This is a genomic window from Scytonema millei VB511283 (assembly GCF_000817735.3).
Taxonomy (GTDB): Bacteria; Cyanobacteriota; Cyanobacteriia; order Cyanobacteriales; family Chroococcidiopsidaceae; genus Chroococcidiopsis; species Chroococcidiopsis millei_B.
Window position 1 is genome coordinate 1 of sequence record NZ_JTJC03000007.1, and the last position, 57,671, is coordinate 57,671.

The 57,671-nt window shown below is 45.0% G+C and carries 53 protein-coding genes (1 of these 53 running past the window's edge); 22 read left to right on the plus strand and 31 right to left on the minus strand.

Going from position 1 to position 57,671, the window contains the following annotated elements:
• Positions 1 to 417 precede the first annotated feature (417 nt).
• The 4 genes from QH73_RS21240 to QH73_RS29225 form a co-directional block, all read right to left on the minus strand.
• Positions 418 to 849, minus strand: a complete 432-nt coding sequence (locus QH73_RS21240) for a hypothetical protein (RefSeq protein WP_039716265.1) — start codon at positions 847 to 849, stop codon at positions 418 to 420.
• Positions 839 to 3,523: an AAA family ATPase gene (locus tag QH73_RS21245; protein WP_052290132.1), complete on the minus strand. Its 2,685-nt coding sequence runs from the start codon at positions 3,521 to 3,523 to the stop codon at positions 839 to 841. Before QH73_RS21245 ends, QH73_RS21240 begins: the two co-directional genes overlap by 11 nt.
• A 456-nt stretch (positions 3,524 to 3,979) precedes the next feature.
• Positions 3,980 to 4,129, minus strand: a complete 150-nt coding sequence (locus QH73_RS21250) for a hypothetical protein (RefSeq protein ID WP_165587755.1) — start codon at positions 4,127 to 4,129, stop codon at positions 3,980 to 3,982.
• Positions 4,130 to 4,305: 176 nt separating this feature from the next.
• Positions 4,306 to 5,451 (minus strand): site-specific integrase, encoded by a 1,146-nt coding sequence (locus QH73_RS29225; RefSeq protein WP_052290131.1) that lies wholly within the window; start codon positions 5,449 to 5,451, stop codon positions 4,306 to 4,308.
• A gap of 38 nt (positions 5,452 to 5,489) precedes the next feature.
• Between QH73_RS29225 and QH73_RS21260 the strand changes: the two genes are divergently transcribed.
• On the plus strand, positions 5,490 to 5,843 hold the full coding sequence (locus QH73_RS21260; protein ID WP_201278278.1) for a ComF family protein: 354 nt from the start codon (positions 5,490 to 5,492) through the stop codon (positions 5,841 to 5,843).
• Positions 5,844 to 5,855: 12 nt separating this feature from the next.
• Here the strand turns inward: QH73_RS21260 and tatC are convergent, their stop codons facing one another.
• Entirely contained in the window at positions 5,856 to 6,656 is an 801-nt protein-coding gene (gene tatC / locus QH73_RS21265; RefSeq protein ID WP_039716263.1) for a twin-arginine translocase subunit TatC, read from the minus strand.
• Between tatC and QH73_RS28960 the strand changes: the two genes are divergently transcribed.
• Positions 6,631 to 6,753: a hypothetical protein gene (locus QH73_RS28960; RefSeq protein WP_286194155.1), complete on the plus strand. Its 123-nt coding sequence runs from the start codon at positions 6,631 to 6,633 to the stop codon at positions 6,751 to 6,753. The two genes, tatC and QH73_RS28960, sit on opposite strands and share 26 nt — an antisense overlap.
• A 15-nt stretch (positions 6,754 to 6,768) precedes the next feature.
• Here the strand turns inward: QH73_RS28960 and QH73_RS21270 are convergent, their stop codons facing one another.
• A complete protein-coding gene (locus tag QH73_RS21270) occupies positions 6,769 to 7,368 on the minus strand; it encodes a TetR/AcrR family transcriptional regulator (protein ID WP_039716262.1) in 600 nt (199 codons plus the stop codon).
• Between the two features lie 99 nt (positions 7,369 to 7,467).
• Here QH73_RS21270 and QH73_RS21275 point away from each other — a divergent pair, with 99 nt between their 5' ends.
• Complete coding sequence (locus QH73_RS21275; protein ID WP_309476517.1) at positions 7,468 to 8,046, plus strand: acyl-CoA thioesterase; 579 nt, start codon at positions 7,468 to 7,470, stop codon at positions 8,044 to 8,046.
• Between the two features lie 252 nt (positions 8,047 to 8,298).
• Here the strand turns inward: QH73_RS21275 and QH73_RS21280 are convergent, their stop codons facing one another.
• The 9 genes from QH73_RS21280 to QH73_RS21315 form a co-directional block, all read right to left on the minus strand.
• A complete protein-coding gene (locus QH73_RS21280; RefSeq protein ID WP_039716260.1) occupies positions 8,299 to 10,491 on the minus strand; it encodes a lytic transglycosylase domain-containing protein in 2,193 nt (730 codons plus the stop codon).
• A gap of 141 nt (positions 10,492 to 10,632) precedes the next feature.
• A complete protein-coding gene (locus QH73_RS27910; protein ID WP_201278279.1) occupies positions 10,633 to 10,809 on the minus strand; it encodes an ATP-grasp domain-containing protein in 177 nt (58 codons plus the stop codon).
• Between the two features lie 27 nt (positions 10,810 to 10,836).
• Positions 10,837 to 10,989 carry a hypothetical protein gene (locus QH73_RS27915; RefSeq protein WP_201278280.1) on the minus strand — a complete coding sequence of 51 codons (153 nt, stop codon included), beginning with the start codon at positions 10,987 to 10,989 and terminating at the stop codon, positions 10,837 to 10,839.
• Positions 10,990 to 10,992: 3 nt separating this feature from the next.
• A complete protein-coding gene (locus QH73_RS21290) occupies positions 10,993 to 11,727 on the minus strand; it encodes a 2-phosphosulfolactate phosphatase family protein (RefSeq protein ID WP_039716259.1) in 735 nt (244 codons plus the stop codon).
• 224 nt (positions 11,728 to 11,951) lie between these two features.
• Positions 11,952 to 12,302, minus strand: coding sequence for an MGMT family protein (locus QH73_RS21295; RefSeq protein ID WP_052290130.1), 351 nt, complete (start codon positions 12,300 to 12,302; stop codon positions 11,952 to 11,954).
• 83 nt (positions 12,303 to 12,385) lie between these two features.
• Complete coding sequence (locus tag QH73_RS21300; RefSeq protein WP_132867449.1) at positions 12,386 to 13,741, minus strand: hypothetical protein; 1,356 nt, start codon at positions 13,739 to 13,741, stop codon at positions 12,386 to 12,388.
• Positions 13,742 to 13,904: 163 nt separating this feature from the next.
• Positions 13,905 to 14,729, minus strand: coding sequence for a hypothetical protein (locus QH73_RS21305; protein WP_039716257.1), 825 nt, complete (start codon positions 14,727 to 14,729; stop codon positions 13,905 to 13,907).
• Positions 14,714 to 15,799, minus strand: coding sequence for a hypothetical protein (locus QH73_RS21310; RefSeq protein WP_039716256.1), 1,086 nt, complete (start codon positions 15,797 to 15,799; stop codon positions 14,714 to 14,716). Before QH73_RS21310 ends, QH73_RS21305 begins: the two co-directional genes overlap by 16 nt.
• On the minus strand, positions 15,796 to 17,292 hold the full coding sequence (locus tag QH73_RS21315) for a hypothetical protein (protein ID WP_039716255.1): 1,497 nt from the start codon (positions 17,290 to 17,292) through the stop codon (positions 15,796 to 15,798). Before QH73_RS21315 ends, QH73_RS21310 begins: the two co-directional genes overlap by 4 nt.
• 727 nt (positions 17,293 to 18,019) lie before the next feature.
• Between QH73_RS21315 and QH73_RS21320 the strand changes: the two genes are divergently transcribed.
• The 6 genes from QH73_RS21320 (at position 18,020) to folP (ending at position 26,161) form a co-directional block, all read left to right on the plus strand.
• A complete protein-coding gene (locus QH73_RS21320) occupies positions 18,020 to 18,175 on the plus strand; it encodes a hypothetical protein (protein ID WP_165587756.1) in 156 nt (51 codons plus the stop codon).
• Between the two features lie 256 nt (positions 18,176 to 18,431).
• Positions 18,432 to 20,447: a cellulose biosynthesis cyclic di-GMP-binding regulatory protein BcsB gene (locus tag QH73_RS21325; RefSeq protein ID WP_132867450.1), complete on the plus strand. Its 2,016-nt coding sequence runs from the start codon at positions 18,432 to 18,434 to the stop codon at positions 20,445 to 20,447.
• Positions 20,444 to 22,741: a glycosyltransferase family 2 protein gene (locus QH73_RS21330; RefSeq protein ID WP_039716254.1), complete on the plus strand. Its 2,298-nt coding sequence runs from the start codon at positions 20,444 to 20,446 to the stop codon at positions 22,739 to 22,741. The genes QH73_RS21325 and QH73_RS21330 overlap by 4 nt, the downstream gene beginning before the upstream one ends.
• A gap of 54 nt (positions 22,742 to 22,795) precedes the next feature.
• Positions 22,796 to 24,163 carry a hypothetical protein gene (locus tag QH73_RS21335; RefSeq protein ID WP_132867452.1) on the plus strand — a complete coding sequence of 456 codons (1,368 nt, stop codon included), beginning with the start codon at positions 22,796 to 22,798 and terminating at the stop codon, positions 24,161 to 24,163.
• A gap of 226 nt (positions 24,164 to 24,389) precedes the next feature.
• Positions 24,390 to 25,115, plus strand: a complete 726-nt coding sequence (tpiA, locus tag QH73_RS21340; protein WP_132867453.1) for a triose-phosphate isomerase — start codon at positions 24,390 to 24,392, stop codon at positions 25,113 to 25,115.
• Positions 25,116 to 25,306: 191 nt separating this feature from the next.
• Positions 25,307 to 26,161: a dihydropteroate synthase gene (gene folP, locus QH73_RS21345; RefSeq protein WP_039716251.1), complete on the plus strand. Its 855-nt coding sequence runs from the start codon at positions 25,307 to 25,309 to the stop codon at positions 26,159 to 26,161.
• Here the strand turns inward: folP and QH73_RS21350 are convergent.
• Genes QH73_RS21350 through QH73_RS21360 form a run of 3 tightly spaced genes read right to left on the minus strand, consistent with a single transcriptional unit; the run spans position 26,145 to position 28,127 of the window.
• Entirely contained in the window at positions 26,145 to 26,348 is a 204-nt protein-coding gene (locus QH73_RS21350; protein WP_132867454.1) for a hypothetical protein, read from the minus strand. The two genes, folP and QH73_RS21350, sit on opposite strands and share 17 nt — an antisense overlap.
• Positions 26,321 to 27,487: an extracellular solute-binding protein gene (locus QH73_RS21355; RefSeq protein ID WP_039716250.1), complete on the minus strand. Its 1,167-nt coding sequence runs from the start codon at positions 27,485 to 27,487 to the stop codon at positions 26,321 to 26,323. Before QH73_RS21355 ends, QH73_RS21350 begins: the two co-directional genes overlap by 28 nt.
• 4 nt (positions 27,488 to 27,491) lie before the next feature.
• Positions 27,492 to 28,127, minus strand: a complete 636-nt coding sequence (locus QH73_RS21360; protein ID WP_039716249.1) for a phycobiliprotein lyase — start codon at positions 28,125 to 28,127, stop codon at positions 27,492 to 27,494.
• Positions 28,128 to 28,563: 436 nt separating this feature from the next.
• On the opposite strand from QH73_RS21360, the gene QH73_RS21365 reads away from it, so the two are divergent.
• A complete protein-coding gene (locus QH73_RS21365; protein WP_039716248.1) occupies positions 28,564 to 28,935 on the plus strand; it encodes a hypothetical protein in 372 nt (123 codons plus the stop codon).
• A 32-nt stretch (positions 28,936 to 28,967) separates the two neighbouring features.
• On the opposite strand, the gene cobT is transcribed toward QH73_RS21365, so the two are convergent.
• The 3 genes from cobT to surE all read right to left on the minus strand — a co-directional run bounded on the left by cobT (position 28,968) and on the right by surE (position 31,589).
• Entirely contained in the window at positions 28,968 to 30,086 is a 1,119-nt protein-coding gene (gene cobT, locus QH73_RS21370) for a nicotinate mononucleotide-dependent phosphoribosyltransferase CobT (protein WP_374189051.1), read from the minus strand.
• Between the two features lie 51 nt (positions 30,087 to 30,137).
• Complete coding sequence (locus QH73_RS21375; protein ID WP_052290128.1) at positions 30,138 to 30,836, minus strand: DUF2232 domain-containing protein; 699 nt, start codon at positions 30,834 to 30,836, stop codon at positions 30,138 to 30,140.
• A 72-nt stretch (positions 30,837 to 30,908) separates the two neighbouring features.
• Positions 30,909 to 31,589, minus strand: coding sequence for a 5'/3'-nucleotidase SurE (gene surE, locus QH73_RS21380; RefSeq protein WP_039716245.1), 681 nt, complete (start codon positions 31,587 to 31,589; stop codon positions 30,909 to 30,911).
• A 192-nt stretch (positions 31,590 to 31,781) separates the two neighbouring features.
• Here surE and QH73_RS21385 point away from each other — a divergent pair, with 192 nt between their 5' ends.
• Positions 31,782 to 33,317, plus strand: coding sequence for a SagB/ThcOx family dehydrogenase (locus QH73_RS21385; protein ID WP_039717603.1), 1,536 nt, complete (start codon positions 31,782 to 31,784; stop codon positions 33,315 to 33,317).
• A gap of 114 nt (positions 33,318 to 33,431) precedes the next feature.
• On the opposite strand, the gene mnmE is transcribed toward QH73_RS21385, so the two are convergent.
• The 4 genes from mnmE to QH73_RS21405 all read right to left on the minus strand — a co-directional run bounded on the left by mnmE (position 33,432) and on the right by QH73_RS21405 (position 39,788).
• Positions 33,432 to 34,811 (minus strand): tRNA uridine-5-carboxymethylaminomethyl(34) synthesis GTPase MnmE, encoded by a 1,380-nt coding sequence (mnmE, locus tag QH73_RS21390; RefSeq protein ID WP_039716244.1) that lies wholly within the window; start codon positions 34,809 to 34,811, stop codon positions 33,432 to 33,434.
• 280 nt (positions 34,812 to 35,091) lie between these two features.
• Positions 35,092 to 37,371 carry a GumC family protein gene (locus QH73_RS21395; RefSeq protein ID WP_052290127.1) on the minus strand — a complete coding sequence of 760 codons (2,280 nt, stop codon included), beginning with the start codon at positions 37,369 to 37,371 and terminating at the stop codon, positions 35,092 to 35,094.
• Positions 37,372 to 38,063: 692 nt separating this feature from the next.
• Complete coding sequence (locus tag QH73_RS21400) at positions 38,064 to 38,240, minus strand: hypothetical protein (protein ID WP_165587757.1); 177 nt, start codon at positions 38,238 to 38,240, stop codon at positions 38,064 to 38,066.
• A gap of 93 nt (positions 38,241 to 38,333) precedes the next feature.
• Positions 38,334 to 39,788, minus strand: coding sequence for a sensor histidine kinase (locus QH73_RS21405; RefSeq protein ID WP_039716243.1), 1,455 nt, complete (start codon positions 39,786 to 39,788; stop codon positions 38,334 to 38,336).
• Between the two features lie 271 nt (positions 39,789 to 40,059).
• Between QH73_RS21405 and QH73_RS21410 the strand changes: the two genes are divergently transcribed.
• From QH73_RS21410 to QH73_RS21425, 4 genes are all read left to right on the plus strand, one after another.
• The gene (locus QH73_RS21410; RefSeq protein ID WP_039716242.1) at positions 40,060 to 41,223 is read left to right on the plus strand and encodes an HlyD family efflux transporter periplasmic adaptor subunit; all 1,164 of its coding nucleotides are present in this window, start codon (positions 40,060 to 40,062) and stop codon (positions 41,221 to 41,223) included.
• Entirely contained in the window at positions 41,220 to 42,374 is a 1,155-nt protein-coding gene (gene devC, locus QH73_RS21415; protein ID WP_039716241.1) for an ABC transporter permease DevC, read from the plus strand. Before QH73_RS21410 ends, devC (QH73_RS21415) begins: the two co-directional genes overlap by 4 nt.
• 108 nt (positions 42,375 to 42,482) lie before the next feature.
• Positions 42,483 to 43,655: an ABC transporter permease DevC gene (gene devC, locus QH73_RS21420; RefSeq protein WP_039716240.1), complete on the plus strand. Its 1,173-nt coding sequence runs from the start codon at positions 42,483 to 42,485 to the stop codon at positions 43,653 to 43,655.
• A 186-nt stretch (positions 43,656 to 43,841) separates the two neighbouring features.
• Complete coding sequence (locus QH73_RS21425) at positions 43,842 to 44,582, plus strand: ATP-binding cassette domain-containing protein (protein ID WP_039716239.1); 741 nt, start codon at positions 43,842 to 43,844, stop codon at positions 44,580 to 44,582.
• An 87-nt stretch (positions 44,583 to 44,669) separates the two neighbouring features.
• On the opposite strand, the gene QH73_RS21430 is transcribed toward QH73_RS21425, so the two are convergent.
• Both QH73_RS21430 and acs read right to left on the minus strand, forming a co-directional pair.
• Positions 44,670 to 45,407, minus strand: a complete 738-nt coding sequence (locus QH73_RS21430) for a hypothetical protein (protein WP_039716238.1) — start codon at positions 45,405 to 45,407, stop codon at positions 44,670 to 44,672.
• Between the two features lie 106 nt (positions 45,408 to 45,513).
• Positions 45,514 to 47,484 carry an acetate--CoA ligase gene (acs, locus tag QH73_RS21435; RefSeq protein ID WP_039717601.1) on the minus strand — a complete coding sequence of 657 codons (1,971 nt, stop codon included), beginning with the start codon at positions 47,482 to 47,484 and terminating at the stop codon, positions 45,514 to 45,516.
• A gap of 182 nt (positions 47,485 to 47,666) precedes the next feature.
• On the opposite strand from acs, the gene QH73_RS21440 reads away from it, so the two are divergent.
• Positions 47,667 to 47,852, plus strand: coding sequence for a hypothetical protein (locus QH73_RS21440; RefSeq protein ID WP_165587758.1), 186 nt, complete (start codon positions 47,667 to 47,669; stop codon positions 47,850 to 47,852).
• 40 nt (positions 47,853 to 47,892) lie between these two features.
• Complete coding sequence (locus QH73_RS21445) at positions 47,893 to 48,627, plus strand: TerC family protein (RefSeq protein ID WP_039716237.1); 735 nt, start codon at positions 47,893 to 47,895, stop codon at positions 48,625 to 48,627.
• Positions 48,628 to 48,668: 41 nt separating this feature from the next.
• Here the strand turns inward: QH73_RS21445 and ndk are convergent, their stop codons facing one another.
• Entirely contained in the window at positions 48,669 to 49,118 is a 450-nt protein-coding gene (ndk, locus tag QH73_RS21450; protein WP_039716236.1) for a nucleoside-diphosphate kinase, read from the minus strand.
• A gap of 236 nt (positions 49,119 to 49,354) precedes the next feature.
• Between ndk and speA the strand changes: the two genes are divergently transcribed.
• Positions 49,355 to 51,364 carry a biosynthetic arginine decarboxylase gene (gene speA / locus QH73_RS21455; protein ID WP_039716235.1) on the plus strand — a complete coding sequence of 670 codons (2,010 nt, stop codon included), beginning with the start codon at positions 49,355 to 49,357 and terminating at the stop codon, positions 51,362 to 51,364.
• A gap of 132 nt (positions 51,365 to 51,496) precedes the next feature.
• Here speA and QH73_RS21460 read toward each other — a convergent pair whose 3' ends face one another.
• The 3 genes from QH73_RS21460 to QH73_RS21470 all read right to left on the minus strand — a co-directional run bounded on the left by QH73_RS21460 (position 51,497) and on the right by QH73_RS21470 (position 55,564).
• Complete coding sequence (locus tag QH73_RS21460) at positions 51,497 to 52,663, minus strand: nucleotidyltransferase family protein (RefSeq protein ID WP_039716234.1); 1,167 nt, start codon at positions 52,661 to 52,663, stop codon at positions 51,497 to 51,499.
• 201 nt (positions 52,664 to 52,864) lie between these two features.
• Positions 52,865 to 53,764 carry a segregation/condensation protein A gene (locus tag QH73_RS21465; protein ID WP_039716233.1) on the minus strand — a complete coding sequence of 300 codons (900 nt, stop codon included), beginning with the start codon at positions 53,762 to 53,764 and terminating at the stop codon, positions 52,865 to 52,867.
• 246 nt (positions 53,765 to 54,010) lie between these two features.
• On the minus strand, positions 54,011 to 55,564 hold the full coding sequence (locus QH73_RS21470; protein WP_039716232.1) for a YcjF family protein: 1,554 nt from the start codon (positions 55,562 to 55,564) through the stop codon (positions 54,011 to 54,013).
• Between the two features lie 142 nt (positions 55,565 to 55,706).
• On the opposite strand from QH73_RS21470, the gene QH73_RS21475 reads away from it, so the two are divergent.
• The 4 genes from QH73_RS21475 to coaBC all read left to right on the plus strand — a co-directional run.
• Entirely contained in the window at positions 55,707 to 56,342 is a 636-nt protein-coding gene (locus tag QH73_RS21475) for an alpha/beta hydrolase (protein WP_201278287.1), read from the plus strand.
• A gap of 242 nt (positions 56,343 to 56,584) precedes the next feature.
• On the plus strand, positions 56,585 to 56,797 hold the full coding sequence (isiD, locus tag QH73_RS21480) for a protein IsiD (protein ID WP_039717600.1): 213 nt from the start codon (positions 56,585 to 56,587) through the stop codon (positions 56,795 to 56,797).
• Between the two features lie 50 nt (positions 56,798 to 56,847).
• Positions 56,848 to 56,988: a hypothetical protein gene (locus QH73_RS21485; RefSeq protein WP_165587759.1), complete on the plus strand. Its 141-nt coding sequence runs from the start codon at positions 56,848 to 56,850 to the stop codon at positions 56,986 to 56,988.
• 6 nt (positions 56,989 to 56,994) lie between these two features.
• Positions 56,995 to 57,671, plus strand: the 5' portion of a protein-coding gene (gene coaBC / locus QH73_RS21490) for a bifunctional phosphopantothenoylcysteine decarboxylase/phosphopantothenate--cysteine ligase CoaBC (RefSeq protein ID WP_039716230.1). It continues 532 nt past the right edge of the window; only the first 677 of its 1,209 coding nucleotides appear in the window; its start codon is at positions 56,995 to 56,997; its stop codon lies off the right edge, out of view.

Here is a 57,671-nt window from a genome sequence, read left to right on the forward strand (position 1 = left end):
GTGGTCTTATTGGCGACGCGCCCATCAAGCTACTGCGCGTTACTGGCATTTTCAAAAACGAGCTGGCCTTTCCTCTGCTTAAATACAACTGTAATACGTAAAACCATTTATGGAAAAATGTTTGAATATTCTTTGTATTGAACAATACAGTAGAATACTTGCCCTCTATCTCTGGGCTTACCTGCGACTTGAATCAAATGCTCTGGGGAGCTGTTACTTTTCGTTACATATTTACCCCCCTATAGGCAATCTAGGTGCTGGAACCCTTGAAAAACGGACATTTTTGCAGCTGCTGGTTAGGCTTTTTTTTAAAAAATGGGGGGGGCAGCAGCTGTTTTTATTGAGAATAGAGTCAATAATGGTTGCCAAAACGGGTTTTTGCTACTGTGCGGCGAACCATGACCTTTTGGGTTTAAGTTATACGTCAATAACTTTAGCGATAACGAACCATGTGGGGTGTCTATTGAAGTCAATGACATTAATGGTCACACCAGGTCTTAAGTCGAAGAAGTCTAAGCCCCCTTTATCGGGTTGAGATGTGTTAGTAAGCGGGCATTGCAAGGAACTAATCCACAGTTCAGTGATAGGGAAGGTAGTAAATAGTGCTGCAAATAGCTTTACAGCAAGTCCCTTCATCTCCAACGCCGTTTGCTTGTTTGGCATTTGAACGCTAAAGATTAAGCCTATATCTTCTTGATGTTTAGTTGTGATAACTTTACCTACGGTTAAAGCTGTCCCTAGCAAACAAGTAAGGTGATATTCGCCTTGCTCGTTCAAAATATCAAAAACTTTACACATCCCTAGACTATTAAGACGTGCTGAAGGCACTACTGACAAATTAGGCTCCATAATCCTTTGCTACCTTACCATTCACTGATTTAACTATAACTACGTCGTTGTAAGAAGCGTAAGGATTATTCCACGCATGTTTAACAGCTTCTGCATTATGTAGGGGAAGGCATTCTATGTACTTTAGAGGAAGTGTGCTTCCCAACATCATTCCTTCACGGTCGCTATGTCGCCCTGCTACAAATAACTTGCCTTGTAAGTCACCTTTACCTATATAGAGTAAAGTATCACCACCTTCTGGTTTAGTGCCTCTAGGTGCAATGGGTTTTAATTCCGCTTCTACTGAAACTTCCGTATTCCCAAAACTCGCTCCACTACACAACGACTGAGCTTTAATTTCCACTCTTGCTCCTGTCATAGAGACACCCCCCCCTACCCTATACTCCAACTTGTCACCTTTTTTGCCTCTATCCCCCTCCTGGTAAGCGTTTTCAGAAGGGGACAGTATGTCACTGTTTTTCAAGGTATAAGTAGACACATTGGTGACATCTAAATTACTGTCCCCTTTCTGTATCCATTGCTGTGTATGGTTTTGATTTAAATTTGGTGACATTTTGAGATATAGGTAGGGGGGGAGGGTATACAATCTTGAGGAAAGTTTTTTAGGGTTTGGTTTAGAATTCAACTCACGATGTTCGGCTAAGCGGGACAAAGCTTTTTTCATGGATTGATATTCAGCATCTGTGGTGATATTTAAAATTTCCCTTAATTCGACACCAGACACCCATTGGGGATAATTAATGAATAGCGCATGTAGAAGGCGTTCTTTCATGGTTTGACGAGCCACCAAATCCTCTTTAGGAACACCTACCTCACCGTGATTAATCCAAGAGTTGTTTTCTATATCCAGCTCAATATCCAGTGCAGCACCTCCAGAGTCTTGTAGTCCTACTAACTCTAAAGTTCTGTGAGTTTCACTAGGGTCGATTGTGATTTTTTTCTTGTTGTAAGGGTCTTGTTTCATGACATGCTTTAGTACCAAACATCCCCATACAGCACCAGGAATAGCAGCAGACCCTCTTAACTGCCTTACACCTACAGCCTCATTACTTTTATTCAAGTGGTGAAGGATGACGCAAGTAGCTTTAGCTTTTTCAATATGTGGCTGCATCTTATAAATTGGGTCAGCGTATTCTTTGCTCCATTCCGATACACCTGAATCTACGTTGATTGCTGTAAGTGAGTCGATGATAATCAGAGTGTAGTTGTTCGTTGATAACTCTTGTTCCAATATTTCAGGACTATATTTTGTTAAGACTTTAACGGAAGAAGCTAGTAAATCTTCAGTGAAGCCTCGTTTTACCAAACGCTGTAGGTTTTTCCCAGGTCGTTCTATTTGGAATAGCAGCACATTACCTTGCGTTACTTTCTCACCTAAGAATTCTCCTCCTGTAGCTACTGCATAGGCTAATTCATAAGCTAATAATGTCTTACCTGTTTTTGGGTCTCCTGCAAGAATTACTGACCCACCTCTTGGCATCATTCCAGGAACAAGAAATTCTTCTGCTAGCTCTTCTTGAAAAAGCTTACTCGTGTCAAAGACAAAATTGTTAGCTTGTTGTGCTTCTTTTTCTTGACGCTTAGCTCTAACTCTCTTGTCCAAATCACCACTTGGTATTCTAAACGCACTGGTTATTTGCGCACGCAATACTAATTCTCTATCAGCATCTGTTTCATTAATAATTTCTGCAAGTGCTTTCTTAAAGTCTTCAGTCATGTCCTTCTCCATACCTTTCTGCAACTTATTAATTTGATTGCTGTATTCTTTACGTTCTGGTTTCCATCCGTCCTGTTTTGCCCAGTAACCAAGGGAGGCAATCGTTTTTCCGCTGCCTTTGAAACTATGCCACTTTCTATCGCACTCATCTGATTCGTAGTTATCTGATTGCTGACTCCACTTATCCCAATCGTCTAACAGCGAATCGTCTCCTATTGAATGCAACGCCATCCCCACATTGAGCCAATCGTAGTAATCGTTTGCTCTCCACGGTGCTAGTGCTGCTAAATAACTCCTAGCTTTGTCTGCATCAGATTTGGTATCGCCACGGTACTCATACGTTCGCGTTGTTGTGAATTTTGAGGGTGTAGGGATGAGCATACGCTCAATTAGGTACGTTGGTGCTTCCGCTACTTCAATCTCACTAGGGGACTTCCCTGGATGGTATTTGTAGCTACCAGTCATAGGATGCTTACCTGCAATTACAGATTGGCGACCATCCCACCTCAATTCAATCTTTTCGTCCTTGCCGTCATCACCCTTGACACCAGTTTTAAAATCTTTACTACGTATGCTGCCCCAATACTCCTGTGGTATTCTATACACGCGCTGACATCTTCCTGGTCTACCTGATGTCACAGTCACCGTATCAGGTAAATCAGTAATAGGTACACCAAACACTTTCGGGAAGTATTCAGTACAAGATTCACCATCCAGGTCTAGTAGTAGCAAGCCACCTGAAGGCGTGCCGCACAATAAACCGATGGCTCTACACCAGTTGTCAAAATTGATATGCTCCTCTAGTTCCCTTCTGGTGAGATGCTTGATTTGCCAGTCCTTGAGGTACGGTGCTTTATCTCCACCAACAGGCGTGAATCTCCACTCATCAGGGAATGTTTGTAATTCTGTTAAAAGATGTTGCTGGGCTTGGGTTTGGTTAGAATTTTTAGGTATCATAGATGTAACTAGTTGTGATTAGTTTCGACTTAGTTCGGGCTAAAGAAACAAAATAGTTCAGGGTTTACGCTTGGACTGTTGTTGTTTTAGGAAGACACAAGAGAACAAAATCATCGAAAAGGAGAGGAGTGTTGGTAGCATTCCCCTCCTTTTAGCTTTAGGGGTTAGTACGGGTTAGCCAAGTAAATGTCAACTGAATATGGGTCGTATTTCTTCAACCACTCGACTTTACGTTTTACTTTCTGCTGAAACTCCCAGGCTCTTATCCCTCTGGGTTTATTTATCTCCTTCATAAGCAGTTCCATCGCTCTTTCTCCATAAATAAATTCCCCAGCAACGGATGGGTATCTTTTCTTGAGTTTTTTTACTGGTGGTCGATTTTCGTGTGACATGATACAGTAGATTCCTAATCGAAAATTACAGTGACGGAGGAGTGTTGACGCACCCCTCTTTTTGCTATGCAGCCTTCTGACCAGATTTATTTGAATCAAACTCTTTACGCAGTATTCCTGTTATTACACTGGAAAAAGTACGACTTTCTTCAGCAGCTTTCTTATTCACTACCGCAATTAATTCATCCGGTATGCTTACACTCTTAACTGACATTTTCATTCTCCTTTAATACTCTGTTGTTCTTGCTAACAACTGCTTGTAGTATAGCAAACTTCAAACCAGATTTGCGCGAAAACAGTACGAGATTCTACGAGAACACATATACAACCTGTGATAAGTTGTGAGGAGTTGTTAGTTTTTTTAGTACAAGTTTGGAAGTTTAATTGAATTTATTGGTATAACTCTGGAATTTGTGGGGCGCTAAGCAATCCTGCATAGTGTTGGTACATCACCTGAGTTGAGTGACCTGATAATGCTGAGACTTCAATAGGAGCCAAACCACTCTGGAGGCAATGAGTCACAAATGTTGCGCGTGCTTTGGAGGCAGGACGGTAGGGTATATCTAACGCCTGTAGAGTTGGTTTCCATACCCGAAGCCGGAAGTTAGTTAACATGATGGGTCTGCCTCTTTCCGTAGTAAACAGTAAGTCTTCAGGTGTAGCGCCAAGCTTCATCCCCAGCAGCAAATTACGTAGGCTTGGGCTGAGGGTGATGATACGCGCCTGATTTGTTTTTGTGGGTTTTCGCCCATCCAACGCTGTCACCGCCTCACCGACCCAAATCGTCGAGCAGTCATCGCTGACGTGTTTCCACAAAATCGCTATGGCTTCGCCAAGCCTGCAACCAGTACCAAACAAAAATAGGACAAATCCCCAATAGTGAGGAAATGTCCGTTCAATCTCGCCTATAATAGCCTGTACCTCTTGTTGTGTAAAAACCTTAGCTCTCATTTTGGGAGGCACTTTCACCGCTTTTACAGCCGCTTTCCAAAAGTTATTTGGCAGTTCCGCCCAATCCCAGCAAGCGGCTAATAGAATCAGCCGTTGCTTGAGCGATATTGGCGCGTACTTACTTTTTATTGAGCTAACAAATATCGCGGCATCATGCGGGGTCAAAGCTGAGGCTGGAAGCTTCCCAATGTCACTAAAGACGATGTGTTTGAGCAGTGCTGAGTATCTTTGCAGGCTAGATTTGTACAGAATTTCTTGCTTGTAGGCTAGAAAGCTTTCAAACAAGTCTTCTACTGTTTTTGGCGGTGTTTTGATGCGACTAAAGGGAGCAGCGTTGATAGGAGGTGGCACGTCTACCCCACCATTAGCGCTGACTTTGTATCTCCTGAAGGTGGAGTCAAAACCGCCTGCTAGCAAATCCAACTCTACCTGCTTGGCTATTACCTGCGCCTCTTTCCTACCCTCATCACAATCTCTCAAACCTGGATGAAACGTGTGCTGCTTGCCATTAAACCGGAACCTAAGCCGCAAGCTGAAGCCAGCGACTTCAACATGAACCTGAGTAGTCTTCCTTCTCCTTCCCACTTAAGTACGTCCTATTGAGTATGAGTGAGAGGATATTGGTGTCAAAGTCTTGCTGTGGCTACCCTCTGGTGGGTTTCAATCAAGCAGAGTTATTAGCGCGGAGTTTTTGTCAGATGACGGGGCTAAAATTGCGATCGCAAGGGTTGGAGCGCACGCGCCGAACTGTACGCCAGTTTGAATTATCTGGAAAAGAGCGAGAGCAAAATTTAGCTGGAGCCTTTCAACTCGGGTCGGATTTTCGTCACCGTCGCCCCGTACGTCCAGTTCTGCTCTTAGATGATATTTATACAACGGGGGCAACAGCTCGCTCAGCCGCTCAGACTTTGCATCAAGAGGGGATTGAAGTTTTTGGAGTCGTGGCGATCGCTGCTACTTTGAAAGGAAAGGGCTAAAAATCACAAATCTTATTTGCCCAAAATTTTAACTATACCAATACCACCAAAGTAGAGCGCCAACACCGCACCCGCGAGCAGAGATTGAGTCATCGGATCGGTAGAGGGTGTTAATACTGCTCCCAAAACTACCGCACCTAGAAAGACAAAGCGCCATCCCGCCAGCATTTTGGCAGAAGATACAATACCCAATATGCCGAGTAAGGCTTGGATAATCGGAATTTGAAACGCCAAGCCGATGCTGAACATAAATAGCAAGACAAATTCAAAGTAGCGATCGATCGACCATAGTTGTTCTACTACATCTGCTCCGTAGCTGATGAAGAAATTTAATGCAGCTGGAATCAATACCAGGTAAGCAAAAGCTAATCCAGTGCCAAACAGCACGGTAGAACCTAAAACGATTGGGGCAATTAAGCGGCGTTCGCGGCGTGTCAATCCTGGTAAAACAAACTGGACGATCTGGTAGAGGATGAATGGACTGGCTACCAGTAAACCGCTGTAGCCTGCAACTTTGATCGAAACAAAAAAGTATTCGCCTGGAGCCAGTTGTAGAAACTTAACTCCCTGTGCTGGCACTTCTAATAATCTGACAATCGGTTTGACGGCTATGAAACAGCCAATAACCCCTACGACTACAGCAATTAGGGCATAGAAAATCCGCTGCCGCAACTCCTCTAGATGCTCGAACAGGGACATTTCTACTTCGTCAGGCAGTTCGTTCAGATAAGAATCTTGCTCTTGAACCGCTGGCTCGATGTCGTTATTTACATCTGCCTGAGATGCAGTGTCAACTTCAGAGGGTGGTGTCATTACTCAAGCCATTTCCATATCTGATGAATATTGTATCTGTTATGAAGGGAGCAGGGAGCAGGGAGTAGGGAGCAGGGATTTAACTTTTGACTTTTGACTTTTGACTTACCTCTCATCCCTCGTCCTTTGCTTGAACCATCGATTGTATTGCTGCTTCAATTCGTTGCCAGCCTGTAGGTGAGGTTAGATCTATACCCAGAAATGATGGGTATATGCGCGATCGCAATGTCAAGTATACGATTCCCGCGATTAAAACCGCACTAATAGCTGGAAGATCGCGATTTTGGGATGTAGGGTAGTTTTGCATTAGATAATCCAAGCAGGCGATCGCTGTTTGTTCTCTGATTTGTGCTAGTTCCTCCGTTAACTCGTTTCCTTCTAACAGCTCCCACCGCAAGATTTCTTGCGTAATTGGTCGCTTTTGTAAGCCTTGTGACAGTTGCAACAGCATTCTTACCATTTCTTCGTCCCAGGAATCTGCTGCTACGCCATTATCGATCAGTTCTTCGGCATTAATCCAATAATCTCCTTCTTGACCAAATGCCCGCAGTAGCTCTGGCAAGCTGCCAAAATATCGGTAAATTAACACTTTATCGACTTGTGCTTCTCGGGCGATCGCATTGATGCCTAATTGTCTAAACCCTGATGCTGCTAGTAATTTGCCCACTGCTGCTAGAATTCTAGCTTTTGTCTCTTCTTTGTCCCGCGCCATCGAAAAATCGTACTATTGTCACTGACTGGTGACTATGATACCTTGTCACTAGGTGGTGACTTAAGTTGATTTTGGTCGTGCAAAGACGAGGACACTTCCGTGCGGGGGTTTCCCCCGTTGAGGAGCGACTGCGTTGTGGGGGTTCCCCCCATTGAAGCATGTCGCGTGAAAGTGTCCGTAGCAAAAGCGCAAAGTGTTTTTCCTAGAATAGGCGTGAAGGATAAGAGAATGAAGAAGATTTGTTTAGATTTAGAGATTTACACCTATCAGATCGATTTTGTCGGTCATGTGAATAATTCTGTTTATCAGCAGTGGATGGAAATCGGACGAACTAAGTTGTTAGAAGCGGTAGGAATGCCAATTCACGCGATCGCAGAACGCGGTTTTGTGCCTATATTGGTTCAAACAAATATTACTTACAAAAATCCTCTTTATTTAGGCGATCGCGTGCGCTTAGATTTATGGCTTTCCGAACTTAGAGCTGCATCTGCCATACTAGATTTTCGTTTTTTTAATGGTGATAATACGTTGGTAGCAGAAGCACAGCAAAAAGGACTATTCATCGATCGAGAAACTAAGCGTCCGCGTCGATTGCAAACGGAGGAGCGAGAATTATTTAGTCCTTATGTAGTTTCGGAATTTAGCGCTAATTCCAATCGAGAAACAGCAAGAGTTTAGCTTTATTTAGCTTCTGGCGAAACCTTGACTTCTGCACTATTTTGAGTTAAGTTGCCAGCACTATCTCTAGCGGTATAAGTAATCGTATAAATTCTCGGTTGTCCGATTTTAGATTTTGCTCTTAAAAAAACCCGTCCATCTAATTTAATCTCAATATCTTCTGAGATTAAGCGATCGCCTAGAGCAAATTTATCCTTGAACCTATTAAGACTCGATCCCCAACCTCCCTTTTTAAGGGGGGCTAGGGGGGATCTAATTACTTGCTACATCAATTGACATTGACGGATGTACATCAGAATATCTCGCAACTAATTGAGAAACTTGTGGGTTGTATAATCGCAGATAATTCCAATAATTCCCAAATACTTGACGCACGTATCCTTGCGTTTCTCCAAAGGGAATAGATTCGACAAACTCATCAGGATCTTGAGTATTGAAACGCTTTAACCATTTTTCTACGTTGCTCCAACCAGCATTGTAACTTGCGATCGCCAACAACGAGTAATTATCAAATCGATTGTGAGTGTAATCCATATACCAGGTTCCTAGTTGAATGTTGTCCTGGGGATTTTCCAAATTGTAATTAGACACGTTGATTTTTTCTGCTATATATTGAGCTGTACTAGGCATCACCTGCATTAATCCTACTGCTCCAGCAACAGATCGAATATTTGGTTCAAAACGTGATTCTTGACGAATTAAAGCCGTGACTAAAAGCGGATTGAGCTGATGTTGTTGCGCCCAGGCTTGAATTAATGGTAGGTAAGGAAAAGGATAACGCGCTTGCCAATAGCCTAGCTGTTTACTCAAATTTTGATACTCTGCTTTTTCTATGGGAAGATCTCTATCTTCTAGAGTAGAAATCTCATTAATTCCAATTAAGTTTTTCCCTTTCGCTAAATACATTAAACCATCAGTAAATTGTTCGGCTACGGTTGGTTTTTCAGGGTTGTTATATTCTACCTGCCATAGCGCTAAAGCATCTGTATCTTGTCCTAGTTGATAGAGTTCTTTTAAAGCAGGAGAACCAGCAGGCGGGAGAACACGTTGAGGCGATAAAAATTCGGGATTTGTCTGACGTACGGTATTAAAACTACCCACATCCAAACCCAAAAGTGTAGCAGATCGCCAAGCATAATAAGATTGAGGAAACTTGCTCAAAACGGACTCAAAAGCAGTTTTGGCATCTTCATTTTTGCCTAATTTTTGCGCCCATTTCCCTACCCAAAAACCCGCTCTGGGTGCGAGAATACTTTCGGGATTACGTAGGGGAATAACTTCCGCCCATCTCGTTGCTGCTTGATAATCTTTTTTAGCGGCTTTTTCTTGTGCAGTTTGCCAGCGATATTCGGCTGCGGCTTCTGAATTGCCATATTTATCTAATAAGAATTGTCGGACTTTGACAGCAGATTGTTTGCTATTTAGGTTGTCAAGTAAATTCGCTTTTGCTACTAGTGCTTCCCCTGCTTGTTTGGGAAAACGATTGACAATTCGATCCAAATAAGCGATCGCTTCTGCTGGTTTGGAGATCCGCGCCAACCGCATCAGCGCCATTCCAGATTCTTCTGCGTTGGGATATGCAGCTACTAGTTGTTTGTAAACAGAAATAGCTTCTGTTTGTTTGGTACTCAATTGCAATCCTCTGCCCCAGCGATAAACGTTGCGGGAGGTACGAGGCGATTTGGCGTAGGCGACAGCAGCTTTACCATATTCTCGATTCTCCCAGTAAGCTTGGGCAACTGTTTGCCAATGTTGGGGTTTGAGTTGCGCCGCCGACTGACTGACTAAGCGATCTAAAACAGGGAGAATTTCCGGCTTCTGGTAGTCATATTGCGCCAAAAGTAACTGCAATCGCGGCTGCTGGGGATTTTGTTGCAGTAGCAAACGGGCAATTTCTAAACTGCGGGGATGGCTGGGAAATAAGGCGATCGCTTCTTGCCAATATTGCGGTTCGTTTTTTCCTAGTACGAATAAGGCTTCTGCGGCTACCGGACTTTTAGAATAGTGCTGGAGTAAGTCTTGCCAAGCGGCTTGAGTTCTTACCCGATCTCCCGTCAAAGAATACGCTTGGGCGCGTTTGAGGGCGATATGAGCCGCTAGTTCGGGATAATCTTTTTCTAAATCTTGCAAAACCGCGATCGCTTTGTCCCCTTGCCGTTGTATGATAAAGTCGCTCGCCAGAAGGTAACGAGCGCGGCTGCTGTCGCGAGAGTTAGGTTGTTGGGCGATCGCTTGTAATTGTGACGCTCTTTCAGTTGGAGAAAGCGGTACTAGCGATAACAATCCCGATCTTGCACTGTCTAAGCTATTTTTTCCTTGCGGTCTGAGCAGAGCAATGCCGTTTTCTCGATAGTTATTGTAGTTAGCAACTATTAGCGGTACGCCCAGTAGAGCAATAAATAAGCATACCCCAGCGGCAAAAGCATAAGATCGTCGCTGCAACATAAAGATTAAGTTTAGTTAACCTGAACTTTAGATTAAATCTCTGCCAATCTAGCATTCCCAATTGGCAACTGGCTGCTGCGATCGCTTTTAATTTTTCTGAAAAACAGGGAGTCGGGAGTCGGGAGTCGGGGGAACAAATTATTAGTAAGTAGTATGTCGCAGTACCTCTAAAACTTCAACAGGATCGCATTCGTACAATCCTGCGCCCCATGCTGCATTCTGTTCTACTACTGCCCATCCTCTTCCCTGAATTACACCTATATCGATCGCTGTTGCCGTTTGCAGTTCCACTCGTTCATCTGAAAGCAATTTTGCCACAAACTCTCGTAGTTCATGCGCCTCTTCCTAAAGACACAGGATTGGTTCTACAACCGATTGCAATTCCTCAGAAACTCGCCAATTCGTTAACCGTTCAACTTGCCAACCAAGCTGATTAGCTGCCCGCCACAAAGCTTGCGTGTCTGTCGTGTAACGTGGAGCTAGAATCAGCGTTGGCATCAATTACAACTTGACTAAAACCCCAGGTTCTTTTTGAATCGGAACTACATTTAATATATCGGTCTGAGAGCAGTATTTCAGATCTTCGTGACAGTCTAGGCGCAACAACCGCTTACCGTGACTGGCTTGGTGCATTAGATCCAATAGCTTATTCTGCCATTGACTGAATAGCGCGATCGCGTCGATAACCTCGTCGTTACCAGCAATTTCTTCGATTGGTAAGCTAGTCTTCTCCCATAAACTATGGGCGATCGCTCCCGCACAAACTGTATCCTCTAATGAAAAACTGCCTTCCCAACCCGAACCGACAATCCAGACTGTTTCTGGTTGTTTTTCTAATACGTACTTTACTACTGCTGCCCGATTGATCAAAGCTGCTGCCATTACAGTTGGGGCATTTTCGATCTTTTGTAGGGCGCGAGTCCCATTTGTTGTACTAATAAATAATCGTCTACCTTCAACTTTTTCTGGGGTGCAGTCGAGGGGAGAATTGCCCATGTCAAAGCCTGCAACTTTTCCCCCGCCTCGTTCTCCTGCCCGCAGTCGTTTTTCTGGCGACCATTTATCGCTGACGTGCATGAGTTGTTCTAGATCGCTAAATACTTGAACGGCTTCGCCACCAGCGGCTAGGACAGTTGCTATTGTAGACGTGGCTCTGAGTACGTCTACGGCGATCGCACAATCTGGGTTGCAGTCTCCAGGTACTAGTTCTGGAGTGTGATAGACGTATAGCTTCACGGGGGAGCGCCCTATAATTTTAAATTTAATTCAAACTTCCGCAATCTTACCAAAGATTGTTTAATAATTATCTTTGATTTTGGTGCTTGCTAAGTTTGAATGAGAAGGGCGATCGCATAACAATTTTTTGCTGCACAAGTGCTAGATCTAGCCTTAGCTTTCAACTACAAGCTGTGATGTCTTTTGTACTATTCAAAAATTTCAATACTTACGATTATAAATTTCTATAGATAGATCGAATCTGTAGTGTCCTGAATTATCTCTGTAGCAGGATGCCACAAGTATTCTCGTAGATTCACTTTTCCATCTGAGTTGAATTTTATTCCTTCTTGTTCTAATAGTGATTTTTGCATGTGGTCTGCACCATGTCGCAGAGGTGAATAGGAAATTTCACCTTTGGCATTAATCACTCGTTGCCAGGGAATATCGGAGTTTTTATCTACGCGATAAAGAGCATAGCCGACTAGACGAGCTTTACCATAGAGATTTGCTAAGTCTGCTATCTGTCCGTAGGTGGCTACTTTTCCTCTCGGAATTTGGCGCACTATGTTGTAGATGGTTTTGTAGGTAGACATTATAATCAGTTATCAGTTATCAGTTGACAGTTAACCGTCAGCCGTCAGCCGTCAACCCATTACCAACTACCAGTTCCTAACATCTATCGAGGAAAAATTTCAGTTATTTGATTTAAATTCATGCCATAAAACTCATCGCGGTGTGTTATCCCTGCTAATTCCCACAAAAATACGCCTTTTGCTCCTAATGTAAAAGCCTGTTCTGCCCAGTTTCGATAAATTGGCATTCGTTCTTTTTGTAATACAGTAGCTGGAAGAGGAGAACGATCTGTCTCTGATTGACCGCGACACCAGCCCATTTCTCCTATGTACCAAGGTTTATTACCAAATACAGAAGCGCGAGATTTTATCCATTCTTCCCCCATTTTGATGTAACTTTCTGGAGTTTGAGGTTTATCTGGTTGTAGTAAATAATCCCAATCACGGCGATCGCGAAATTGTCTACCACAGTCGTTAGGTTTACTAAGTTCTACTAATTCGTGGGTATACATGTGAATACTTCCCATTGACAAAGCACTATTCGGTGCAAAGAGATTTGTTTTAAAATCGATTCCTTCGTAGTACTGACTTTCGTTTTTGAGGTAACTTAGTTGCAGCTCCACAGGAGAGTTTAACCAGCCTTCTTCACCTGTAGTAATATTAGTTTTTGGTAATTTTGTTTTGATAAACCTAGCTTGGCGATTTAACCAGTTAGCAACTATTTGATAAGAGTATAAATTGCCTGGAACTTTTTTATCCTCTATACTGTAACGATTTTTTCCCCGTGGTTCATTCATAATATCGAGGATTGCTACTTGAGAATATTTTCGACAAACTTGAAGTACGGGTTGAATGTGAGTTTGAAATAATTCTTCAATTGCTGGACTTGTATAAAAATCAAGGCTGTATTTCAAATAGTACTCTTCATCTTTGCGGTTGCAATAAGCGTTAAACCATTCTTCTCGATCGATTTTGTTTACCCATTCTAAATATCTAAGAATACCACCGTACTCGATCCAGTAGTTAGCCAAAACAGGCACGAGATAAAATTTCATTTCGGCTAATGACTGCATCATTGCGTCTAAAACCTCTAGCACTCGACGATCCATTTGCTCGGCTGTAGTCCACAATATGGCATCAAAATGAAACGGTCGGTTTGCTTTCTGCACGAGCGTTGAAGGGTAGTTATTACCAGCAAGAAACCGAATTGCATTAATTTTACTGCGATCGCGTAATCTCGCTAATCCCAGTTCATCTTGCAGGTATTTGCGGATAGTTTGACGTAGATTAGCTTGAGGATTTTCCTTGGCTTTCCGATAGCTTTCTGTCAAGAGATAGAAAGTATTAATCCCATATAAAGGTTCGGAAACCGCACTGTTAGCAGGAAGTAAATGAGTGGCGATCGCTCCCATCGCTGCATACGATCCAGATTGAATTAATTGCCTTCTAGTTAGATTCATATAAAAGTCAAAAGTCAAAAACTCAAAGTTAAAATAATCTGAATTAGAGGATCGTGTTCGCTAGCTTAATTTCATCAGCGTTTGCTCCACCAGACTTAATTTAACTGTTTGCGGCATCAATACGATAAAGTTTTGACTTTTGACTTTCAACTTTTGACTTTCTTCACGGTGATTTCGGTTCTGTAGGGGGCGCAGGTGTTTCTGATTCTGCCTTTTTCCCAGATCCGAATGTATACCAAATTTGAGCTTCAAAACTGCCACCAAATTCAGTTAAGTTTTTAAAACCACCTACAGACAAAGTTAAATTGTCATTCGCACCCCAACGCATCTGTCCGCCGATTTTGGAAAAATCTTCGTTATCTGATTCTCGCAAGCGGTAAATCCCGTAAAATTGCGTTGCGAGGGCAAACCGACGCAAGATATCGACGCTGAGTTCTCCAGTGAGACGCAACTCATCGCTAGACGCACCGAAATAATCGCGATAGCCGACTTCTACAGTTCCATAACCAAAACGCTGTTTGCCAACTTGAAAACCTCGGCTAACGGGTAAACTCACTTCTACGCCAACATCTTGATTCCCCGCACCGGAGGGATCGTCGTCAGCATCGTAACCTAAAGGCAAGATAATATTAGCTTGTAAGGCTGTTGCCCAGTAGGGATCGCGGTTGAAGCGCCAGCGAATACCAGTTTCTTGAGGTGCAAAGCCTGAATTTTCATCTCCGCCTCTGTCGTCATTTTTCGACCAAGCAAAGGGTGATTTGAAAATAAAGGTCAAATTGTCTTGTAAACCATGTTCTAGATAAAACTGAATTTCTTGTTTGTGAAAAGTGTCGGTATCGAAATTGCTATAGCTGAGGGAAGTGAAGTTGAAGTTTTTTGGTTGAGTAAATCCCCCTGCTAAACTTGGCAATGTGTCTGCGATCGCGCATACTCCGCTGAGTAACACTGTAGCGATCGCTCCTTTGAGGTGCTTTACCCTAAAGCCCATTCTCCCTCCTGTATGACTCCTTTAAAAGTCTTTGCGGCATCTAGGGCATTATAGGGATTATTCTTGTACAAACCGTAGTGCATTAAAGAAAACTTATCTAGTCCCATGTCAGAAACCGTTTTTAACCAACTCGGTTGTGCCATGATCGCAAAGTCTCGCGTCACTGTATCGGCACGACCCCCATTGGGATGAAACTCTTTAATGGAAGGCTCGTAGTGCGACACCATCAAGGATTTGCGGTATTTGGAAAAAACTTCGCAACACTGGCGAATTTGTTCGGGATTACCTGGGTCGGGACGCTGAATTTCTGGGTTAAATTCCCCTGCTGGTCTGGGTCGCATCGATTGAAAGGCAACGCCATCCATTTGCTGCATCATCTGGGCAAAAGGAGGAATCATGCTTCTACCGCTACCCTTACCAGGAAAATCAAACGTCACAATCCATCCACCCCAACTGGGAGCTACCCAAGCACTAGGCAACTGACGTTTAATAACTGCCCTCGCCTGCAAAAGATTTTGCATCAGTTTTTGGTAGTATTTTTCGGTTTGGGAGTTATAGGTATCTGCGGGTTTGCGCCAGTAGGAGAATTCAGTTGCTAGCGTCCAGTAGGTTTGTCTGCCTTTAGGATTGGCTTTGCGAATGTATCCAGCCAATTCTTCCAAGTCTTCTAAGTATTGCTGGGAGATGTGATAGTCTCCCGTAGGTAGTTTAGTATCATCTTCCCAGGTAATGACTTGCAAACTGTAACCAGCAGAAAACCAAGCTGATAGCAACCCTTGACGATGCCAAATTCGCCAGAAACTCAAATCGCCTTGTTTCCCGTTAACACAGTTGAGCCACCCAGTCAGAAAATCGGGCGACCAAGCTTGAACTAGTTCTCGCACGGCGGGGTTTGCTTTAATCTCTCCTATGAGTTGAGCCGGATCTGCTCCAACACCAAGATGCCAACGGGTAGGGTTGCCTGCCTGCAATACTGGCTCTTTGCCAGCAAAACGGCGATCGCAAAATGTTAGCAGCATCGAAGTGGCAAACAAACCTTGCAAATATTGACGACGAGAATAGCGGTTCATGGTGGGCTAAGGCGTTGCAGAAGCTTATAGTGTGGGTTGCCAAATACCTCCTGAAAACCTGGCAGTGTGGTTTCAGTCAGTTGAGGCCAATAAGATAAAATTCGGTCTTGCTCGCTACCGCGAGTCTGCACCCCTGGAATCAAAATATAATCTGTCAGCAAATCTGGCTGTTGTAAAGCCAAGAAAAACTCGTTTTGATAGGGCAAAATAAAGTAGCTAGCATCATTGAGCATGTAAATAACGGGAAAGTTAACGGCATCATCAAGCAATACCTTTTGACCTGGTAAAAGTTTTTCGTGCAATACCTGAGCAATTTGCCTTTGTGCCTGTTTTTGTTGCAGCCATTGTTGTACTGGAATTGTGGTCAAATGTTCTTGACCAGAGATCTGTCGCCAGAAAATAGCTTCTTCTGGTATGACCCGATCTTGTTGTAAGAAAGACACGCCGATCGCTAAATTGGCAGCTAAAGCTGCTGTCAGCAAGGAACGCTGCCAGAATTGAGTTGGGGTTTGGAGTTGGACGATCGCTGGTAGAATTCCTAAAAACACTCCAAAGCGGCTGACCTCTGCCATAAAGGTTCCCTGGAAAAATCCAGCTACTAAAAGCATGACTGGCAATAGCAAAATTGCTGTAAATAACAGCTTTTGTTTCGATTTCCAAATCGTCCAACCCGCGATCGCTAAATATACAGGTACGACTTGTACCAGCCAAGCGAAGCTCTGCCACCAACTATTCAAAAAATCTTCTTGTTGCAAGAAAATTTTAGTTTCTGCTAATCTCATCCCGCTGTAATGGCTGTTGAGAAAATAGTAGGCATCTCCAGTAAACATCCAGTTCATATACAACCACGTCGCAATCAGGACGAGACTCATGAATAGGGTGACTAAGATTGCCGTTACTTTAAAATCCCAAGCTTCGGTAGGAAATAACAGCAGAACGATTAAGGCGACTGCGGGTAAAATTAGCCAAGCTTCGTAACGCAGTAACATTAGGGGCGCTAGCCCCAGTCCTAACAGAACTAAGAGTAAGGTAGTCGGTAGCGATGGTATTTCTTGCCCTTTCGCCAACATCCATAGCACTGCCATCAGCAGCATCAAGAAAATCGTCACGGCAACCCAAACTGGACTTCTCAGTAGCATTAAGCTAAAAGCGGGGTTCAAGACAATTAAGACAGTCCAAACGCTACGCCAAATCGCAGGAACGGCAATATTGCCCATCTGCCAAACAATTAACCCGACTGCGATCGCCCCTAGCAAGGCTTGCAAGGTAATCGCCGAGCCAACAATCAACGTGGAATAGACCAGCAACGGCGGAAAAATGGACACGATCGCCCGATATCGGGGTTCAGCTCCATTGAGGGCTTGCAGTGCTTTTGCTCCCAGAAACTCTGTGTCGTAGTTAGAAAAGCCGCTCATATCCAGCCAAGCTAAAATCAGACCCAGCCCGATCAGCGCGATTGCCCCTGCACTTAGCCCTTTCACAAGATTAGGCATGTCGGAATTGACCAAAATAGTTCATTTATTTACGTTAATCGGTCGCGGCTGTCTCGCGTCCAATTCATTTAACCGTGCTAATGAAACTACTGGTTCTTGTTGCAACTTGTGAAGCGAGTGGAAGGCAGGAGAGACGCAATCGGAGCAGCCTGCTACTTACCTCTCATTCCCAGCGATCGGATTGGAAATTCTGGTGGCAGGACTCAGACCTTCCCTTCTCATGATTTCCCTGTTCGTGCAGGAGGCAGCAGGATCGATCCATCTGCTATTGACTTGCCACCTACTTTTTTCTCGATATACTCGATCTAACTGTTGCCATTTGCTCCAGCTTGCATGTATTAAGTAGTTATGTTTTTTCATATGCTGCACGTTCATGCATATACTCTACGTATATATGGACTCAGGCAAAACTTCTAACTAGAAACTTCTAACTAGAAATGCGACATAATTTGTTGCTCGTACCTTTGAGTCACTGTTTGTATTTATACCATAACCCGAGTAGTTATTTATACTCTGTCGAGCGAATATTTGTAGCTTGATATAGGCTAAAGGTGAAACGGTCGCTCGGTCTTAAAACTTGAAAACTGGAAACAAAATCGGAACTATAATTGTCAGTGATGTTTTTACAATCAACCAATTAAAAGTTATATAGCAATCTACCTTGTTATCTCAATCTATGTTGCCTGTTAGATTTTGACAAGCAGGAGTCAGGAGTCAGAAGAATTAATTGAAAACTTGGTTAGACAAACCCACAGATAGACAAACCCATATTTATGCAGACCCACAGCCTACGCTCAGATATTATGCGTACCCTGTCGTACAAATTCCAGGAAGGCGATCGCTCGGTCGAGGCAAACGCAGTGAGATTGTTATATTTGGGTAGTTGCTTTGACTGCCTATTTATTATTTAATAGCTGAATTGCTTGTTACTCGGTTGCAAACCCATATTATAAGCCACTTGTCCAACTTATTAGAATTATTTTTATATAACTTTATGTCGATTGAGACAAGCCATTATGAGTAGTGTTTCTTAACTGGTAAAACATACAAAAAATCAACAGGCGATCGTGCCAACCGATCGAAAATTAGCGAAAATAAAAAATTTTGTGAGAGATTGTGCGACCGATAGGAGAAAAGTCTTGAATAGGAAAAATAGCCGCACGGCGATCGAATTAGGGCTAAGCGCGCTCGCGCCTTTGTGCTTGTGTATGGGAGTTGCTCCTGCCGTGCTAGCCCAATCAGCAGAAGTCATCTCCCTAAAAACGCTCGGTTATAATCGTTCAATCGTCCTGAGCGGAGTAAATCCAGAAGTTGAAATTAGCGTTCCCGCGCCCAGAGGTGGACTTGACCCTAGTAAGAGTTTCATGGAGCTAAAGCTGGAACCCTCATCGGTACTCAATGAGAATTCTTCCGTGCGGTTGCTCGTCTATGGCGAACCGATGAAGGTCGTTTCTGTCAAATCGCTGCTAGCAAATCCGGTTGTCAAACTACCCATACCGTCTCTGCCTGCGGGAGAGTCGTATATTAATGTATCGATCCAGCCCTATTTATTCATCACCAACGATACTCGCCGAGACATACCTACAGGTAACTTATTTTTAAAAGTCAATAAAGATAGTTTTTTCCAAATTACGCCACAGTATACCGATAATAGTATTGATGGCTTCTTCAAGTCTTTCTACAAACAAATCGATCTCGTCGTTCCCAACCAGCTGAATCGCGATCGCGCCGAAGTTGCCTTGTGGCTGTACAGCGTCTTAGCCTACCAGTTTCGCGAATATCAAATTCCGATCTTTTGGCGTTGGGGTACAGCTCCTGCTACGCCTGGGTCAGCGCAAGTTGTGTTACACAACGACCCCAACGGTCCCGATGTCGAACGACGGGGTTCGGTATTGCGGGTGCGGGCAAATCCCAGAGCCGTACAGTCTCTAGCCGCAGACTTTTATCAGCCAGCTTTAGTAGGGCGGGGATTAACGCTAGAGAGCGTCGATACCTTTAGACCGAGAACCAATATCCAAAGCCGTTCGTTTCAAGAACTTGGCGTTCGCAACAGCGTCATCCGCATGTCTGCGGGAACGCAATCAATGCCCTTGCAATTCGACTTAGCTCAACTGGGGGGAAGACCGCAAAATTTAGATCTCGTCTTGAATGCCACGTTTACCCCTACCTACGGACAGCAGGGAGAGCGCCTCACCGCGCAAGTTTATCTTAACAATACCTTAATCCAGTCTTACAATCTTCAAGATAAGACCGTTCTGAAAACAACTTTGGCTTTGCCGACTAACCTACTACAGCGGACGAATAATCTAGAAGTGATGTTTGCCTACGCTCCCAACGAAGGAGGTGGAGCAAACAAACCCACGGGTGAAGTGATCGTTCAACTCGATCGGGAATCGTTTTTGAGTTGGAGTGGCTACCAAGGTCCGACAGGGACTTTAAGCGATTTACCCCACGTCTTTTTGCAACCGGGGCAGTTAGTGATCGATACTTCTAGACCCTCATTACTAGCCGCAACAGCTTATATGTTGGGGGCGATTAGTCGCTTAGGACAGCAACCAGTGTTTCCCCAACTGGTAGATGCGGCATCAGTTCAAGATTGGTCGAATTTACCCAAAGATCAACTCGACCGACCTCCAACGTGGAGACTCATGGCGATCGCGCCTCAAACTCACGCTCTCCCAGCACCAGTAAGGCTGAATGAAGGCACGTTTGAAATTTTCAATCCCGTCAATCAAAAACTGTTACTGCAAGCTCAACCTACAGATCCGTTTGGAATTCTGCAATATTTTAACTATCAAAATACACCGACCCTGTGGTTGAGTTGGTGGGGGCTAGAGCCAGCGATGGCAGAACAGTTAGGACAAGCTTTAGGCGACCCGCGCACTTTGTTAGCCAGCCAGTTAGATGGTAACGTTGTCACCGCCACCGACTCGCGACGAGTTCAAATTTGGGATTTGGGCGATCGCACTCTGCAAGTTAACTACCCAGGGGCGAGAAGCTGGCAAATTTTCTGGCAGCGTTACGTCAACCCTTTAATTGTAGTCGGTTTGATCTTGGGGGGATTCGTGGCTTGGCGAATTTATCAGCGCGTTGGGCGATCGCCTGGTACTACAGCTACAGCCGCTAACCCAGTTGAAAAAGCTAAAAAACTATGAGGGATTTTCAACCCCAAATTGAGGCTAAACTTCTAGAGTCGGGTTGTCTGACCTCGGAACAATTACAAGAGGCGATCGATTTACAAGCAAAAATTTCTTGTTCTTTAGGTAAAGCCTTATGGAGCTTGAATTTTCTGACACAGGCAGAGTTTTTGCACCTGATCGGCACTATTAGCGGACACATCTTACTAACAGATTGGTTAGTCGTCTCTGGCAGCGTCCTAGACTTTAGCATTGCCAAAACTTTTGAGCCAGCTTACTTGCGGGAGTTAGGTTTTTTTCCCTGCGCTTGGCAAGACAGCAATACTCTGGTTGTAGCCGTAGAAGAACCGAATAATATTGCGATTAGGCAAGCAATTCGCAGCCATTGGTCGCAGGTCAAAATTTACGAAGTTCTCGCCACCGAAAACCAAATTTTCAGCTTGGTATTTGAGGAAAACCTGGCTGCGGAACTACTCGACAAGGGTAGATTGACGGTAGCGCAATGGCAGGAAGCCCAAGCAATTCAACAGCGTACCGGATCGCCATTGGGAGAAATTTTACCGCGCTTGAATTATTTGCGACCAATTGACTATGTAGAAGTCCTTTCTCTACTAACAGGTTTGAGCATTTTTTCTCGCTTAGCCGGGGCGGGAATTAGGCAAATCGACTTAAAACTCATGCAACGTTTTGACCCACAAGTGATGATGGGCGATCGCTTCATTCCCTTGGCTTGGGTGAAGCCGCACGCTCTCATGGTTTTGGTACAAGACCCCTTCGATCTGGTTGTAGAAGCTGCGATCTACGCTCAATTTCCCGGGGTGGAACTGGTTAAAGTGTTGGGGACGGAAAACGATATCACGCGAATGCTCGATACCTGTTATCGTCAAGAATTCAGCCGCCGTGCCATTTACCAACTGATGGCGCGATCGCCTAAAGACTCTGCGGCAAGGGTTTTTACCCCCGCTCAAATTGCTGTTGGCTATATCTTATTTGCCATAGTTTTATGGGGTTTGGCGTTTGACTGGTGGCATACGCTAGCATTTTTAATCGCCGCCTTGAATATTTTCTTTGGCGGTGCGGTGATGTTCAAATTGATTTTGAGTTTAATTGGAGCCGCCGATCGCACTCACCAAATTACTAAAGTAGAAGTGAATTCGATCGACGAGCAAACTTTGCCAACTTATACTGTTTTAGTCCCAGTTTATAACGAACCAGAGGTGACACCAATTTTAATTGATGCCCTCAGTAAACTCGACTATCCGCATGAAAAGCTCGATGTTCTACTCTTGTTAGAAGAAAAGGATTTAGCCACAATTAACGCCGCCCAAGCTGCTAACCCGCCACGTTATATTCGCTTTATTTACATTCCCGACAGCCATCCAAAAACCAAGCCGAAAGCTTGCAATTACGGTCTTTCCTTTGCCAGAGGAGAATATTTAACTATTTACGATGCTGAAGATATTCCCGATCCCGACCAACTAAAAAAAGCAATTTATGCCTTTAGAAATGGTTCGCCGGATTTAGTTTGCGTTCAAGCCGCGCTCAATTACTACAACCGCGACGAAAATTTTTTGACGCGGATGTTTACCTTAGAATATTCCTATTGGTTTGACTATCTATTACCAGGATTAGAAACTTTAGGGCTACCGATCCCGCTGGGGGGAACGAGCAATCATTTTCGTACCGATCGCCTGCGAGAATTAGGCGGTTGGGACCCTTTCAACGTCACCGAAGATGCAGATTTAGGAATTCGCGCCAGCAAGCGAGGATATACGGTAGGGGTGATTAACTCCACGACTTATGAGGAAGCTAACTGCGAATTTAAAAACTGGGTTCGGCAGCGATCGCGCTGGATTAAAGGCTACATGCAAACATGGTTAGTCCACAATCGCGCCCCCCTTAAATCGCTACGGAAACTAGGCTTAAAAAGCTGGCTTGCCTACCAATTTTTAATTGGAGGCACGGTGCTGATTTTTCTAATCAGTCCGATCTTGTGGGTGTTATTGATCTATTGGCTTGCCACCCGCGCTTATTGGTTAGAAAATTTAATTCCTGGATGGGTTTTATATATTTCTTTATTCAATCTTAGTATTAGCAATGCTTTAGGTATATATTTGAATATGATTGCAGTATTTCGGCGACGCTACTATAAACTTTTATTGTATGCGTTGCTCAATCCTTTATATTGGCAGTTCCATTCCATAGCCGCTTATCTGGCTTTATGGCAATTGTTCGCCAAACCTTATTATTGGGAAAAAACTATTCATGGACTTAGTAAATTTACCAAAACATATTTACAATTCTCCGAGTAATCGGCTCGCCCAATCGTTGCAAAAATCAGAGGAAGGCGATCGCGCTAGCGGACTATGATAAAAAGCAAAAATAATAAAATTGGGTTAAATCAAAGTCGGGAGTCGGGAGTCGGGAGTCGGGAGTTGCTAGAAAGAAATAGGAAAGAGGATGATTCTAAATCTTCCTTGTCTCCCTTGTCTTCATATCTCCCGCTTTTAGCGTGGATAGTTATACCCCTACTAACAATACTTTCAGGTTGTGCTTTCCAGTCTCCTGAAGTTGTTACCAACAATACGAAAACAGTAGAAGACATTACCCAAACTGCTACGTCAACCACTGCTGCTATCCCCAGGACGGTGAAGACAACTCCAGTAGATGAGCAAGTCCTCCAGCAGCTAGAAGAGCGACTTTACCAACAGTTGCAAGTGCTGATGGCGAAAGCACAAGGAGCGCGACCTGATGGCTATGTCTATACGGTAGACTTGAGCCAAATCCTTTACTACGCAGCTGGAAAAAAAGACTCTAGACTGTATCTTCCCTTGCGGGATTTTGCCACTCGTAACTTGGTGATCGATAAAAAATCAGATCCTTACACCAAAGGATTTGTGCTTTGGCGTTATCGCGATGGTGCGCCTGCTGATGCATCAGGGACGACAGAAGCTTTACGCTTGGCAGAAAGTTTGTGGCTGGGTAGCCAAACGTTAGGAGATGAAACAGATCGCCAACGGGCAATGTCGATTTTGCAAGGATATACCCGTCACGCTCAAATAGACCACGACAAATGGTTAATTCGCAACTATTTTAACTTGCAAACCCGTGCCTTTGCCAATAACTCCTTTCTCGTCGGCTACGACCCAGATTTATTGAAAATTGTCGCTCAAGTAACGGGCGATCGCACTTTAAAGTCAGTGGCGCAAAAATCTTACGCCACAATTCGCGAAGCAGCAACCCCTTCAGGATTGTTGTATGACATCATTCAACCAGAAGTGTTGACCCTAGTACCAGAACTCAAACAACTAGCGATTTTCTCTCCCAATGATGTCGTAAAGCTAGCTAATACCTGCACTGTAGCAGAGAGAGCCGTGGAGGAAGCGCCGGAAGTCGGACAACGAGTTATCCGCTTTGCCTTAGCACGAATGCCCAATCTGAATACATATTATTATGGGCGCAACGGAGAACCAGTCATTCCACAAAGGGCGGAAATTCCTACATACGCTTGCTTGGTTAGATTATCAGCAAAATTGAAGGAAGAAAAAGCCATGTATGCATTCCTCAATCCGTTTGTCAACCATGCAGAGTTTATGGCACAAAACATCAATCAGTTTAGCCTTTATACCGTAGGTGAAGCGCTATTAGCTCTCCAGTCAGTCTCTCAGTTCAACCCGCCCGGAAGTCGCGATCGGCTCCAAAGTACGAGCGTTTCTATGAGAGATAGGGTATAGGGAAGGACAAGGAGGACAAGGGAGACAAGGAGGACAAGGAAACAGGGAAGCAGGGAAGCAGAGGGGCTTCAGGCGTAGAGGAGCAACTACCAACTACCAACTACCAATTCCCTACACCCCACACCCCACACCCTACACCCTGTTCGCTGATAACTGGTCACTGGTCACTGGTCACTGTAAACTGGTGTAAACGATTTGTAGTGTCATTAGGAAAGATCGATCGCCCGTGCGGAAAATAGTTATTGCTGGCAACTGGAAAATGTTCAAGACCCAGGCAGAATCCCAAGAGTTTTTACTAGGATTTTTGCCGTACCTGGTGGAAACTCCTCCAGAAAGAGAAGTGGTGTTGTGCGTTCCTTTTACGGACCTAAGCATCATGTCGAAAAATATGCACGGTACGAGAGTACAGCTAGGAGCGCAAAACGTTCATTGGGAAGCGTCAGGGGCTTATACGGGTGAAATCTCTGCTCCCATGCTGCTAGAAGTTGGCGTGCGTTATGTTGTTATCGGACATAGCGAACGACGGCAATTTTTTGGCGAAACCGATGAAACGGTAAATTTACGGCTGAAAGCGGCTCAAAGTTTCGGTCTGACCCCAATTTTATGTGTGGGTGAATCGAAGCAACAACGGGATGCGGGAGAAACTGAATCTCTGATCTCTATGCAGTTGCAAAAAGATTTGGTAGATATTGACCAGCACAATTTGGTCATTGCTTACGAACCAATTTGGGCAATTGGTACGGGGGATACTTGTGAAGCCAAGGAAGCCAATCGCGTTATCGGTTTGATTCGCAGTCAGTTGAGCAATCCTGATGTACCGATTCAATATGGTGGTTCTGTGAAACCCAACAACATCGACGAAATTATGGCACAGCCAGAAATTGATGGTGCTTTGGTAGGGGGTGCGAGTTTAGAGCCAGATGGTTTTGCGCGGATTGTCAATTACAATTAGTGTCGTATCGTAGGGGCGGGTTTTTTGAGGATGACTGTACGATAAACAAACATTTTTGCGGTTAAACCCGCCCTAACCTAAAGTTTGGGTTGTAATTGACCAGATTAATGTCACGCAAAGACGCAAAGGCGCGAAGATAGGAAGGGTTTCCGTGGTTTGTAGGGGCGTTCCTCAAAAATTTTTCAGCGAAAATGGTTGTTCACAATTCTTTGGTGATTCGCGATCGCACTTTTGAGTGGGGCAAACGTACCTATATTATGGGGGTGCTGAATGTCACGCCTGATAGTTTTAGCGATGGGGGTGAGTTTAATAACCCCAGCGACGCTTTGGAGCAAGCGCAGCGTCTCGTAGTTGCGGGTGCAGATATTATTGATATTGGCGGGCAGTCAACCCGTCCGGGGGCGGTAGAAGTGCCTGTAGCCGAAGAATTAGAGCGGGTACTATCGGTAGTGCAATTGTTGCGTCCTGCGATTTCCGTGCCGATCTCTGTAGATACGACTAGAGCGGCTGTAGCTAGGGCGGCGATCGCCTCGGGAGCAGATATAGTTAACGATATTTCTGGGGGAGTGTTTGACCCCGAAATGCTGGCTACGGTGGCAAAACTGGGCGTACCAATTGTACTCATGCACATGCGCGGTACGCCGCAAACAATGCAACAACTGACGGATTACGAGGATTTGATTGAGGAGATCTATCAGTTTCTTGAAAGTCGCGTGGCAAAGGCGATCGCCTCTGGAATAAACTCAGATCGAATTATTATCGATCCTGGGATTGGTTTTGCCAAGAAATACCATCAAAGTATCGAAATTCTGCGTCGTCTATCAGAATTTCGCGCTCTCAATTGCCCCATATTAGTCGGAGCATCGCGTAAAAGTTTCATCGGTCATATTTTAGAGCAACCCGACCCAAAAGCACGAGTCTGGGGAACGGCAGCAGCTTGTTGCGGGGCGATCGCCAATGGTGCAGATATTGTGCGCGTCCACGATGTCAAAGAAATGCATGATGTTTGTCGTGTGGCTGATGCTTTGTTTAGGAGTGAGCAGTGACTAGTGGCTGGTGGCTAGAACTGCTCCCCTGCACCTGAAGCTCTCTTCCCCGACTCCCGACTCCTGTACGGGCGGGTTTAGCAAACATTTTGACTGCTAGAACTAGACATTTCGGCTCAAAACCCGCCCCTACCGACTCCCGACTTTTGATTTTTGACTTTACGACTTCTGCCTCATTTCTCGCCACAAAGCTTGATACTGCTGAATTGCTTCTGGAGTTAGGGGGCGTAAAAAGTCGCTCTTGTCCAGAATATTTTCATTTGGGACTAAAAGAGGGCGAAGTTCTGGTTGAATATTGTCGGGATCGATCTGGGGGGGAATCGGTGAGTTTGTCTTACCTAAGAGGAGAATTTGTCGAGCGATCTGGGGTTGCCAGCAAAAATCAATCCATTGGTATTCTAAAGCGCGATCGCTGTTTGCCTGTATCGGATTTACCCAGAGATCTGCCCACAGTGAAGTTCCAGACTGCGGAACGATCGCCGCAATCTGACGGTGGCGTTGCATCACAGGTATGATGTCGTTTGACCAGCCTACTGCTAACCACGTATCTCCCAAAATTAATGGCTGCAAATAAGTATCTGAACTGTAAAGTTTGACCTGCGGCTGGAGGCGATTCAACTGGGCGGTTAAATCTGGGACTTGGCTCGGGTTTTCCGTGTTGTAAGATTTGCCCAGGTATTTAAGCGTTAAGCCGATGACTTCGCGGGGATGGTTTGGGAGGGAGATGCGATCGCGCAGTTCTTCTCGCCATAAATCGCCCCAGTCTTGCGGTTTCCAGTTTAAAGACTGGAATTTATCTCGATTGTAAGCAATGACAGTATAACCCCAACGGTAGGGAGCAGCCCAAACATTGCCTTTTGCGTCAAATTGTCCTGCTTTGTTGCGCCTAACTAATTCTTGCCATCGATTCGGTAGCTGCGACCATTGAGATAGTTGTGCCGGATCTAGGGGTTGAATTAGATTTTGTCTAATTGCTGCTGCAAGCCAGTAGTCGCCCACAGTGACTAAGTTAGCTGGGTTGGGATTTTGCGGTTTGAGCCATGAAGGTAGGGGAAGTTGCGATCGCCAATCTTCCTCTATTGGCTTTTGGCTGTTTTGTTGCCAAGCCTGCAAGCGATCGAATAGGCTACTCAGTTGTTCCACTGAGGCGAATTCTAGACTAGCAGTCTGTTGCATCTTTGTCCGAAATTTCTGTAAAACTTGATTGGGAAGCGAACCTTTGAGTAATTGCACGCGCAGTTTGGCTCGTTCTTGGGTGTTACACCCTGCGAGTAACTGACTGAGTAATAGCGTTCCCGTACCGAATAAAAACGACCTACGATCCATTTCCTTAAGCTGGTTGCTTCCGTTCCACCCCGAAACCAACCAAATCGATAATACTAGGTGGTTCTTCTATATTGGCAGGGCGTTGGTAGGTAATGATGGTACGCAAGCGTAAATCGGGGGTGACAATGCGCATCTGATCCACTGCTACAGAACGCTTGTAGTAGGTTGTCATTTCTAGAGTTTGGCGCGTGGGTTGGTAAGTGAAACGTCCGGCGATCGCCCCTGCTTCGGAATAGCCTTCATCTCGTAAATAAAAACCCCGAATCGTTTCTGCTGTCGAATCAACTGCGGCGGCTGTTGGTGGCGGAATTTCCTGAATTACCGTATCTGAGGTAACGCAGGTATCGGGTACGAATAAAGCTTGCAGGCTCATTGATAGAGTTTCCCCTGTTTCCGAACGAGTGTTAAAGGCGATCGCAAATCCTGGTAATGAACTATTTGCGTCAACTCTTGCTAAATCGACTTTAATTCCATTTAAGGCAGAAATAGAGAGAATTTGCTGTTTTTGCGCTATTTCTAGAGTAGATACATCATATTCGGTATACGACTTTTCTACCTGCCCTGCCAGTAGATAATGATAAGTTCGTTCGATTTTCCATTTACCCACGCAAACAGTAAAAAATTCTTGAAAATTTAGCATTTTTTTCTCAGTATAATGCGTTACGTTCTCAATATCTTCCCTTGGATAGAAGACTTATGCTTGTGGCTAAACTAAAACTTCTAAGTTAATACATTGAGTACATTGATTGCTGTGACTGCTCTAGATGAATTGTGAATTTTTTCTTGGTCGATTAAATAGATTGCTACCTGGAATATTGACAATTTGAGGCTGAAATTGAGAAAAATGTAGCATTACAGCGATCGCCCTCCTTAAATCCTCTTTTATGCTTAAACTAAATACATATTAGCGAGAATAACACTACCAATTAGTATTTACTTTTATGTAAATATTCTGAGAAAGCTATCGCTTTAAAAGCAATTTTGTCAAAAGTTAAATGATTGATAAGTAGAGTAAACTTTGCCCAATTGTTGCATAGCATATAAGAATCAGTAAAGGCAGGCATAGAGGGTATTCAATGGAACCACTTCAAAAACAAGTCCTGATCTTGAGTAATAAAGTCGATACCCTTTATCAGGTAGTCGATCAACTCAACAGTCAAGTCTCTTCCGCGCTCACAGAGTGTCGTTTAACTCCAACATCAGCGCCAACAGATGTGATGGGAGAAGCTAACGGACGCTATGGAAATAATAGCTATAGCGCTTCCAGATCGGTGATGGAACACAAAGACGTGCTATTAGATAGCAACGAGTTAGATACCCATCTCCACAGTGGCGAAAAGGAATTAGCGCCCGAAATTCAAATTCAGCGGCTCACAGCACAACTAACCGCAGCCTACAATCGGATAGCTGCCTTAGAGGAGCAATTGCTAGCACGGAGAATTCACTAATTGGTTGACAGTTAACAGTTAACCGTCAACTGTCAACCAATGTTATAGTTCATTCTTGCCATCAATGCTTCGATCGCTTGTAGGAGTTGAGTTTGGTTCCAGCCAGCAGTGAGGGAGGAGGCGATCGCGCAACCACCTGCGCCCATACCTTCTTTTACGTAACCTTGCTCGTAAGCGCGAAGTTGAGTATATCTGGAAGTTGCAAAACTAAGCTCAGTTGACAAAAGCGTTACAGTATCTATACTGGCAGCGAGTTCAACTGTTTTCCCCGTCGGATCTTCCGCTACCCAGCGAGTCGTTCCTACAACAACAGCTTCGGGATGCCAATTAATATGGTACGCCTTGACTACAGATTGCATTAAGGCATAAACAGCTAGCATTTGCGTACCACCAGCCAAGATAACCCCTTTTGTGCGACTAGCAGCGATCGCTATTCCAGCGACAACAATTTGCATCGGGTCTCCCACCGCTGCTACGAGTATGGCAGGATCTGCTACAGGTATCTGTTCCCACAGTCCAGCACGCTGCAACCCTGCTTGGACTAACTCCCATTTTTGGGTATGGTTGCAAATCGGATGGCTGCTGTTTACCTTACCAACAGCATCAACACCCAAACCAGTTAAAATAGCGAGTGCAGTTGTGGTTCCACCCACGACACACTCGCCAATAATTAAGTAGTCGTGGGAACTCTTACCAAGACGTTCTCCCCAAACTAAACCTTGTTCCAGTAAATGTTTTACCGTTGCTAGTGGCAATGCATCCCCTTGACTCAAACACTTAGCAGGAGTCCCGCCCAAATTGATTGTCGGTACGGTTGGCGGTTGGGGCAACCCAGCATTAAATAAATAGAGAGGAATATTCAATTCCTCCACAACAGCACGAGAGATCGCCACAGGAGAAGCCCCCGCAGGCAAGGGAGGTAAGGCATTCTGCGGCTGAGGTTGGGGACCGCTTGCTAAAAATTCAGCATCCGCGATCGCCGTATATTGTCGATCTTCAGGAGTCAGACCAGCGGCGGAGATCCCGGGAATTAAGCCTGTCGCCGTAAACCCCAAAACACAAGCAAACGCGGGAGAACCACCCCGATATCGTTCTATCCACGCTTGCCCTTGTTTTAATTGGGTGTAAATTCGGATTGCCACAGTTATCACAGTTATCAGGGAGCAGGGAGCAGTTAATTCTGACTTACGACTTACGACTTATTACTCATAGTCCATTAAAACCTGTACCCAGCGGGGCGGACGGGGAATTGGGTTGCCAAGGCGATCGAGGAGTAACCAAGCCACGAGGTGAACGACAAATAAATAAACTAAATTGCTGACTAAAACTAGTGCTAGCGCTAAGACTTGAATCACCAGCATACTTGGTTGTAGCAACAGTCCCAGCTTGTCAAAGATCCACTCTGCCAACTCCGTGACTTCTACAATCAGATAAACCCAGAGATCGCGACCCGACCAAATTGACATTAACCAAAAGCGAAAGAAGAAACCGATCGCGCCTAAAAGAGTTCCTAAAGCAACTGAGACAATCCAGGGCGATTGCCGCCGCCAAGCAGCACCTAATAATACTCCCATCACCCCATAGGGCATAACATACAGCAAACTGGGAATTGGACCCATCAACACTGCTAGCAGCAACCCAGAAACTCCAGCCGCCATCCATCCCGCCCGCGCACTCCATCGTAAATAGACGATCGCTACAGGGATCGCAAAGAAAATTCGTAGCAGGGGACCGAGGGGAAAATAAAAATTAATGAAATAGATCAAGCTGGCTGTACTAGCCAGAAAAGCTGTTTCCACCATTGCTAGCGGTGGGGCAGATTTCCCGGGCGATCGCTCCGATTGCTGTGAAGTCGTAAGATCGCTAGATGGATTTTCCTGAAATGAATGGGGATCGCTCATGTACCTGTCTGAAACTTCTTCCAGTCTAATCGGTGGAATGGTAATGGGTTCAGTCTTAAGTGGATAAAACTCTTAAAGCCTCAATAGAGTTACGGCGATTTTGCCGGAAAAACAAACATCGACATCTGTACCAGGAGCGCGATCGCGCTGGGCATATTCCCCGGCATAATAAAAGTTATCTCCTTCGATCCGATAATTGACTGGCAAGGGTTGAGTTGAAGGTTCGCAAAACACGACTTCTGGATCGGGATCTCCTGGTAGCAAGTGCGGTAAATTCACGTTCCAAAACGTGCCTGGTTCTGGCGGACGATGCAGTAAATCGGCTAATACTTTCGCCGTCCATCTTGCCGCAGTGTCCCAATCTACATTGCGTTTGCCTTTGCGGTAGTGGGAAACTGCCACCCCAGGAATTCCTTGAAATGCTGCTTCCCTAACGGCTGCGACAGTTCCAGAAATGTAGACGTCAGCCCCCATGTTACCCCCAGCGTTGATCCCAGAAAGCACAAACTTGACATCTTGACAGATATATGTAGTGGCTATGCGGGTACAATCGGCTGGAGTTCCGGCGATCGCATACTCGGTTTCACTGCGACGATGGACGTGGATTGCTTGAGTTGTGGTGACTTGATGCCCGCAACCAGATAGATGATCTCTAGGTGCAGCTACGATAACTTTGTAACCAGTTACAGCTTTCTGCAACGCCCGAATTCCTGGCGCGTCGATTCCATCATCGTTCGTTAAAATTAAAGTCATAGCTTAAAGTCATAATTTATACTTTTTTCGCGGATAATAGCCAGCGATCGCCCAGCATAGCCGCATCATAGCTATGTTATATGAAAGCGATCGCCACGATTTTGCGCAGTCACTAAACTAATACGCTGGAATGAATGCGATCGCCCCTTGGAGTGCAAAGATTGAAGAAAGGAAAACTTCTGCCAGATGGCTATGCCAGAACAGTACGGATCGATCGCCCAATACTACCACGAACGCACGAAATACGACCCTGAGACAATTGCCGCTAAAAGTCAGGGATTGGATTGGTCGAAGCAACCGTCGCCATTTAAAGAGTATAAGATCGGTACGGTTTTCGATCTCAAGCCCTATCTGCAAGCAGATGCAGAGGCTTCAGCAGTCATTCCAGGGATTGCTTGGTGGCAGCGATTGTCTCATCTTTTACTATATAGCTACGGGATCACTGCCAAAGTTCCCACTATGATGGGGCAACCGCTCTATCTCCGCTCTGCTCCCTCGGCTGGTGGCTTATATCCAGCCGAAGTTTATCTAATTTCTCGCGGTACGCCACTCATTCCAGCCGGACTTTACAACTATAACCCGCTGACTCATTCTCTCACTCAGTTTTGGGAAAGCGAGGTTTGGAGCGACCTGCAAGCAGCCTGTTTTCAACATCCAGCTCTAGAAAGTAGCGAAATTGCACTGATCGCCACAGCTATATTCTACCGCTCGGCTTGGCGCTACCAAGACCGCGCCTATCGTCGGATATTTTTGGATACCGGACATCTGCTAGGTAATATTGAATTAGCTGGCGCTTTGACTAACTTTCGTCCCTACTTAGCGGGTGGATTTATTGATGCAGCTGTTAACCAATTTCTGTATCTCGATCCAGAACAGGAAGGAGCGATCGCGGTCATCCCATTAGTAGATTTGGCAGCACAACAATTACCCCTCAAATTACCGTTCAGTTGCACAGCCTTACCATCTGCTACCCAAGCTGAGTATCCCGAAATTCCCGACGGCGAACTACTGGCTTACTGCCATCAAGCAACGCAAATAGACGAAATACCAGCAGCAAAAAGCCTAGAGCAAGAGGAAGTCGTTGATTTAGAAGATAAATACAACTTTCCTTTTTGTTTGAAAGTTTCAACTAATACTAACCCGATAGATTGGGGAGTAGATTTAGTCGGGTTGGAAACGACCATACTCGAACGCCGTTCCACCCGTGCTTACACTGGGGCTGAACTCACGATAGATGAGTTAAGGGTCTTGTTAGATTTCACCTATCAACCTCAGCATTACGTCGAGCGAGGATTTGATGGCACTCCAGACTATTTCGACTTAAGCTTAATTGAAACATTTATCGCCGTATCTGGTGTTACAGGCTTAGAAGACGGTTGCTACTACTACGCACCAAAAGCCCAAGAACTGCGGCAAATTCGATTTAAAAACTTTCGCCGCGAACTGCACTTCCTCTGCTTAGGACAAGAACTCGGTCGAGATGCAGCCGCCGTTCTCTTTCACACCGCAGACCTGAAAAAAGCTGTAGCACGCTATGGCGATCGCGTTTATCGCTATCTACATATGGATGCAGGACATTTGGGACAAAAACTGAATTTAGCCGCTATTCGTCTCAACTTAGGTGTGAGCGGTATCGGTGGCTTTTTTGACGATCGCGTTAACGAAGTTCTTGGCATTCCAACTGACGAAGCCGTACTTTATATCACTACGTTGGGAAGACCGAGATGAAAAAGTCAAAAGTCGCAGGGGCGGGTTTTGTGAAGATACCTACACTAGAATAAATAATTTTGCGGTTAAACCCGCCCGTACAGAAATCAAGTCAAAAATGAGGAATTCTTTTATTCATTTTCCGATACAAAACTGGCTGAAAATCCGATCTAGGACTGACTCTGTGACTTCTTCACCAGTAATTTCTCCTAGTGCTTGAATTGCACCGCGTAGATCGATCGTCCAAAAATCTAAAGGTAACTGCTGTTCGATCGCCTCTCGTACCTGTTCTAAGCAAGTTTGCGCTCCGATCAGCGCGGCGGCTTGACGTTGGTTAATTGCTAAATCTAGATTGGCAGAATCTACCTTTCCCGATCGCACCTTTGCCAAAATTGCTTGCTCTAAAGCATCTATACCGCGATCGCAAGCAGCAGCCGTTGTCACGACCTGACTGATTTCGGCTGGATAATTCACTGTTTCCACCGCAGCAAGATCGATTTTATTAATAACTAAAATTAACGGACGGTGTTTTACCTGAAGGTAAATTTCCTCATCCGCCTGAGTCCATCCCGCTGCTGCATCAATTGTCAATAAAATTAAATCGGCGGCTTCAGCGCTAGAAAGCGATCGCTCGACTCCCATTTTCTCGACTCGATCTTCCGTAGCGCGAATTCCGGCTGTATCTAATACCTGAATCGGAATTCCTCCCACGATGAGTTGAGACTCGACCACATCGCGAGTCGTACCAGGTAAATCGGTGACAATAGCGCGATCGCTACGACTCCAGGCATTCAACAAACTCGATTTTCCCACATTCGGACGACCGACAATTGCCACTTTTAATCCCGTGCGTAATAATTCGCCTCGATCGGCTGTAGCCAGAATTTTGCTGACTTCTACCCCAATTTGGGCTAGTTCTGCTCGAACTAGTGTTTCATCCAATGGTGGTAGATCCTCCTCAAAGTCAATTCTTGCCTCAATTTCTGCTAGGACATCCAAACATTTCGTTCGTAATTGACGAATTGGGTGAGCTAATTTTCCCTGTATACCTGCCAAAGCCGTCTGCGCTGCTTGCGGCGATCGCGCCCCGACCAAATCGGCTATACTTTCGGCTTGGGTTAAGTCTAAGCGTCCGTTTAAAAATGCTCTGAGAGTAAACTCTCCTGGCTGCGCTAGTTTTGCTCCTCCTTCCAAACACAATTGCAACACCTGCTGTACTGCCATAATCCCACCATGACAGTGAAACTCAACGACATCTTCGCGGGTATAGGAACGTGGAGCCTGCATGATGAGCAATAACGCCTCATCCACAAGTTGCTGTGTTTGGGGATGGCGAATGTAGCCGTAGAGAATGTGGTGGCTTTCCCAAATTTGTTTTCCGGGGGTATGAAATAAACGACGCGCGATCGCGATCGCTTCATTTCCCGAGACCCTAACAATACCTACGCTACCCTGTTGCGGTACTACCGCAGTGGCAATGGCAGCAATAGTAGACAATGCGATCGAATTAGACATTTATTGCCGAAACACGCAACAGACAACACATATAGGGCAACACATATAGGGGCGCACGGCCGTGCGCCCCTACAAATTTATTGTAATCAAATTAGAACTGCTACATTTTTGTCTCAACAACCAATACGGGCAGGTTTAATTGCAAAATGATTTGTTCTAGTGCAAACTATTGGCAACAAACCCGCCCCTACGACTGAACGGGCGGGTTTAATTGTAAAATGATTTATTCTATTACAGACATTAGCAACAAACCCGCCCCTACGACTTCTGCGTTCTCACACTAATAGTAGGCGCTCTTGTAGCCCGTCGTCACTCCGTTAGCAACTGCACCAATCACAGGGCTACCGACAATTTTTAAGCTTTCTAATGCCTTTGCCAGCGCCGAACGATGAGCTTTGCCCATACCTACAACTAAAAGACTTGCATCTATATGAGCAGAGAGGAGATTGCTATCTGCAAGTCCTAATAGTGGGGATGTATCGTATACGATCAGGTCGAAAGCAGATTCAAACTGTTTTGCTAGGTTTTGCATCTTTTGAGATGAGAGCAAATGGGCAGGATTGGGGGGAATTTGTCCGGCTGTTAAAACATACAAACTCTCAACTTCTAACGATGTCTTGCTGAGTGATAGTTCGGCGCGATCGCTATTCTTAACTGCTACTGGTTCGCAATTGACTCGATGCAACACATCTTGAAAATTGATGTCATTCACGATGACATTACTTAAGCCAACGGTGTTACTTAAACCTAAGCGTTTGTGAATGTTAGGATTGCGTAGATCTGCATCCACTAATAGCACTCTCTGCCCCATCATGGCGGCTGTTTGAGCTAAATGGAGTGCCACTGTAGATTTTCCTTCTTCCGCAGCAGCAGAAATGACAGCCAAAGACCGGATCGGCTTATCAAAACCCAGAAAGCGGATATTCGTGTACAAAGAGCGCAAAGATTCCCAAAACTGAGCCATAGTTTGCTGTTGCGTTTGTGATTTTTGTTGGCTCGATTTTGCGATCGGATTGATAGATTTTACGAGTTCGGTAACGCCAGCTTGAACCGAACTAGCGTCTTTTTTCAGGGGAATTTCTCCCAGTAGCGGCAATCGGGTTAAATCTTTTACTTCTTCAGGCGTATGAATCACATTGCTGAATTTTTCGATCAGCAATGCCACTGCAATACCCGTCAATAAACCCATAACTGCCCCTAACATTAAATTACGTTTCAGGCTCAACGAAGAAGTTACAGGGTCGGTAGGAGGAGTGATCAGCTGCCAAGGCACTTGTTTTTGTGCCAAATCTATGCGTAATGCTTCGCGCTTAGTTAAAAACTGATTTAAGTTTTCGGAAGCAATTTTTAGTTGCCCTATGAGATCGTCATTCTGGCGTGCCAGTGCGGGAAATTGCTTCACCTGCTGCCTTAATACCATATCGGCTTGAGCCAGCGCTTTATTCTCTGCCTCTAAAGTTTGAATCTGGTTAGCCGCCTCTAATATTTGCTGTGTCTGTTGCTGGCGAATAGTATTGGTAGAGGCAAAGGCTGGCAGCTGATTCGATACACGTATGTTCTTGCCTAAGATTGCCCTTCTTTCCTGTTCTACTAAGGGAAGTAAATTTCGTTCCTGCGATCGCAGTGCCTGAACTGTAGGACTATCTTCCCGATATTGCGCTGCTGTAACAGCAATCTTGGTTTGAATCTTTTGGAGTTCGTTTAACAACGCTTGATAGCGGGGTGCTTCACTCAAAGCCGTGACGACTGCTGCTTCTGGCGATCGCATTTGTAACTGCTGTTGTAACGCATTATAGAGGGCGCGAGTTCTGGCTAATTGAGTCTGCGTTTCTCGTTGTTGCTGCGTAATTAGATTCAGTCGATCGGCAAGTTGTTTGCCTTGCCCTTCAGTATCGATTAAGTCATGTTTTTGTCGGAAAGTTTGGAGCCTTTCTTGTAAAGATTCAACTTGTTGACGTAATTTTGGTAACTGTTCTTCTATAAATTGAAGTCCCATCCGCACGTCAGACCGACGCTCCTCTAAGCTATAAACTAAATAAGCTTTAGAAAGCAGATCCAGTACGTACTTAATTTTTTCTGGATTTGGATCTCGGTAAGTTACTGAAATAATATTAGTATTCGGCAGTCGTTCAAACTTAAGCTTTGTCAGGTCGGCATTTGGATACTGCGTTAATACTTGCTTGGCAACAGGAGTCATAATTTTAGGACTCTGTAATACCTTAATTTCAGTTTCGTTGACGCTTCTTTGTTCGGTTTTGATTTCGTTGAGAGGAGATATCGACAGCTTATTCTCAGCAGTTATAGGTTCGAGCAGTAAATCAAACTTGGCTTCATAGACTGGTTTACTTAGTAAACCATAAACTACTGCCGCAGCTGCAACTGTGGTTGCTACACTCGCAACTACAAGCATTCTTCTTTGAACTGCGGCAATTAGCTTTCCTATGTTTAAACCACCTTCATCACCTTCTTCTAGCTGCGCTTTAGATGCCAAAGGTAAAGACTGACTTTGAGGACTGTTGCTCTCAGTTAACAATTTCTGAAGATGGTGTTTAGTCTCCATTCTGGGTTTCCACTTATTGTTTACTCATAATGCACCCGTAGTAGAAAGTTTGAATGAACTTTCTACTATGAGAGCGTACAGTGATATATATAGATATTTACTCTAGGAAAATCCAACTAATAGTTGATTGCTTAATTATTTGAGTTACTTTGTGTTGTTAGCTTGGCTACAGTTGAGTTCTGTAAGTTAGAATTCAGTTTCTAGCCACCGAATATACGGCTATAAAAATATGCTGCGCGATCGCAGTTGAGTCTGACATTTAATAAAAACCATTGATTATTATGACTGTTTAGCAAACCAACCTATATTAATTAGTCTTCTTTTATACTACACACTTATTGAGGATTTACGGAATTTTTATATTGTGTCCCATGATTATAAATATTAAGTAAAATTTCGGATAAGTATATTGAATTTCTTCCTAGTTTCTTGCATTGGGCAAAGTTTTACCTAGTAGGAGAGTAAATTGAGAATAATTACAAAAAATAATGAAGCGATCCGAACAACTCGCAAATATAAGCTACAGCTACAGGAGCTTGAAAAAGCATAACTTAAATTCGATCGAAAAAATCTTAAAAGCGATCGCGATCGTGCCAAACTTTTACAACTTTCACAGTTAAGAAATTATCTGCACGTACTTTCACCGATCGCAAAAATACGGAAGCGATCGCTGCTATGCGATCGAGACAAGATTATCGAAACGAGTTATGGTTGCTGCACTGTGGAATGAGAATGCCACGATCTGTGAGTTGGTTCATGGTAGCTTGAACTTTAGCTATAGGTAACTCAAGCTTGTAAGCAACTAGTACAGCACTACAGAAAGGATGACGTTGGAGTACGTTGAAGACGTTCTGCTCTAGGTCGCTCATGAATCTGTCCTCCAAGCTGTTCTTGTCTCAAAAATAGGACGAGAAAGTGAATAAACTGTGAAGCCAAGAGATAAAATTTTTCTCACGCTTGACTTACGCATCACCACTCGCGGGTAGCGTGACGGTAAAAATCGTACCTTGTCCGAGGGTACTTTCGGCAGTAATTTGTCCTTGATGGTTGGCAACAATCGCAGCCGCAATTGCTAAACCCAATCCCGAACCTGTTGATGCTTGTACTCCTTGTGATGCTGTCGTGTGGGTACGCGCAGGATCGACGCGATAAAAGCGATCGAATAAGTGAGGTAAAGCAGTTTCGGGAATACCAATCCCCGTGTCTTCGACTTTGACTTGGAGGCGAGAAGAGAGGAGCGAATGGTAGGGGCGCACAGCTGTGCGCCCGTACAGAAGGGGCGAGGAAAAAAGTTCTTTGTTAGTCGTAATATGTTGTAGCTCGACCCGAATTTCGCCATCTTCTGGGGTGTAATGTATAGCATTACCAATCAAGTTGGTAAATAATCGTGCTAGTTGATTCCAGTCCCCCTGGAGAGTAAACCAATCGTCTTCGGTTTCTGTCTCCGTTGGTGCGGTTAAATCTAGGAAAATTTTGATCTTCTTTTCTGCTGCGGCGAATTGCTGTTCTTCTACTACTTCCATTAACAGTGCATCTAAAGGACAGGCAGAAAATTGTGGTTGAACGATCCCGCTATCTTGACGCGCTAGAAATAATAAGTCATCGACAAGACGACCGAGGCGTTTAGTTAATCGTTCTACTACTTTTAATTGTTGTCCGTATTTTAAAGATCCTGCGCCTTGCCCTCCGGCTGAATCTAATTCTGCTAAAGCGACTTGGACGTTAGTTTGAATTAAGGCGATGGGGCTTCTCAATTCATGGGAAGCATCAGCGGTAAATTGTTTCAGGCGTTGGTAAGAATCTTTGACGGGTTCCATCGCTTTTCCCGACAGAAACCAACCGCAAAGCGCTACGGAAACGAGCATCAATCCAATTCCCAAAATTAAATCAAAAGCGAGTTTTTGACTTGGTTTAGTAACTTCAAACCAAGGATGACTGACGCGCAAATATCCTAAAACTTGTCTTCCAATTTGGATTCTTTCGGTAACTTGTCTGAGGAGGAGTGAGGAGTGAGGAGTGAGGAGTGAGGGAGTTTCTACATCTTGATGGTGGCTAATTTGAACAGTTTCACCCGTGCGGTTGGGATGTAAGGGAATATCTAAAGGTTCCGTAAAGGTTGACCAGAGTAGTTCTCCAGTAGGGCTAAACCATTCTAAATCGATGCGATCGTCATCGACTGTATCGGCATTATCTCGAAAAGAAGCTTCAATATTTAACCGCTGTCCGCTTTCTGGAGAAATTGGTTCGATGACCAGCGATCGCCCAACAACTTCTACGACATGATTTAAGGTATCGTCAATCCGTTCGATCAGGGTATTGCGGACGTACCAATACATCCCACTGGCAAATAGGAGCAGTAGGATAGCAGTAACGGCTGTATACCAAAGCGCTAATCGGCGACGAGTGGTTTGGAACATGAAACGGGGTGTGGGGTGTAGGGTGTAGGGTGTGGGGACAAGGGGGAGACGTTAAAATTCAAAATTCAAAATTTACCACGCGCCACGCGCCACGCGCCACGCACCACTAACAAATGACAAATGACAAATTATAAACTACGAGTCAGAAATAATGGACTGCGAAGTATTCCGGTAGTAGCATGGCGATTAGCTCGATAAGAGAGGTTGTTGTCACTGTTGAGGTAGTCAAGAGGAAACGCTAAAACAAATTACATCGGCGGATGTCGAGATTATGATTTTCAAGGAGTTAAAACCCAAACGGGGTTGGATTATAGGTGTGACTGCGGGAGCGATCGCGATCGGTTTAATTGGTATCGGAGTCACTCAGTTGAGAAATTCCGAGCAAAACAAACCAACAGCATCTCAGACTCCTGCACCTCTACCTCAAAAGGTAACAGTTGTTGCCCTTGGACGACTAGAACCGCAAGGGGAAGCAATTCGCGTCAGCGGTCCTGGGGGCGAGCGAATTGGCAAACTATTAGTCTCGCGGGGTGATTTGGTCAAGATAGGGGCGGTTATTGCTTATTTAGAAAGTTACGATGAGAGGCTGGCGGAAAGAAATTATGCTGCTAGTCAATTAGCTGAAGCGCGGGAGAGGCTAAAAGCAACGACTGCATACGCTCAAGCCCAAGTTCAAGAAGCTCAAACGCGAATTCAACAAGTCGATCGCCCCGGGACTTTTGAAGTCGAGGCGCAAAGAGCGACCGTCCGCCAGTTAGAAGCAGAGCTAGCTTTAGCACAAACTGACTTGCAACGCAACCAAAACCTTTATCAAGAAGGAGCGATCGCCAAGCAAGAATTAGATCGGCAAGTCAGTCAAACGCGCAGCTTGCAGGAACAACTCAACAACGCCAAAGCATCCTTAATTCGGCTAGAAAATGCCGTGAAAGCGAATTTAGGCAACGCGGAAGCTCAACTGAAGTCAGAGCAAGCAAATTTACCGTTATCTCAAGTCCAAGTTGCAGCGAGATCGGCAGCACAAAATCTGAAATTAGCCGAAGCACGTTTGCAGCGGACAATTATCCGCGCCCCCAGAACTGGAAGAATTTTACGAGTTTTTGCTTATCCTGGGGAGGCGATCGCCGATGATGGCATCGTGGAAATGGGAGATACCCGCCGGATGTATGCCGTAGCTGAGGTGTATGAATCTGATGTGGGGTTGGTAAAAGTCGGGCAAAAGGCAACGATTACCAGTCGTAACGGTGCTTTCGCTAAACCCATAACCGGAGAAGTTTCGGAAATTGGCTGGCAGATCTTTAAAAATAACGTTCTCGATGACGATCCGGCGGCTAATGCCGATGCACGGGTGGTAGAGGTGAGAGTGCTTTTGGATGATAGTCAAACAGTAGCAGCTCTGACCAATTTACAGGTAGACGTGAAAATAGACGTGAAATGAGGACTCCGATCGCCTGGTTGAATTTGGTACACGAAAAAACGCGGTTAGTTGTGGCGATCGCTGGAGTTGCGTTTGCGGTCATTCTCGTATTTATGAACTTGGGTTTTTTGGGTTCTCTGGCAAAATCTGCCAGCCAAATGTACGAGCAAATTAATGCCGATATCTATCTGCGATCGCCCCTAGCTTTAGAAATTAGCAGTACCAAACCCTTTGCGATCGAGCGGATCTATCAAGCACGCGGAGTTAACGGCGTAGAAAGAGCCATGCCACTTTATTTAGGTTATCTCCAATGGCGCAACCCCGAAACTCGCCTGAGTCGGGCGATCTTTGCCTTTGGCATTAACCCCAGCGATCCGGTGTTTTTGATTCCAGAATTGGATTCTCCGGCAAATCGAGCCGCGCTTCTACGTCCAGATACCGTCCTGTACGATCGCCTTTCTCGCCCTGAATACGGGACGCAAAAAATTGGCACGACGACAGAAGCCAGATCGAGAGGAATTGGCAGAAAAGTCACAATTGGCGGGCAATACACCTTCGGCGGTGGATTTGCTGCTGATGGGACGTTAATAATGAGCGATCAAAACTTTCGCCGCTATTTCGATCCCTTTCCGCTCAACCGCGTCAGTTTAGGACTGGTGAAACTGCGATCGGATGCAGATCTCAATCTAGTTGTCAAGGACTTGCGGCGAATTTTGCCCAAAGATGTCGAAGTGATTACGAAAGCAGAAATCATCGACCGCGATCGCGCCTACTGGATTGGAGCAACATCCACAGGCTTTATCTTTGGCATGGGGGTAATTGTCTCCTGTATTGTCGGTGTCGTCATCGTCTATCAAATCCTCTATACCGATGTTTCCAGCCACTTACGGCAATACGCCACCCTCAAAGCAATGGGTTATCGCAGCCGAGTTCTGTGCGCGATCGTCATTCAAGAAGCAATTATTCTTGCTCTTCTAGGTTACATTCCAGGCTTCGCCATCTCCCTCGGTCTATACGATCTCACCTTAAAAGCCACTAGCGGCGGTTTACCAATCGCAATGGAATTCGGACGCGCTATCTTGGTGCTGCTATTAACGATCCTCATGTGTACCATCTCCGGCATAGTTTCCCTGCAAAAAGTCATCAACGCCGACCCCGCCGAAGTCTTTTAATCAGTTATCAGTTATCAGTTATCAGTTATCAGTTATCAGTTATCAGTAAAGAGTGGTTAGTGTTGTTACTTACGACTTACGACTTACGACTTACGACTTATTTCAGTTATGCTTCCCCCCCGTCACACTCCTTTAGCTTGGTTCAATTTGACTCACGAAAAGCGCCGCTTGCTGACTGCAGTTGCAGGGGTGTCTTTTGCCGTGTTGTTGATGTTTATCTTTCAAGGGTTTGAAAATGCTTTGTACGACAGCCAAGTACAACTGCTCAAACGGCTGAATGGAGAAATTCTGATCGTCAATCGGCTCAAATACAATATGTTTGTACCAGAGCAATTTGCCCGCAGACGACTTTACCAAGCACAAAATTTTGAGGGTGTAGTTGCTGCCTATCCTTTTTATACAACTACAGGCGATTGGAAAAATTCTGAAACGAAAACCATCCGACCATTGCGAGTCATTGCTTTCAATCCTGATGACCCTGTATTACCTCTGCCTGGAATTTTACAAAATCGGGAGGCGTTGAAGCTACCTTGGACGGCACTAATTGACGACCAATCGCGATCGGAGGTGGGACCGATCGCGCCTGGTACAGTTACCGAACTCTCAGAACAGCAGATTCGATTGGTAGGAACTTTCAGTCTGGGAACAGACTTTGCTTCTGGAAATGGCAATGTTGTTATCAGCGACCAAAATTTCTTACGCTATTTTGCTAATTTGGCTCCAGAGGAAGACAGCCGCACGCTCAATACTGTCGATATCGGACTGTTAAAAGTGGCGGAAAATGCCGATGTCGATGCGATCGCATCTGCACTACGCCAGCAATTACCGCAAGATGTCGCCGTGTGGACGAAAGCCGAGTTCGTGCAAAAAGAATTAAGCTACTGGCAAGAGAATACAGCAATTGGCTTTGTATTTTCTCTACTCACAACAATGGGATTTTTCGTTGGGATTATCTTGGTTTATCAAATTTTATATACAGATGTGGCGGAACATTGGGCAGAATATGCCACGCTCAAAGCGATCGGTTATTCTAATTTCCACTTGTTAGGAATTGTGTTGCAGGAATCAGTGATTCTAGTCTTTTTTGGTTTTGTCCCAGGATTTTTTATCAGTTTGGGACTGTATAGTTTAACAGCTAGTTCTACAGGTTTGTTAATGCAAATGACTTGGGGACGAGCAATTAATATTCTGATTGCTACCTTTATTATGTGTTTGATTTCGGGCGCGATCGCCGTGCGTAAAGTTCAAGCGACAGATCCGGCGGAGGTATTTGGTTCGTGAGAAAAATAAGTAAGTCAAAAGTTAAAAGTCAAAAGTCAAAATTTTTCTATTGCCGACTCCCGAACGCCAGTTCGCACAACGGGGGGAACCCCACCGGACAGTTTGCTCAACGGGGGAAACCCCCGCACGCAACTGTCCTCCGCAAGCGACTGGCTCCTCCCGACTCGCTGCTATACGTGACAGCTTATGACAGATAAATGTGCTGTTATAATTCGCCAGCTCAATTACTATTTCGGGCAAGGCGATCTACGTACCCAGGTATTGTACGACATTAACCTCGATTTACCCAAAGGACAAATCGTGATTATGACTGGTCCATCGGGTTCGGGTAAAACAACGCTTTTGAGTTTAATTGGAGCCTTGCGCTCGGCTCATGAAGGTAATTTGCAAGTATTGGATAAAGAATTAGTCGGACTCAACAAATCTCAATTGGTAGAAGTGCGGCGCAATATTGGCTTTATCTTCCAAGCACACAATTTATTTGAATCTCTCACTGCTTCGCAAAATGTAGAAATGGCAGTGGAGTTAACAAATAACTGGCGAGAAAAGCGCAAATTAGCAGTAGAGATGTTGAGCCAGTTGGGGTTAGCAAATCGCGTAGATTACAAACCCAATGCTCTATCGGGAGGACAAAAACAAAGAGTTGCGATCGCCCGTGCTTTAGTCAATCAACCGCAATTAATTTTAGCAGACGAACCTACTGCTGCTTTAGATAAAAAATCGGGGCGCGAAGTCGTGATGTTGATGCAAAAACTTGCCAAGGAACAGAGCTGCACGATTTTAATTGTGACTCACGATAATAGTATTTTAGATGTTGCCGATCGCATTATTAACTTAGTTGAAGGTCGCCTAGAATCAGACGAAAATTTAGATAATTTCGTCTCTAGCCGCGATCCGAAAAGCCTCGATCGGAGGATGTTTAGTTGATGCAAATAACAATTCTGCTCTACATCAAGATATAAACTATTCTTTTGCAAACCAATTTATTAAAAGAATATGGAATTTATATTGCGATTATTTATTAAATACGATTTGTGCTTGTTCTAAAATAGATAAACTTCTTTTCAATTTAATAATTTGCGATCTAAAAATCAACTTAGATCGGAACTGAAGTAATTGATTTAGTAAAATAATTATTGCTCCACCTCCAGTTAAATAAAGTATCGCTATTCTATCAAAAGAAATTCCCAAATTGTAAACGAAAAACGACACTGCGATAAAAGAAAGAATAGGTGCAAAACTAATTGAAATTGCTTCTTTGCTTTCCATTTCATCGATTAAGTATTTTATGTGAAGCTTAATATGTTCTATGTTTTGATAATTCGTGTTAGTGTCAATGATTTCTCTAATTTTTCTAGCTGCACTACGAGTAAATGCAGTATCTTTTCCGACTCTTCTAACATAATCTCTAGTTGTTTCTCTTGATAATCTCCATAATTTATAGATTTTAATAACTATTGCAACTCCTCCGGGGATTAAACTAAAAATAAATACTATTAGCAGAATACTTTGCCAAATATTTACAATTGATGGCGATAAATATTTAATGTTTTTTATTAGTAAAATTAAGCTGACAAGACAAATCATTAAAAGTATGGAAAAACTGATAAAACTCCATTCCTCATATTTACTCATGCCTGTCGCTTCATGTAAAATCCAATTTTCTTTTAGCTGACGTTCTTCTTTTTCTAACAGATATCCTAACAAGTCAAAAATCTCTTGTAAATCTTTGTCATTTGATAGTTGCTTCATTTATTCACTCCTAAACAAAACAGATTTATATCAAAAGACTTTTGTGTACGAAAGTGCGATCGCCCTTCGATAATGAAGCGATCGCACATCCGAAGAAAAAATGTAATTAAGCGCCTTCCCGCAATTTATCCAACACGCTACGATCTTCCAAAGTCGAAGTATCGCCAGAAACTTCTTCACCTGCGGCTAGAGAACGGAGTAACCGTCGCATGATTTTCCCCGAACGGGTTTTGGGTAAAGAGTCGGTAAAGCGAATTTCTCCAGGACGCGCGATCGCCCCAATTTCATTCACAACGTGCTGCTTGAGTTCTTTATTTAAAGCCTCGCTGGGTGTTATCGTTCCTTCTAGGGTGACAAAGGCAACGATTTCTTCTCCTTTCACCTCATCTGGCTTACTCACGACGGCGGCTTCAGCTACCGCTGGATGAGACACCAAAGCTGATTCAACTTCCATCGTCCCCAAACGGTGTCCGGCTACGTTGATCACGTCATCGACACGACCCATCACCCAGTAATAACCATTTTCATCTCGTCTTGCCCCGTCTCCAGCAAAATAGACGTACTGTCCATCTTTGGGGGGAATGTGTTCCCAATAGGTGCGGCGGAAGCGATCGGGATCGTTGTAGACTGTCCGCATCATTCCAGGCCAAGGGTGACGCACGACTAAATAACCACCGTTATAATCGCCTACGGGGTTGCCTTCTAAATCCACTACGTCAGCTAAGATTCCTGGGAAAGGACGAGTCGCCGAACCAGGTTTAGTAGGAATTGCCCCTGGTAAGGGCGTAATCATAATACCCCCAGTTTCCGTTTGCCACCAAGTATCGACAATCGGACAGCGATCGCCTCCAATAACGCGCTGATACCACATCCAGGCTTCAGGATTGATCGGTTCGCCTACCGTTCCCAGCAAGCGTAGGGAAGAGAGATTTTTGGCTTTGGGCAAGTCTTCGCCCATTCTAATAAAGGCGCGAATCGCCGTAGGTGCGGTGTAGAAAATATTCACGCCGTATTTTTCAATTACGTCCCACATACACCCAGGATTAGACGGACGCGGCGCACCTTCATACATCAGTGTAGTTGCACCGTTAGATAGGGGACCGTAGACGATGTAACTATGTCCGGTAATCCAACCCACATCCGCCGTACACCAGTAGACATCAGTATCTTGCAGATCGAAGATCCATTTGGTTGTCATGTGGGTGTAGAGGTTGTAACCTGCGGTTGTGTGGACGACACCCTTCGGTTTACCCGTGCTACCAGAAGTGTAGAGGACAAACAGCATATCTTCGCTGTCCATCGGTTCGGCGGGACAATCTGCTGATGCACCTTTTTCTAAATCGTGCCACCAGCGATCGCGTCCTGCTTCCATGTGAACTTCTTGTCCTGTACGCTTGACAACGAGGACGTTTTCGACTGTGGGGACGGCATTGTCAGCTAAAGCTTTATCGACTTGATCTTTAAGGGGAACGATCGCATCTTTACGCCAACCGCCATCGGCTGTGACGACTAACTTAGCTTGGGCATCGTTCAAGCGATCGCGCAAGGCTTCGGCGCTGAAACCACCAAAGACAACGCTGTGAGGTGCGCCAATTCTGGCACAAGCTAACATGGCGATCGCGGCTTCAGGGATCATTGGCATATAGATCCCGACAAGATCGCCTTTTTTTACCCCCAACTGTTTGAGAACATTGGCAAATTTACAGACTTCCCGATGTAGCTGCGCGTAGGTGAGGGTGCGAGAATCACCTGGTTCGCCTTCCCAGATCAAAGCAGCTTTATTCTTACGCCAAGTGGTCAGGTGGCGATCGAGACAATTGTAAGAAATATTTATTTTGCCACCGACAAACCATTTCGCAAAAGGCGGTTGCCAATCTAACACCGTGTCCCATTTTTGGAACCAATGCAATTCTTTTTCCGCTAGTTCAGCCCAAAATTGCTGTGGATTGGCTTTGGCTTTGTTATAGAGTTCTTCGTATTCATCAAAGCTTTTGATATGAGCTTTTTGTGAAAATTCTGCTGGCGGTTGAAATAAACGCTTTTCTTGCAGGATGGATTCAATCGTGATTTGTGACATAGCGATCGTGCTCATCGTTATTGCTACTAAAAACCATTCTGAATGCAGATTTGCCCGAAATTGTTTTGATTTTCGTTAAGATGGGCAACTACCCGTATTCGACAATTGTAGTCAGATAGCTCCATCACTATTTGCGATCGTGAAAGTTGTAGATGGAACAAAGCTTGCTGTGAATTATCCTGTTGATAGCAATTTTCGATTGTGTGCGTGACACGGGTAGGGGCGCACGGCTGTGCGCCCCTACGGACGTGTATTTTACCCAATTGAAAACCGCTATGAGAACGCGATTTCAGGCGATCGCAACGCCTAGCCTACTCTCCCTCTCTCCCGCTCAACAGGTTAAGCTGAATGGAAGAGTCATATTTTGACAAGCTGTATCTGTAGGGTCTTCAGGTTTAAAAACTGTTAATGATAGACGAAATACTAAATTCCCCGTATCACGCCAGCATTGAAACCGCCGCAGTCTTAACCATATTGATCTTTTTAGAAGCGGTACTCTCGGCTGATAATGCGATCGCCCTAGCCGCGATCGCCCAAGGACTAGAAAATAAAAAACTCGAACGTCAAGCGCTCAATCTCGGCTTGGTAGTTGCCTTCGTGCTGCGGATTGCCTTAATCTTGACAGCAACTTGGGTACAGCAATACTGGCAGTTCGAGCTACTGGGGGCGCTTTACCTGCTATGGTTAGTATTTCAACACTTTACCTCAGCAGAAGACGAAGACCACCTGCACCACGGACCTCGATTTCAAGCGCTTTGGCAAGCTATCCCCATCATCGCCTTCACAGATTTGGCATTTTCCCTCGATAGCGTCACTACAGCGATCGCCGTTTCTCAAGAACGCTGGCTGGTACTGACGGGGGCTACTGTTGGTATTATCACCCTTCGATTCATGGCAGGTTTATTCATTCGCTGGTTAGATGAATTTACCCATTTAGAAGATGCCGGATACATTACCGTTGCCTTGGTAGGCTTGCGATTGTTGCTGCGGGTAGCTAACGATGCTTTAGTACCCCCAGAATGGTTAATGATAACCGCGATCGCGCTGTTATTTCTCTGGGGCTTTTCCAAGCGCAATGTTGAGGACTCTCCTGAAGCGATCGTACCTACAGAGACTAAAGAGAAAAGCGAAGTATCGAAGTAGGTTGACAGTTGACGGTTAACGGTTAACCGTCAACTGTCAACTTATTCCTTAATCCACGGAGTCAAGCTAGGTTCCCAACTCGCTAGTTCTTCTTCCTTAAACCAGAGGCTAACTTCTTGTTGGGCAGTCTCCGGTGCGTCAGAACCATGAATGATGTTACGCCCAATGTTAACGCCATAGTCGCCCCGAATTGTTCCTGGCTCTGCTGTTAGGGGGTTAGTAGCACCGATCATCTTCCGCGCTGAAGCAATAACTCCATCGCCTTCCCAAACCATCGCTACGACGGGACCCGAAGTGATAAACTCAACTAAACCTTGGAAAAAAGGTCTTTCTCGGTGAACGCCATAATGCTGCTCGGCAAGTTCGCGGCTGACTTTCATAAACTTCATCCCAACCAGGGTAAAGCCCTTAGCTTCAAAGCGGCGAATAATTTCACCGACTAAACTCCGTTGTACGCCATCGGGCTTAATTGCTAAAAATGTGCGTTCCACAGCTATCTTCCTTTGAGTTGTCATTAGTCATTTGTCATTTGTCATTTGTAACTTACTCATGACTGCTGACAAGTAACAAATATCAAAATCAGATTATCTTAAATCAGCGACCAGTTATCAGTTACTTACGACTTACGACTTACGACTTACGACTTACCCATTACCTTAATTTGAATAAGTTACACTGGCTATGCGTGGGGCTGTACAGAGGTTAGAAAGACGAGGTGAGAATAGAGATGGGAGCAGAGCCAACTGTAGGAGAAATGGAGCCAGCAACGGTTGCAGAAACCACAACCGAGCTAAAAAACGGCAAGCCGAAGTCGTTGCAAATTGCTCCTGGTAAATTATCGCGTTCGTGGACGATTGAGGACAGCGAAGCGCTCTACCGAATTCAAGGGTGGGGCGAACCATATTTTTCAATTAACGCCGCTGGTCATATTACAGTCTCTCCCAAAGGCGATCGCGGTGGTTCGTTGGATTTGTACGAGTTGGTAAATGCTTTAAAACAGCGAAATTTGGGACTACCTCTGTTAATTCGCTTTTCCGATATTTTAGAAGACCGGATCGAGCGGTTGAATGCTTGTTTTGCCAAGGCGATCGCCCGTTACAACTATCCTGGTGTTTATCGTGGCGTATTTCCGGTCAAATGCAACCAACAACGCCACCTCATTGAAGATTTGGTACGATTTGGCAAACCGCACCAGTTCGGCTTGGAAGCTGGCTCTAAACCAGAGTTAATGATTGCTTTGGCGTTGCTAGATACTCCAGGGGCGCTGATTGTTTGTAATGGCTACAAGGATAAGGAATATATCGAAATCGCCATGCTAGCCAGCCGTTTAGGACAAACACCAATCGTCGTCCTAGAGCAAGTTGAAGAAGTCGATTTGGCAATTGAAGCAAGTCGCCAGTTGGGAATTCAGCCAATTTTAGGCGTGCGGGCAAAACTCAGTACCCAAGGAATGGGACGCTGGGGAACTTCTACAGGCGATCGCGCTAAATTTGGTTTGACTATCCCTGAAATCATTCAAGCAGTAGAAAAGTTACGCGCCGCCAATCTCCTCGGTTCGCTGCAATTACTCCACTTCCATATCGGTTCCCAAATCTCCGCGATTAATGTCATTAAAGATGCGATTCAAGAAGCCAGCCGCATTTATGTAGAGTTGGCGATGCTGGGAGCAAACATGAAGTATTTGGATGTAGGTGGCGGCTTGGGTGTAGACTACGACGGCTCCCAAACTAACTTCTACGCCTCCAAAAACTACAACATGCAAAACTATGCCAATGACATAGTGGCAGAGTTGAAATATGCCTGTGCGGAACGGCAAGTTTCAGTCCCGACTCTAATTAGCGAAAGCGGACGAGCGGTTGCTTCCCATCAGTCGGTTTTGATCTTTGATGTCGTCAGTACTTCCGATGTTCCTTTCGGTACGCCAGAACCACCCAAGGAGGACGAACCGCCAATCGTCCACCACCTTTGGGAAACTTACCAATCGATTACTAACGAAAATTATCAAGAGGCGTATCACGATGCGGTGCAGTTTAAAGATGAAGCCATCAGCCGCTTTAACTTGGGAATTATGCGCCTGACAGAAAGAGCTAGGGTAGAGCGGATTTACTGGGCTTGTTGCGAGAAGCTGATGGAAATTACCCGCCATGAGGAGTACGTACCTGACGATTTGGAAGAACTAGAGAAAATCATGGCTTCCATCTACTACGTCAATCTTTCCGTATTCCAATCAGCACCGGATTGCTGGGCGATCGATCAGCTTTTCCCGATCATGCCGATCCACCGTTTAGACGAAGAACCCGATCGTCGGGGCATTCTAGCGGATTTAACCTGCGATAGTGACGGCAAAATCGATCGCTTTATCGACTTGCGAGATGTGAAATCCGTGTTAGAAATGCATTCCTACAAACCAGGAGAACCCTACTATCTGGGCATGTTCCTCAATGGTGCGTACCAAGAGATCATGGGTAATTTACATAACTTGTTTGGAGATACTAACGCCGTCCACATTCAACTAACACCCAAAGGCTATCAGATCGAACATGTTGTTAAAGGCGACACCATGACTGAAGTTTTGGGCTACGTACAGTACGACGCTGAAGATCTGGTTGAAAGTATCCGCCAGCGTAGCGAACAAGCCATGTCAGAAAAACAAATTACCTTGCAAGAATCCCAGCGTCTCCTCCAAACCTACGAACAGAGCCTGAGCCGATATACGTATTTGTCTTCGCCAGCGTAAGTTGTAGGGGGTGAAACATCTGTAGGGGCGCAAACCATCTGTAGGGGCGCAAACCATCTGTAGGGGGTGAAACATCTGTAGGGGCGCAAACCATCTGTAGGGGCGCACAGCTGTGCGCCCCTACATGCATTATTAACTAGCTTCAATCCCCAGTAATTCAGCGATCGCCTTTCTTTCAATTGCAGGCTGGGATGGCGTTTCGACGCGGGTATCCGTAATCAACCAGTCTAAGGCAGCAGCTTGGACATCGATCATGGCTCCCGTTTTATCGACGCAATAGCGTCCGTAGACAAGCTTATCTACGAGGCGGACTCCCGGACCTAAACGTGAGTACTCGAAAATGACGCTGTTGTCAACTGTAGCGCCGCCACAGATATAGCAGTTGGGACCGATCATGGTAGGACCAACTATTTTCGCGCCATCTTCAATCCGCGTCATTCCACCGATATATACGGGACCAGTAATATCTACTTTGTCCCAGTTCACAGCAACGCTCAGACCAGTGTAAATCCCAGGACGAACTTCATGTCCTGGAATTTGGACGTTTTTAATTTCACCTTGGAGTACGCCGCGAATGGCTTGCCAGTAATCGGGAACCTTACCGATATCCACCCATTCAAAATCCATCACCAAGCCATAAAAAGGTGCATTTTTTTCTACAAGTTTGGGAAATAGTTGACTACCAATATCAAAATTTTCTCCAGATGGAATGTAATTAAATATTTCTGGCTCAAATATATAAATTCCCGTACTAATGTTGGTACTCAGAGCTTCTTCAACTTTTGGCTTTTCTTGGAAGGTTCTGACTCGTCCGTCTTCGTCTGTCACCACGATCCCGTAGCTAGGGACTTCTTCGCGGGGAACGGATTTCATGATGACTGTAGCAATAGAGCCTTTCTCTCTATGCCATTTCACTGCTGCCGTTAAGTCTAAGTCAATTAGCGCGTCGCCGCACAGTACAACAAATGTATCGTCAAAAAACGGCGCGAAGTCCTGAATTCGCCGCATTCCTCCCGCAGAGCCTACCGCTTCGCCGACGAGAACGCCATCGACAATTTTTCCTTCAAAGGAATAGGCAAGCTGTACGCCAAAGCGCTGTCCGTCGCGGAAGTAGTTTTCGATTTCGTTAGCTAGGTGGCTGACGTTGACCATGATTTGGTCAAAACCGTGTTGGCGCAATAGTTCAAGGAGAAACTCCATCACTGGCTTTTGCAGGATGGGAATGAGCGGTTTGGGGATGGTGTAGGTAATGGGGCGGACTCTCGTACCCTTACCCGCTGCCAGAATCATGGCTTTCATCAGAAGCTACTCCTCAACATGAGACAACTGTAAGTGATTGATGCAAAATCGACTCTTGCTTAAAAACAAATGCGATCGTTTGATTGCATTTTCGATCCTCGTTTAATTCTCTACCGAAATCATCCCGAAAACTACACAGCATAGTTGCCTGCCAAGTACAGCATACTAAATACTTTTTGCCAAGCGCGATTGCCCCCCCTTTTAAACAGAACATACAGTGGTTTTGGAGTCAGTATCGCCGATCGCCAATTGTACGGGATCGCTCAAAGTCCGAATTTTAATATCTTGATAAAACTCTTCTTGCGACAATTCCACTTTAGATTGGGCTGAGAGTAGCAGCAACGCCCAGAAGACGCTGACTTTTTCGTGTTTTTGCGATGAAGGGCAACCGCGATCGCTCGGCAATTCGCTATGAGACATAGTAGCTACGATAGATGTGGCGACTTGTTTCGTTTGCGTCCATAAATCTACTAACTGTTCTAAATTTAGCCAATTTTGTTCTAAAGTAAAAAATTGTGACGAGTAGCGAGATAAAAACTCTTCGAGTTCTCGCGCTACTTGAGTCAGATTTTCCTGGTGAGCCAGTTCTAAGGGCTTGCGAGCATCTGCGCGTGACTGAGATACAGAACGGCGGCTGCGGCTAGTTTTGGCTGTCAGATTGCCTTCAGACTGCAACTGAGTCGCAATTAACTGCAAATGCTCGATCAAATCTTGGAGGGTTACAGGGCGTTTTTGGGGAGGTACGGCAACCGGACGACGATGTAATTGCTGTTCTAGAGGTAAACGCAACCGCGTACCAAATTCCCCTTCCCCTACCAGCAATAACTCTTCTGTATCCAGTTCTAACTCGTCAGGGGGAGAATCTAGTCCAGTGAGGGTGTTGGCTTTAAATAAGACTAGCAGCGATGCCAGTAAAAAAGCCTGTCCCGATTGAGATAAATTTGATTCGTATGAGCCTGGTGTTATTTCTTGGGCTGCTAGCAGCGCATTCAAGTAGCGATCGATCGCTTCAATGACTCTGACATCCCAAGGATCGATTTCTCCTCTCTGTGCCAGCTCAATTAACAGCGCAATTCCTTCAAAAATTTCAGCAGCATTCATGCTTGACCTAAAAGAACGTCATTGGTCATTGGTCATTGGTCATTGGTCATTAGTCATAAGTGAGTAGTGACAAACAGTCAGTTTTGACTTTTGACTTTTTGACTTTACCTCAGTCTTACCGCAAGATCTTGAAGGGGAAATTCGAGATTGGTGAAATAACTCAACAAAAATTAAAGGAGTAGTCGTTAGTCGTCTCTGAAAAAGTCTAAACGTAAGTCTTAGAGGAGTTAGGCACTTAATGAGTTCTCATCGCCACTCCTGCTCATTTTCTGTAGTTTGACGACTGGTTAAAGGTTGAATCACCCGCGCGAGCGCCTGCTGAACGAACTCGCGAATAAATTCATCGCGGCGACTTAATTGAAACTGTTGCTGTACGACTTCCGCAATTCCGCCATCACCCCAATCGCGATCGCGGCGGAAATATTCAATGAAACTTCTGCCAGCAATCCGAGTTAAATAAGCCGCAGTCACGGCTTGAATTGCCCTGCCAATCAGAAAAGTCGGTACGGTGAGTTGCAAAGCAGCACTGAGTAACTGAAATGCCCCTTTCACAATACCCAAACTTGCCAAAATTTTACCCAAAGATAAAGCAAGTTCCTTTCCTCGCTCGATATTTAACTCACATCCGTAAACGCTGCCAATTTCTACCACCATTTGGGCGTTAACAGCCGCAGTTGCGAGTAAATCGGCTACTGGTATCGGCGTGACCAACACCACACCCGCCACGATCCATTGATATCTTTCGACAACTTTCTCGGCTTGCTGTCGCTGTTGGGTATCGATCAGCTGACGCGCTTCTTCCCCCAGACGATGAGATTGTAGGAGAATATTATCGGCAATTAATTCTTCTCCCTCCTGCCGCAAAATCGCCGCCATGCGACGTAATAAGGGAGTGACTTCGATATCTGGCTGAAAGATTTCCCCTTCTGGCAATGTCACGGGTTGAGGGTTAGCCGCGATCGCCACAACATCATTTGCTGCAATTAAATCTTTAACCCGTTCGCGCAACCGGGCAAGGATTTGTTCTTTATCCTCATCGGCATACAAATCTGTTTTATTCAGAACTAATAGCGATCGCTTACCAATTGAAATCAACGCCCGTAAAGGTACGTATTCCGATTGTCGCAAATCGTTATCAACCACAAATAACAGTAAATTTGCCTCAGTTGCTAACTGACGGGCTACCTGTTCTCGTTCCGTTCCCGCCACGCCCGCCTCTTGAATCCCTGGAGTATCGGTAATCAAAATTTTGCGTTCTAAACCTTTTAAGCGCAAAGTATAGGTTTGTCCTACCGTCGTCGTTCCCATCGGTGCGGCAATTTGCCCGACAATGCGCCCGAAAATGGCATTTACCAGCGAAGTTTTACCAGCCGAACCCGTACCGAAGACGACAACTTGAAGATTTCCCCGTGCTAGATTCGCTTCAATGTCCTGCGATCGCTCGATTAACGCCTGTCGCGTCACCTCATCTTGAATTTGGGCAACTTGCTGTCTTACCGCTGAGAGATTTTCCGCCGCAGCTTCCGTCTTTTGCGGTGGGATCTGTGTTTGTTGCGCCTGTCTTTGCTGTTTTCTCCGTTGCGATCGCCTTTCTCCCCGTTGAATCACGAGTATGTAGTAGACAATTGCCGCAATCAATGCCAACATCAACCCAATAATTAAGGCAATGAGGAAATTGCACAGTAGCGGCGAATACCTGCATACCTCGGCAATCTGTGCTACGGAACTCACCAACCACAGAACTAACCCCAAGGCAATAGCAATGCCTGCAATAATGGCGATCGGGCGCAGTCTTTTCATCAAGTAGGATGAGACAAAGTAACTACCCCAATCTTAATCTGGTAGTTGGTAGTTGGTAGTTGGTAGTGGAACCTTTGGAACCAGACTCTTTTCTAGTCACCAGCCACTAGCCACTAGTCACTTTTAAGATATATTAAGAAAGCTGAACGGTGGGAGTAAAGCTTTGAGTTTAGAAGCGATCGCGGTTGCGCCAACAACGGGGACGAAACCAGCAGGATTGGTTGTAGTACTGCACGGCTGGGGGGCAAATGCTAAAGATTTAGCCTCTCTCGTACCTTTATTAAACCTAAACAAATATCAATTTTTATTTCCCAACGCTCCTTTTCCCCATCCTTATACTTCTGTCGGTAGGATGTGGTACGACCTTTCTAGCCAAGAGTATCAAGGTATTCATGAGAGTAGGCAGATTTTGAAAGATTGGCTGCTTTCCCTCGAAGCTTCCACTGGCGTACCCCTGTCAAGAACGATCTTAAGTGGATTTTCCCAGGGGGCAGCAATGACTTTGGATGTAGGATTAGGCTTACCTCTGGCGGGTTTAATCGCCTTAAGCGGGTATATGCATCCTCTCTCGCAACAATTAGATGAAGTTCCGCCAGTACTCATCGTGCATGGTAGGCAAGACACGGTCGTACCACTCAAAGCAGCCCAATACGCTAGAGATAACTTAATTGCCTTGGGTGCTGCCGTCCAGTACCAAGAATTTGACATGGGACACGAAATTCGCCCAGAAGTACTACCACTGATTCAGCAGTTTGTGAGAGCAAGGAGTGAGGAGTGAGGAGTGAGTGCGTCCAACTATCAACTATCAACTACCAACTACCACGCACCAAAAAGATATTTACTTAACAAGTATTAAAATTACGATCGCAATCCGTTAACTTGCGGAGATTTACCCTTGATAAAGTGAGTAGTATATAGAGGGGACTGGAGGAAAGTCGGAAGTCAGAAGTCGGAAGTCGGAACTAACTGATAACTGACAACTGATAACTGATAACTGATTCTGGGGAGGATCGTAGCATGATGAAGACTTCAAGTATTTCTCGGCAGGATATTGCTGCTATGTCAGCAACAGACGTGTCGGAACTGGCAACTCGTTTAGAACAAGACAACTACACGCATGTTTTTGACGGCTTGCAAGATTGGCACTTACTCAGGGCGATCGCTTTTCAACGTCCAGAATTAGTGGAACCATATATTCATCTTCTCGATTTGGAACCATACGATGAATCGTGAATAAGTCGTAAGTCGTAAGTCGTAAGTCGGAATAAATCGTAGGGGCGGGTTTGTGGGAAAATAGCGATGCGATCGCGCGTAATTTTGGAGTTAAACCCGCCCGTACAGGAATCGTAGGGGCGAGTTTGTTGAAGATCTACGTGCGATCGCGCATAATTCTGGAGTTAAACCCGCCCGTACAGGAGTCGTAAGTTGAGATGAATCTAAAATCGCCCAGGCGGGTGTTAGTTGGAATTGGCGGGGGGATTGCGGCTTATAAGGTTTGCGAAGTTATTTCTACCCTGGTTAAATCTGGGGCGGAAGCAAAGGTTATCTTAACCGATTCTGCTCAACAATTTATCACTCCACTGACGGTATCAACTTTGTCTCGCCATCCAGCTTATACTGATGCGGACTTTTGGCAACCTACCCATCAGCGTCCCTTACACATTGATTTAGGGGAGTGGGCGGAAATTATGCTAATTGCACCCCTGACAGCAAATACGCTGGCAAAATTAGCATATGGCATGGCTGACAACTTGTTAACAAATACGGTATTGGCTTCTACCTGCCCCGTATTACTAGCCCCAGCCATGAATACGGAGATGTGGCAACAAGTCGCAGTACAGCGTAACTGGCAGCAATTATTGACAGACAACCGATTTTATGGGATGTCTACAGGATATGGGTTACTAGCCTGCGATCGCGTTGGTGCGGGGCGGATGGCGGAACCAGCAGAAATTGTGACTCATATTCAGTCTTTGTTATGTACGTCTGGCAAGCGAGACTTGTTAGGAAAACAAGTTTTAATTAGCGCGGGTGGAACGCGAGAATATCTCGATCCGGTACGGTTTATCGGTAATCCCGCCACGGGCAAAATGGGAATAGCTTTGGC

Excerpts from the sequence above, each read along its gene's own strand:
- QH73_RS21300 (WP_132867449.1), bottom strand. The coding sequence starts at position 13,741 with ATGAATCTAACTAGAAGGCAATTAATTCAATCTGGATCGTATGCAGCG.
- QH73_RS21270 (WP_039716262.1), bottom strand. The coding sequence starts at position 7,368 with ATGGCGCGGGACAAAGAAGAGACAAAAGCTAGAATTCTAGCAGCAGTG.
- QH73_RS21425 (WP_039716239.1), top strand. The coding sequence starts at position 43,842 with ATGACAGATAAATGTGCTGTTATAATTCGCCAGCTCAATTACTATTTC.
- folP (WP_039716251.1), top strand. The coding sequence starts at position 25,307 with ATGGTTGTTCACAATTCTTTGGTGATTCGCGATCGCACTTTTGAGTGG.
- QH73_RS21355 (WP_039716250.1), bottom strand. The coding sequence starts at position 27,487 with ATGGATCGTAGGTCGTTTTTATTCGGTACGGGAACGCTATTACTCAGT.
- QH73_RS21315 (WP_039716255.1), bottom strand. The coding sequence starts at position 17,292 with ATGCCTAATCTTGTGAAAGGGCTAAGTGCAGGGGCAATCGCGCTGATC.
- QH73_RS21385 (WP_039717603.1), top strand. The coding sequence starts at position 31,782 with ATGCCAGAACAGTACGGATCGATCGCCCAATACTACCACGAACGCACG.
- QH73_RS21335 (WP_132867452.1), top strand. The coding sequence starts at position 22,796 with ATGATAAAAAGCAAAAATAATAAAATTGGGTTAAATCAAAGTCGGGAG.
- QH73_RS21330 (WP_039716254.1), top strand. The coding sequence starts at position 20,444 with ATGAGGGATTTTCAACCCCAAATTGAGGCTAAACTTCTAGAGTCGGGT.
- isiD (WP_039717600.1), top strand. The coding sequence starts at position 56,585 with ATGAAGACTTCAAGTATTTCTCGGCAGGATATTGCTGCTATGTCAGCA.
- QH73_RS21240 (WP_039716265.1), bottom strand. The coding sequence starts at position 849 with ATGGAGCCTAATTTGTCAGTAGTGCCTTCAGCACGTCTTAATAGTCTA.
- QH73_RS21410 (WP_039716242.1), top strand. The coding sequence starts at position 40,060 with ATGATTTTCAAGGAGTTAAAACCCAAACGGGGTTGGATTATAGGTGTG.
- QH73_RS21245 (WP_052290132.1), bottom strand. The coding sequence starts at position 3,523 with ATGATACCTAAAAATTCTAACCAAACCCAAGCCCAGCAACATCTTTTA.
- tatC (WP_039716263.1), bottom strand. The coding sequence starts at position 6,656 with ATGACACCACCCTCTGAAGTTGACACTGCATCTCAGGCAGATGTAAAT.
- mnmE (WP_039716244.1), bottom strand. The coding sequence starts at position 34,811 with ATGTCTAATTCGATCGCATTGTCTACTATTGCTGCCATTGCCACTGCG.
- QH73_RS21305 (WP_039716257.1), bottom strand. The coding sequence starts at position 14,729 with ATGGGCTTTAGGGTAAAGCACCTCAAAGGAGCGATCGCTACAGTGTTA.
- QH73_RS21465 (WP_039716233.1), bottom strand. The coding sequence starts at position 53,764 with ATGAATGCTGCTGAAATTTTTGAAGGAATTGCGCTGTTAATTGAGCTG.
- QH73_RS21460 (WP_039716234.1), bottom strand. The coding sequence starts at position 52,663 with ATGAAAGCCATGATTCTGGCAGCGGGTAAGGGTACGAGAGTCCGCCCC.
- QH73_RS21400 (WP_165587757.1), bottom strand. The coding sequence starts at position 38,240 with ATGAGCGACCTAGAGCAGAACGTCTTCAACGTACTCCAACGTCATCCT.
- QH73_RS21365 (WP_039716248.1), top strand. The coding sequence starts at position 28,564 with ATGGAACCACTTCAAAAACAAGTCCTGATCTTGAGTAATAAAGTCGAT.
- QH73_RS21310 (WP_039716256.1), bottom strand. The coding sequence starts at position 15,799 with ATGAACCGCTATTCTCGTCGTCAATATTTGCAAGGTTTGTTTGCCACT.
- devC (WP_039716241.1), top strand. The coding sequence starts at position 41,220 with ATGAGGACTCCGATCGCCTGGTTGAATTTGGTACACGAAAAAACGCGG.
- QH73_RS21470 (WP_039716232.1), bottom strand. The coding sequence starts at position 55,564 with ATGAAAAGACTGCGCCCGATCGCCATTATTGCAGGCATTGCTATTGCC.
- speA (WP_039716235.1), top strand. The coding sequence starts at position 49,355 with ATGGGAGCAGAGCCAACTGTAGGAGAAATGGAGCCAGCAACGGTTGCA.
- acs (WP_039717601.1), bottom strand. The coding sequence starts at position 47,484 with ATGTCACAAATCACGATTGAATCCATCCTGCAAGAAAAGCGTTTATTT.
- QH73_RS21405 (WP_039716243.1), bottom strand. The coding sequence starts at position 39,788 with ATGTTCCAAACCACTCGTCGCCGATTAGCGCTTTGGTATACAGCCGTT.
- devC (WP_039716240.1), top strand. The coding sequence starts at position 42,483 with ATGCTTCCCCCCCGTCACACTCCTTTAGCTTGGTTCAATTTGACTCAC.
- QH73_RS21360 (WP_039716249.1), bottom strand. The coding sequence starts at position 28,127 with ATGCTAAATTTTCAAGAATTTTTTACTGTTTGCGTGGGTAAATGGAAA.
- QH73_RS21395 (WP_052290127.1), bottom strand. The coding sequence starts at position 37,371 with ATGGAGACTAAACACCATCTTCAGAAATTGTTAACTGAGAGCAACAGT.
- QH73_RS21280 (WP_039716260.1), bottom strand. The coding sequence starts at position 10,491 with ATGTTGCAGCGACGATCTTATGCTTTTGCCGCTGGGGTATGCTTATTT.
- QH73_RS21445 (WP_039716237.1), top strand. The coding sequence starts at position 47,893 with ATGATAGACGAAATACTAAATTCCCCGTATCACGCCAGCATTGAAACC.
- QH73_RS21430 (WP_039716238.1), bottom strand. The coding sequence starts at position 45,407 with ATGAAGCAACTATCAAATGACAAAGATTTACAAGAGATTTTTGACTTG.
- QH73_RS21295 (WP_052290130.1), bottom strand. The coding sequence starts at position 12,302 with ATGTCTACCTACAAAACCATCTACAACATAGTGCGCCAAATTCCGAGA.
- surE (WP_039716245.1), bottom strand. The coding sequence starts at position 31,589 with ATGACTTTAATTTTAACGAACGATGATGGAATCGACGCGCCAGGAATT.
- QH73_RS21250 (WP_165587755.1), bottom strand. The coding sequence starts at position 4,129 with ATGTCAGTTAAGAGTGTAAGCATACCGGATGAATTAATTGCGGTAGTG.
- QH73_RS21375 (WP_052290128.1), bottom strand. The coding sequence starts at position 30,836 with ATGAGCGATCCCCATTCATTTCAGGAAAATCCATCTAGCGATCTTACG.
- QH73_RS27915 (WP_201278280.1), bottom strand. The coding sequence starts at position 10,989 with ATGCCAACGCTGATTCTAGCTCCACGTTACACGACAGACACGCAAGCT.